Below are 56890 nucleotides of genomic sequence, written 5' to 3' on the forward strand. Positions count from 1 at the left end.
ATGTTCTGCTCCCGGGCAATTAACGACCGCCCATGATGGCGATGTAATCCTGCGTCCAGCGGCTGTAAGGGACAAATTTGCCGCCTTCTGCGATGGGGGTTTTCCAGAACATGATTTTGTCGAACTCGTTATACCCGTTTGTTTCGCAGCCTTTATCGCCCAGCAGCGTGCTGGCTTTACACCCTTCCGGCACCACGGGCAGGGAGCCAAACCATGCGGCCAGATCGCCCTGCACTTTCGGCGTCAGCGACCAGTTCATCCATTTGTAGGCACACATCGGATGTTTTGCCTGCGCGTGCAGCATGGTGGTGTCCGCCCAGCCTGTCACCCCCTCTTTCGGGAAGACGGTGGCAATAGGCTGGTTCTCGGCCTTCAGGGCATTCGCCTGATACGGCCAGGCGCTGGAGGCCACCACGCCCTCGTTTTTGAAATCGCTCATCTGGACGGTGGTGTCATGCCAGTAGCGGTGGATCAGGGCATGCTGGTCGCGAAGTACCTTAAGCACAGCGGCATACTGTGCTTCGGTGAGCTGGTACGGGTCTTTGATACCCAACTGCGGCTGGGTCGCTTTGACGAACAGCGCCGCATCGGCGATGTAAATCGGGCCGTCATAGGCCTGCACGCGTCCCTGATTGGTTTTACCGTCCGGCAGATCCTGTTTGGTAAAGACGACGCTCCAGCTGTCCGGCGGCGTCGGGAAGGTTTTGGTGTTGTACATCAGCAGGTTTGGCCCCCACTGGTACGGCGTGCCGTAGACTTTACCGCCGACGTTAAACCATTCCCCTTTCACAATCCGCTCGTCGAGGGTTTTCCAGTTGGGGATAAGATCGGGGTTAATCGGCTGGACGCGTTTGCCCATGATCAGCCGCAGGGAGGCATCGCCTGAGGCGGTCACCAGGTCATATCCCCCTTTCGCCATCAGGCTGACCATTTCATCCGACGTGGCCGCCGTTTTGACGTTAACCGCACACCCGGTCTCTTTTTCAAACTGGGTGACCCAGTCGTAGTTTTTATCCGTCTGCCCCCGCTCGATGTATCCCGGCCAGGCGATAATATCCAGTCGACCTTCCCCGTCGCCAATCGCCTTTGGTGGTTCTGCGGCTTGCGCTGTCATGATAGTCATGCCGAGCGCGCACAGGCTGCTGCGGGCAAATTTTTTGCTCATAAGAGTTACTCCTGTCGCAATGAAATTTAGCGGCAGCCGTGCCGTAAAAATATCTCCCTTATTAAACGTAGACCGCGCAAATGCGCCGCACCGTTCGGCTTCAGGAAATTTCATCAAGGTGTGACCGAGGGCGCATTCCCCGTTAACTGGATTATAGACAAGGGGTTAGGCGCGAGAGACGGTATGCAGATTTCCTATGACGGGTCACCGCGAAATAGTCGCAGTGCCGTCATCAGGATAAGAATTGATTATTTAAATAACGGAAAAAGGATTATTCCAGCATCGTGCTAATTAATTTTCCTAACTGAATGACCGCCTGCTCTTCCCGCTCTCCCCAGGCCCAGGAGGTATTAAAACGAAAGAACGGCGTCCACGCGTCAGAGGTGGAAAACATTTTTCCGGGAGCAATGCTGATATGGTGCGTTAAGGCCTTTTCGCTCAGCAGCCCCGCGTCCAGCGGTGCCGGCAGTTCCAGCCATAAAAAGTAGCCGCTGTCGTTATGGTGAATTTTAACGCCCGCAGGCATATGGCGATGAAGTGACTGCCAGGCCTGCTGCTTTCGCTCGGCCAGCGTACGCCGCAGGCGGCGCAGGTGGGCGTCGTAGCGTTTGGTCGCCAGGTAATCCACCAGCGCCAGCTGCATGGGAGAACTGGTTGAAAGCGTGCTCATCAGCTGCAGCTGCTGAATGCGTCGCGCGTGTTTTCCTGCCGCCACCCAGCCGATGCGAAAACCGGCCACCAGACATTTTGAAAAGGACGAGCAGTGTAGCGTCATGTCCTGACGATCCCACGCTTTCGCCGGGAGCGGCTTTTCACGTTCAAAATAGAGCTCGCTGTAGACGTCATCTTCAATCAGCGGGACGTTGTGCTGGGTTAACAGGGCGACAAGCTGGGCTTTTTTCTCCGCGCTCAGCGTGAAGCCGAGCGGGTTTTGGCTGTTAGTCATGATCCAGCAGGCTTTAACCGGGTATTCATTCAGCGCCTGCTCAAGAGCGTTGAGATCGATCCCCTCGCGGACGTCTGTCGCAATCGACAACGCTTTAAGCTTCAGGCGTTCCAGTGCCTGCAGCGCACCGTAGAAACAGGGGTTTTCGACAATCACCCAGTCACCCGGCTCGGTTACCGCCTGAAGGCTAAGATTCAGCGCTTCGAGCGCGCCTGCGGTGATCACGATCTCTTCCGGGGAGATGTTCATCCCCTGCTGCGCGTAGCGGCGGGCAATGGCGTGGCGGAGATCGACGTTTCCCGGCGGCAGGTTCTCAATCACGCTCATCGCCGTCGCGGTTTTGCTGACGTTTGCCAGCGAACGGTTGAGCTGCTGAAGCGGGAAAAGCCTGGGGTCGGGAAACGCGGAAGCAAAAGGAACAACGGACGGGTCGCGGCTGGCCTGTAAGACGTCGAAGATGTAGGTATTGATATCCACCGCTTCGTCACGCATCACCTGAGCGGGTGGCGCAGGCTGTTGTGCGGTCGGGCGCGAGGCAACGTAATAGCCCGACTGCGGTCTGGCGACAATGCGCCCCTGACTTTCCAGCATCTGATACGCGTGGCCAACGGTCATAAAACTCATGCCGCTGCTTGCCACCTGCTCTCGCAGGGAAGGCAGCTTATCGCCCGGCAGCCATACGCCAAGCTCAATCTGCGAGATAATTTGTTGCGCCAGACGCTGGTATTTTTTCATCAGATTCTCCTTAAGACCGACAGTGTATATCAGCAGGAGAAAAAGAGAAGATTTAGCGAACTGTTATAGTCTGGAAGATGAATTACTTACGGTATTCGGTCACGTGGCTCTGAGCGGAACGCGCGGCGGCCAGGTGGTCGAGCGTGATCATCGACGATTTGCAAAAAATGCATTTCGCGCCAAACGGGTTTTTCTCAGACACGTCAAAGGCTGAGGTACGGTACTGCGAACCATGGCAGCATGGGCAGCGAAAATGGATATAAGAAGTCATAGGATTCTCCTGAAACGTAAAAACGTAAATTACTAATGGGCCGATTGGGCATAATGGTTTTAAACAAAACGAATCGGAATGTAGATAAAGACCCAAGAGAGGCTGCGGAGAGGCACAACGTGATGAGAACTGCTTTATAAAACTACGTCAGATATTTATTTGGACTCAAAACCAGAAGGCCATTAACGCACGACGCTGACGACAAAGCAAGCGGTTTAATGCGGAAAATTCATAAAAAGAATGTTTTTATTCCACAACGGCGAGGTATATCAGATGGCTAAAGCGTGAAATTTACGCCAACTGTTATGGTTAAAATTCGCTTTTCTGCGTCTGCTCGTCCGATCTTCGCCCCTATACCATAACAGCACACCGTTTGACATTGAGGTTGTGCATGTTTGGTTTGGATGCTTTTCACCTTGCGCGGATACAGTTTGCCTTTACCGTATCCTTCCACATTATTTTCCCGGCCATCACCATTGGTCTCGCAAGCTATCTTGCCGTGCTCGAAGGGCTGTGGCTGAAAACAAAAAATCCGGTCTGGCGCTCGCTATACCATTTCTGGTCGAAGATTTTTGCCGTCAATTTTGGCATGGGCGTGGTCTCCGGGTTGGTGATGGCCTACCAGTTTGGCACCAACTGGAGCGGCTTTTCGCAGTTTGCGGGCAGTATTACCGGCCCGCTTCTGACCTATGAAGTGCTTACCGCCTTCTTCCTCGAAGCCGGGTTCCTCGGCGTGATGCTGTTCGGCTGGAATAAAGTCGGGCCGAGGCTGCACTTCTTTTCCACCTGCATGGTGGCACTGGGGACCATTATTTCCACCTTCTGGATCCTCTCCTCCAACAGCTGGATGCAAACCCCGCAGGGCTATGAGATCGTCAACGGTCAGGTGGTACCGGTGGACTGGTTCGCCGTGGTGTTTAACCCCTCCTTCCCTTACCGCCTGCTGCACATGTCGATAGCCGCGTTCCTGAGCAGCGCCCTGTTTGTTGGCGCATCCGCGGCATGGCATCTGCTGCGCGGGAATAATACCCCCGCCATCCGGGCAATGTTTTCAATGGCGCTGTGGATGACGCTGATTGTCGCGCCCCTCCAGGCCATGGTGGGCGATATGCACGGGCTGAACACCTTAAAGCACCAGCCCGCGAAAATTGCCGCCATTGAAGGGCACTGGGAAAATCCGCCGGGCGAGCCGACCCCGCTACTGCTGTTTGGCTGGCCGGATATGGAACAGGAGCGCACCCGCTTTGGGCTGGAGATCCCGGCGCTGGGAAGCCTTATTCTGACACACAGTCTGGATAAACAGGTTCCGGCGCTCAAAGAGTTTCCAAAGGAAGACCGCCCAAATTCCACCATCGTCTTCTGGTCGTTCCGCATTATGGCGGGCCTGGGCATGCTGATGCTGCTGCTTGGGGTAACGGCACTCTGGCTGCGCTATAAAAAGCGCGTTTATTCTTCCCGTCCTTTCCTGTGGTTTGCCCTGCTGATGGGGCCCTCCGGGCTGATTGCTATTCTGGCCGGGTGGATCACCACCGAAGTGGGCCGCCAGCCGTGGGTGGTCTATGGGCTCCAGCGCACGAAGGATGCGGTTTCTGCCCATGGCGATTTGCATATGAGCGTGAGCCTGCTGGCCTTCTTCGTTGTTTACACCTCGGTATTTGGCGTGGGTTACAGCTATATGGTGCGCCTCATCCGAAAAGGCCCGCAGCCGCATGAATCTTTCGCCACCGAGTCCGACGGACGTCCGGCGCGCCCGCTTTCTGCCGTCACAACTGAACATAAGGAGCAGCCGTAATGGGTATCGATCTTTCCATTATCTGGTTTGTGATCATCGTCTTTGCCACGCTGATGTATATCGTGATGGACGGTTTTGATCTGGGGATTGGCATTCTGTTCCCGGCCACGCAGAACGCCGACGATCGCGATGTGATGGTTAACAGCGTCGCGCCGGTCTGGGACGGGAATGAAACCTGGCTGGTGCTTGGCGGGGCCGCCCTGTTCGGCGCCTTTCCGCTGGCCTACGCCGTGATTATCGATGCCCTCACCATTCCGCTCACATTAATGCTGATCGGTCTTATTTTTCGTGGCGTAGCGTTTGAGTTTCGCTTTAAAGCCACGCCAGCACACCGTCCTTTCTGGGATAAGGCGTTTATAGGCGGTTCCATTCTGGCGACGTTTACCCAGGGCGTGACGGTGGGCGCCGTCATTAACGGCTTTACCGTCACCGGCCGGGCCTATACCGGCGGCCCCTTTGACTGGTTTACCGCGTTTAATCTGTTTTGCGGCGCGGGCCTGGTGGTGGCCTACGCGCTGTTAGGCTCGACCTGGCTGGTAATGAAAAGCGAAAATGCATTGCAACAGCGGATGCGTCAGGTATCGAAAACCCTGTTACTCGTACTGCTGGCGTTTATTGCGGCGATCAGCCTCTGGACACCGCTGGCGCAGCCGGCCATCGCGGCGCGGTGGTTTACGTTGCCGAACCTGTTCTATCTGCTGCCCGTCCCGGCCCTGGTGGTGATTTTTAGTTTGTATCAGTGGCGCTGCCTGAATAATCCCGACAGCCATAGCCGACCGTTTATCCTGACGCTGGGGCTGATCTTCCTCGGCTTTAGCGGGCTTGGGATCAGCATCTGGCCGCACATCATTCCACCGTCAATCACCCTGTGGCAGGCCGCCGCACCGACGCAAAGCCAGGGCTTTATGCTGGTCGGCGCGCTATTGATTATTCCCGTTATCCTGGTCTACACCTTCTGGAGTTACTACGTATTTCGCGGCAAAGTTCAGCATGGGGAGGGTTATCACTGATGCAACAACCGGTCTGGAAAAGATTACTGTGGCTGGCCATTATCTGGGGCGGCAGCGTACTGGCGCTGGCTGCGGTCAGTATGCTCTTCCGTATGCTGATGACGGCGGCAGGGTTTAAATCACATTAACGTCATCCCGGGCAACCGCTGCGTTGCCCGGCTCCTCCCCGCACTTTCAGATAAACCCCATTAACGCATGGCAGAGTATCGTTACACTGGAAAAAGATTCACAGTGTTTATAGTTTGAGAAGAAAAATGAAAAAGCTCATTGCGTTAAGTGTTATCAGTCTTGTCCTTACCGGCTGCGTTAATCCGGGTAAAGCCTCCGTTCAGCCGGAGCAACTTAAGAACCACCGCTTTGTGCTGGAAAGTGTGGACGGTAAGGCCGTGAAGACCGCGACAACGCAACCTGAGATCGGTTTTAGCGCACTGCCAGATATCAGCCTGGTGAATAACATCAGCGTTTCTGGCCAGATGTGTAACCGCTTCAACGGACAGGGGAAATTGTCCGAAGGCGAGCTGAAGGTGAAAACGCTGGCCATGACGCGCAAGCTCTGTAGTGAGCCGCAGCTTAACGAGCTGGATCAGGCCATCGGCGACATGCTGCGCAAAGGTGCGCAGGTCGACCTGACGGAAGACCAGTTAACGCTGGCGACAGCCGATAAAACGCTGATGTTTAAGCGTGCAGAATAATCAGTAGTTACCGCAGGTTCCAACGGCAAGCGACTGTTCACTACAGCGTTTGCCGTTTGGCAAGGCGCACATCCCAATAGCTGAACCATCAAGCTGGCGAGCTACCGACAGCGAACCGCCAATCATCGCGCAGTTGGCCTGACCGGAGCTGGACATCGCGGCTTTCATACCCGGCACCACGTGCGCGGCCGTTGCCTGCTGGACAGGTTCACTGCTGCATGCCGACAACAATAATGCGGCACACCCTACCAAAAATGCTGAGCGCATGCTCTCTCCCCCATGAATAATGCGAAACCTATGCATAATAGGCATCCCATCCCGTGTCGTCGAGAGCGGAAGTGCGTATTTATGCGCTCCTGAAACAATTTCTCGCAATTTTTCTGCCAAAAGTTTGATCTACACATTGATGGCAGGAATAACGAGGACACAAAAGCGAAAATCGAAAAATCCCCCGTTTGCTAGAATACACAGATAATATTCAGGGTTTGTTGCCGTAATACAGACCCCTATTTTTTTGCGCAATGTAAGGGTGTTGTCCTATGCAAACTATTGACGGTAATGGTGCAGTTGCCTCAGTCGCGTTTCGCACCAGTGAAGTTATCGCCATCTACCCGATTACGCCAAGTTCTACCATGGCTGAGCAGGCGGACGCCTGGGCGGGTAACGGGTTAAAAAACGTCTGGGGCGATGTCCCGCGAGTGGTTGAAATGCAGTCGGAAGCCGGTGCGATTGCCACGGTCCACGGCGCGCTTCAGACCGGCGCGCTTTCCACGTCGTTTACCTCTTCCCAGGGATTGTTATTAATGATCCCGACGCTGTACAAACTTGCCGGACAACTGACTCCCTTCGTTCTGCACGTCGCTGCGCGTACCGTTGCCACCCACGCGCTCTCTATCTTTGGCGATCATTCTGACGTGATGGCCGTTCGCCAGACCGGCTGCGCAATGCTGTGCGCCAGCAGCGTTCAGGAAGCCCAGGACTTTGCCCTGATTTCGCATATCGCCACGCTCAAAAGCCGGGTGCCGTTTATTCATTTCTTTGATGGTTTCCGTACGTCCCACGAAATTAACAAAATCGTCCCGCTGGCTGACGAGACAATTCTGAATCTGCTTCCGCAGGCGGACATCGACGCGCATCGCGCCCGCGCCCTGAATCCGGAGCACCCGGTGATTCGCGGCACGTCGGCGAACCCGGATACCTATTTCCAGTCACGCGAGGCCACCAACCCGTGGTACAACGCGGTTTACGACCATGTTGAACAGGCGATGAATGACTTTGCTGCCGCAACGGGTCGGGAATACAAACCCTTTGAGTATTACGGCCATCCGCAGGCGGAACGGGTCATTGTGCTGATGGGATCGGCCATTGGCACCTGCGAGGAAGTTGTTGATGAGCTGCTGACGCGCGGCGAAAAAGTTGGCGTGCTGAAAGTGCGTCTCTATCGGCCGTTCTCGGCGAAACATCTCCTCTCTGCGCTGCCGGAAAGCGCGCGTACCGTTGCGGTGCTCGATCGCACCAAAGAGCCGGGCGCGCAGGCGGAACCGCTGTATCTGGATGTGATGACCGCCCTGGCCGAGGCCTTTAATCATGGCGAACGTGAAACGCTGCCGCGCGTGATCGGGGGGCGTTACGGTTTGTCCTCCAAAGAGTTCGGACCGGACTGCGTGCTGGCGGTCTTCAACGAGCTCAGCGAAGCGAAGCCCAAGCCGCGCTTTACCGTCGGCATTTATGATGATGTGACGAATCTGTCCCTGACGTTGCCGGAAAACACCCTGCCCTCGACCGCCAAACTCGAGGCGCTGTTCTATGGTCTGGGCAGTGACGGCAGCGTCTCCGCGACCAAAAACAACATCAAAATCATCGGGAACTCCACGCCGTGGTACGCCCAGGGGTACTTCGTCTATGACTCCAAGAAAGCCGGCGGCCTGACCGTTTCCCACCTGCGGGTGAGCGAACAGCCCATCCGCTCTGCGTATCTAATTTCTCAGGCTGATTTTGTTGGCTGTCACCAGCTGCAGTTCATTGATAAGTACCAGATGGCCGAGCGCCTGAAGCCTGGCGGTATTTTCCTCCTGAATACGCCATACAGCGCGGATGAAGTCTGGTCGCGCCTGCCGCAGGAAGTGCAGGCGGTGCTGAACCAGAAAAAAGCCCGTTTCTATGTGGTTAACGCGGCGAAAATTGCCCGCGAATGTGGCCTTGCCGCGCGTATCAATACCGTTATGCAGATGGCCTTCTTCCATCTGACGAATATCCTGCCGGGCGACAGCGCGCTGGCGGAACTGCAGGGCGCGATTGCCAAAAGCTACAGCAGCAAGGGCCAGGAGCTGGTCGAGCGTAACTGGCAGGCGCTGGCCCTGGCGCGCGAGTCGCTGTTTGAGGTCCCGCTGCAGCCGGTCAATGCCGCAAGCCCGAACCGCCCTCCGGTGGTATCCGATGCGGCACCTGATTTCGTGAAGACCGTGACGGCGGCGATGCTGGCCGGGCTGGGTGATGCCCTGCCCGTCTCTGCCCTACCGCCGGATGGCACCTGGCCGATGGGCACCACCCGCTGGGAAAAACGCAACATCGCCGAAGCGATCCCCATCTGGAAAGAAGATCTGTGTACCCAGTGCAACCACTGCGTGGCGGCCTGCCCGCACTCTGCCATTCGCGCCAAAGTGGTGTCGCCGGAAGAGATGGAGGCCGCCCCGGCCAGCCTGCATTCCCTGGATGTAAAATCCCGCGATATGCGCGGACAGAAATACGTTCTGCAGGTCGCGCCGGAAGACTGCACCGGCTGTAACCTGTGCGTCGAGGTTTGTCCGGCGAAAGACAGGCAGAACCCGGAGATTAAAGCCATCAATATGATGTCGCGTCTGGAGCACGTCGGAGAAGAGAAAGTGAATTATGACTTCTTCCTGAATCTGCCGGAAATCGATCGCAGCAAACTGGAACGCATTGATATTCGCACTTCGCAGCTGATCACGCCGCTGTTTGAATACTCCGGTGCCTGTTCGGGCTGCGGTGAAACACCGTATATCAAGCTGCTTACCCAGCTGTACGGTGACAGGATGCTGATTGCCAACGCTACCGGCTGTTCGTCTATCTATGGCGGCAACCTGCCCTCTACGCCGTATACCACTGACGCCAACGGCCGCGGTCCCGCGTGGGCCAACTCGCTGTTCGAGGATAACGCCGAATTTGGTCTGGGCTTCCGCCTGACCGTTGACCAGCACCGCGCGCGCGTGATGCGCCTGCTGGAGCAGTTTGCCGGGCAGATCCCCGCCGGGCTCAATGACGCGCTTCACGCCGACGCGACGCCAGAGGTACGTCGTGAGCAGGTTGCAGAGCTGCGTCAGGCGCTTCAGGGCGTGGCGGGCGCTGAACAGCTGCTGACCGACGCGGACGCCATGGTCGAAAAATCGATCTGGCTGATTGGCGGTGACGGCTGGGCTTATGACATCGGCTTTGGCGGCCTGGACCACGTGCTGAGCCTGACCGAAAACGTCAATATCCTGGTGCTGGATACGCAGTGTTATTCCAACACCGGTGGTCAGGCGTCGAAAGCCACGCCGCTGGGTGCCGTCACGAAATTCGGTGAGCACGGGAAACGCAAGGCACGCAAAGATCTCGGGGTGAGCATGATGATGTACGGCCACGTTTACGTCGCGCAAATCTCGCTGGGGGCACAGCTTAACCAGACGGTGAAGGCGATCCAGGAGGCGGAAGCGTATCCCGGCCCGTCGCTGATCATTGCCTACAGCCCGTGTGAAGAGCATGGCTACGACCTGGCACTCAGCCACGATCAGATGCGACAGCTAACCGCGACCGGCTTCTGGCCGCTGTACCGGTTCGATCCGCGCCGTGCGGACGAGGGTAAATTACCGCTGGCGCTGGATTCGCGTCCGCCGTCAGATGCTCTGGCCGAGACGTTAATGCAGGAACAGCGCTTCCGTCGCCTTAACGCGCAGCAGCCGGAAGTGGCCGAACAGCTATGGAAAGACGCTGCGGCGGATCTGCAAAAACGGTATGACTTCATGGCGCAGCTGGCGGGTAAAGCCGAAAAATCGACCAGCGACTAGTCTCTCTGCCCGGCGCGTCCGGGCATTTTTTTGCCATAAAAAAACCCGGTGTATTCACACCGGGCGAATCCAGATAATCATTAAATATCTATTTAGTTCCCTAAATATTATTCATGCGAATTATGGATAAATAATCTTAAAGGCATATAACGCCATCAAGAATAGCTTAACTCACACCTGATTAATAATTTTAATTTATTATGTATAGCCTTAAAACATTCACCAAACCAATGACCATTACCGTTGATGTATTCAGTTTAGATTTTACTTAGTTCGTAACAATTATAATTTATTACTCTTACACGGGAGTGATTTAGCATGAGACAACTTTCGTATTCGGAAAGTTCAACAGGTAATTAAATAAAAACAACCGCAAAGGAATATCAAAATGCAAAGAAAAGTACTGGCCCTGATGATTCCGGCTCTGTTAATGGCTGGCGCAACTCATGCAGCAGAGATTTATAATAAAGACGGTAACAAATTAGATCTGTACGGAAAAGTAGATGGTCTGCACTATTTCTCCGATGATAAAGGCGCTGACGGGGATCAAACCTACATGCGTCTGGGCTTTAAAGGCGAAACCCAGATCAACGACATGATGACTGGCTACGCACAGTGGGAATACAACATTCAGGCCAATAACACCGAAGGGTCTGATAACCAGTCCTGGACGCGTCTGGCCTTCGCCGGTATCAAAGTGGGCGACTACGGTTCCTTCGATTACGGTCGTAACTATGGCGTACTGTACGACGTGGAAGGCTGGACCGATATGCTGCCTGAGTTCGGCGGCGACTCCTACACCAAAGCCGACAACTTCATGACCGGCCGCGCCAATGGCGTAGCAACCTACCGTAACACCGACTTCTATGGTCTGGTGCAGGGTCTGAACTTTGCGCTGCAGTATCAGGGCAAAAATGAAGGCAGCAACTGTGACGAGAATGGTTGTTCTCAGGAAGGAACGAACAACCGTTCTGATAACAACATTCGTAACCAAAACGGTGACGGTTTCGGTATCTCCACAACCTATGACTTTGGCATGGGGATTACTGCGGGTGCAGCGTATACCTCTTCAGATCGTACTAATGACCAGGTGATCGCAGGCACCGGTGCAGCATCTCAATATGCTGGCGGCGATAAAGCGGACGCATGGACCGCGGGTCTGAAATATGACGCTAACAATATCTACCTGGCGGCAATGTACTCTGAAACCCGCAATATGACGCCATACGGTTCCAGTGACAGCACTTCAGGCGGCGGTATTGCCAACAAAACCCAGAACTTCGAAGTGACCGCACAGTACCAGTTCGACTTCGGCCTGCGTCCGTCCCTTTCCTACCTGCAGTCTAAAGGCAAGGACCTTGGCAACGGCCAGGGCGACCAGGATCTGGTTAAGTACGCTGACGTCGGCGCAACCTATTACTTCAACAAAAACATGTCCACCTACGTTGATTACAAAATCAACCTGCTGGATGAAGATGACAGCTTCTACAAAAACAACGGCATCGGCACGGATGATGTCGTGGCACTGGGCCTGGTTTACCAGTTCTGATTGCCAGAGCCCGCATCAGTATGCGGGCTCACCCATCTCTTGACGTTCATCACAAAAAGCAGGTTCTGAAATCACGTGGTTGAGGGTAAGTTGAGGTAAAGCTGTTTAAACTCAGGTGAAAGCCTTTCCATCACTAAGGATAACAGCGTTGTTTGGTCGTGTATCCGTTGTCGTACTAACTCTTTTAGCGCTCATCTGGATGGCGTTAATTTTTGATTTTGCTGATATTGTCGGGCATCTCAGTGCTGTGTTGAACCACCTGGATGGCGGTTAACAGTATTCCCTGAGAAATGAAAAGCCACCAGCAGTGCCGGTGGCGGGAAAACGCACAGGTTGCGTTATTTTTTTACGGGTTGAGGCTTTTTATCACCTGATTCAGGGGCCTCACGCGGATCGTCTTTTTCAACACAAAGCATAGTTTCTCCTGTTTCAGATAACCACCCTCCACTATAGCCAGGCTAATTACAGAGTGGCCAGGCGGCAATTACGCCTGACCTGTTCCTTTCTTGCGAAAAGAGAGGTAGCCAAACACCCCGCTATCTCCATCCGAGGGATGGTTAACCCCGTCCATCACCGTCACTTCAGGGAAATCGAACGGTGAGACGTTATCAAAGCAGGCCACATTCACGCCATATTCGTTTGGATTAGAACGCCGCTGATGGAACGTGTAAATTCCGCACACCGAGCAGAAAAAGTGCCGTGCCGTTCCCGTATTGAAGCGGTACTCCGTGAGCTTATCCTCACCTTTGGTCACGGTAATCCCTGACAGCGGCGCAGAGACGACGACCGCCCCCCGCATGCGACAAAAGGAACAACTGCAGCGCCGCGCGGTATTCAGGCCATCCGTTAGCGCAACGGTAAAGGCCACCGCGCCACAATGGCACTGCGCATGACGAATATCAGCCATGGCTAGATCCCCTTCCTCACCAGGTCAGCAGCCTTGACGAAAACCTCATCTTCTACACCATCGCCTTTCTGCCTGCCGAGCCTGACCAGCTCATCAACAATGCTGTCGCGATCGATTGGTTTCTGGGCAGAAACCAGCCCAATAACGGCCGCCCCAATCGCCAGCCCCACTAATCCTGTTTGTTCGTCTTTGTTCTTCATACTCATGCTCCTGATACAACAAACAAGCGTAGCATGATTTTAAAAGCGCGGGGTTAGCCCGTATTTTGGCGCTTTGATATTTGCTGCCCAAATTTTGATATCGTTTTGCAGGAGAATAGTGAAATCAGATTTCAGATGCGTCACCATGCCATTGACGCTTTCCGCATCCACCACTGAAAAATGTTCAATTCTGTTCTTTCCTATTTGAACACAATTATATTTGGCGGGCAGCACTTTACCATTCACATTAAGCGGCAGGTTATTCTCACCACAGCGGCCTTCCGTAATATATGACACCAGCAAATTAGCGGATTTTTTCCCAGGCTGGGATACGCTCACCATGACGGGAAAACCTTCTGAGGTCTGCGTCATATCGTAAAGCACCGCATTTTTCATATACCAGGTATTATATTCCCGCTCCTGAAAAGCGGACCAGGCAGGTGCAGAATAAAGCACCAGCGCTGCCAGCGTAATAGAGACTATTTTCATGGGATGTTGTCGTCCGTGTAGTTGCACGTATTATTCAGATTGTGCAAAAAACAGCAACAACTTAAGAATAGTCCTACTACTATTGGCAGTGATGGAGGATTTATTCACGACGCGCTATCCGAATGACCGTTCTTATCAACGTAGTGCTGGCATCTGAAAAACTCAGGTTAACTTGATGTCAAAACGGCCATAAAGAAGAAACAGGCGAGAAATGGTAAACCGCCGCCATCACGGCGATGCTAACGACAATGCTTAAGAAAAAGTAGGTTTTAAACGGCTGCTTTTGTGTTTTATGGCGAAAGAGCTGTTGGCCCACAATCGCGCCAGGCCAGCCGCCCGTTACGCCAAATACCAGCAGCGTGGCTTCCGGAACCCTGCGCATGCCTTTCCGCGCCGCTATTTTATCGGCGCCATACATGACCAACGTCAGCATATTGATCAGCAGAAACCACATAGCCAAAGGGCTCGAGGTAAAAAGACTGCCGATCGCAGCAAAGAGCAGGAGTAAATAACAAACGCGATTGAGGGTCATAGTACTGGCCAGAGAAGTGTTGAGCGGTTTTCGACGCCGCATTATACGCTACTTATGAATGTATCGGGCGGGAATTGCTGACAACGGGACAAAGTCACTCCACCCTCACTTTAACCTTTGGCTTCGATAACAGAATTTTTATCAACTCCTTAAAAGGAACGGGTTTGTAGAAGAAGTAGCCCTGTAAAAACGTGATGTTATTGCGCATGAGGTAATCAAGCTGTTCCTGGGTTTCAACCCCTTCCGCCACAATACGGATTGACAGTTTTTTTGCCAGTTCCAGTACCGAATCCAGGATCAGGGTGGAATCCTCATTCTCATTAACCCTGGCAACAAAGCTTTGGTCGATTTTGATGTAATCAATGTGCAGGTCCTGCAGGTAGGACAGGCCGGAATATCCCGTTCCAAAATCATCCAGGGCAATGGCAAACCCTATTTCATGTAGCGCATTCAGGGTCTTAACGAGATGTTCATCTACGTGGAGAGGTTCACGCTCGGTCACCTCCACAACGAGATTAAGATCCTGTTGAACAAAGCTGCGCTTGTAATTCAGACACTCTTCAAAAAAGGTAGAGGCAACGATATGAGACGCACTGAAGTTAATCCCGACATGAAATCCTTCCGGCAGCAGCGTAGAAATAGCATTCATCTGCGTTGCAACCTGACGCATTAAGCTTTGGGTTAGTGGAATTATTAGCCCTGTTTTCTCAGCAAGAGGAATAAATGACGAGGGAGAAATAAACCCGGATTGCGGATGCTTCCATCTTGCCAGCACCTCTACACCGCGCAAGGTGCCCTCTTTTCCGCTCACGACGGGCTGGTAATAGGGAATAATTTCATTTCTGTAGATGGCGGTACGCAGCGATTCTTCCGGTGAAATATCCTTAGACAGATATCGCTGCAGAAGATAAGCAGAAAGAGAGGAAACGAGCAGTAGAAATAACACCACTCCACCGGCCTGGTCGAATAATCGCGTCAGGCTAAAAAGAGGCGGAGCGTTAAATTGAATCGCGAAGGCATAATCAGCGGCTTTTACCGTCAGAACATCGTTGTTTGAATGGGCTGCCGTCAAGACATCGCCTGATTGGCCTAAACGACGATTGCCGACCAGCAGCGAATACGCCACGCCACGTAGTGGCATATTCAGCGCATCCCGGATATGGCTGTCGCTGATGCTCACCATGATTCGGCTGCCGGCATGATTTGTCTGGTATAAGAGAACCGGCAGGCCGTTGACCGTACTTTTCGATGGAACAAGTAGCAATGGCGCTTCAGGCAGCGCTGAGCCGTTAACCAACAACACGCGGTTTCCCGGCAAGGAGGAGCACCATACCACATCTTTTTTCAGAATAACGATCGTTCTCAGATGGGGTTGTAATGCCGCTTCAGTGCCGAGCCGATACTGTCCTTCAGCATCACACTCATTCTCAGCAAGCCGCATTGCAACCTGGGTCGCATGATGCGCTTCTGTAAGAATAACGTGCATATTCCTGACGACGTAGTGCGCCCCGGCAAGGCTGTCAGCCCGCGCCGAGTACCAGACCTGGATATTGATGATAAAAACGCCCAGCACAAAAATTGCCGTGGCTGCAGCTATGGAGATAGGTGCATGGCGCATTCAGGGTTCTCGACTCGAGTGACGTTGCCGCTTCGGTGATGCTGAAGTGATTGAATTATCTTCGCCTTAAGCATGGTTGATAAAGAAAGAAATACCATGTCCGCCGTCAGAAATTTTCCCCAAACCAGGCTCCGTCTTTGCACCTTCTCAAATGGGTAAATAAAAAGGCCGCCGAACGGCAGCCCTGGTTGTTAAGTGCTTATCAGTATTGCTTTATTGTCTTGACCGGCTTTCTTTCTGACCAGTCAGGCCGCTCGCCAGCCATGATTGCACGCTGTTGTGATGGCGTCACAGACTGCGTTATTTCAGGCATCGACTTGTATTCAGGTTGCTTAGGTGGGTTGAGAACCAGATCGGAGCTACAGCCTGACAGCAGCAAAACCGCCAGTAGAGATGTATTAAGCTTGAACACGCTAACCCCTTCCAATGGGATAAAAGTTACAGAAAATGCGTGGTGCCGATAGCATCCCGATGACTCGTTACTGATTATAACGTCACGCGCCGGGCTGCAGGCAGCAGATTCACCACACAGATACCCCCATAAGAATATATTTACACAACCAATGCATGCAACCCTTTGTATTCCAGCCAGCCTGTGTTCAAAAGTAGAAGTAAAGCCGATTACGCTTCAAATATCGAGGGAGTTTATGCTAAAACCGCTATTATGTTTCTTATGGTCAAGGGTTGAGAAGGGATTTCAATGGTTAAGGTTGAGGAATTAAAAATGAAGTACCCAGGCGCAGCGGCCTGGCAAATGGGTGACAGCCCGGAACTGGCGAACGCGCTTGCGGACCTGATTAAAAAAGGGCTCAAAACGGCCACCTGCGGATCTTTTGCCTCGTACTCGCAGGATGTCTCTGCTCCACGGATAGGAAGCTACAACATAATCCTTGATGGTCAGAATGTCCCGGTCTGTGTGATCCGGCTGGTTTCCATGCGACTGGTGCGTTTTTGCGATGTTAATGAGGAATTCGCTCGCAAAGAGGGTGAAGGTGATTTAAGCCTTGAATACTGGCGGAAAGAGCATCAGCGATTTTTCTTCCGCGAAGGCCATTTTTCTGAAGATATGGAACTGATCGCAGAAGAATTTGAATTGGTTGAGGTGCTGTAAGCTGAGATAAAGTGGCAGTGATGTGTCGCTTAATTAAGCAGGCTTACTCATGTTAAGCTCGTACACAACGCATTCCGTATCGTAATGCCGCTCTATGGCTTTATAAGACATACCTAACCTTTTCATTACACGCTGCGATGCGATATTTTCTGGATCGGCCACGGCCACCAGATAAGATGCTCCCACCCGTTCTACAGCGTAATCAACGATCGCTTTCGCTGCCTCTGTAGCATAGCCTTTGCCATTGTGTTCAGGCACGAGGCGCCAGCCAATCTCTAATGGTGCCCCCTCCACGTTCGCCAGGTGCTGGAGGCATGCCGCACCAACGATCGCACCAGTAGATTTCTCTCTGATAGCCCACCACGAGAAGTGATACTTATCCCAGCGAGCCTGCACCTTTCTGATGTCCTCCCAGGTTTCTTCGGGCGTTTTAACGATACCCTTATTGATATAGCGCATCACCTCAGCATCACTATCCATTACCCTTAAGCCTTCATAATGTGAATCATTAAAGGGTTCCAGGATTAAGCGGACCGTTTCTATATTCATCTTAAATTCCTCTTACATTAAGCCAGTGCCTTCATTGAACTCGTCCCGATAAAACACCATGACGCCGGAGGTAGCTTATTGGAATCGTTTTAATCTAGTAGAATTCAACTTTCGTATGTGCTGTCATTGAAACTGGTTTCGGTGCCGGATTACCTGCGTTCTGTACTGTGGCATTACATATTTCAGGCACAAGCATTTCGTTATAATGACAAGAGCTGGTTGCTGTATACCCCTCCGAGAAAACTGATGAGTTTATTAGTTTATAATCAAGAGGCTTTCTTTTTTTATCAACATAAGATATTTCATTTTTAGACATAACGCTTTCTGAACTATAAAATTCAGAGCGCGTCAAATTATCGTCTTCATCATAAAAATGTTCAGATATTTTTTTGCCTAAAAAATAGGTGTCTTTAATTAATCCATTCGGGTAAAGAGTGTAACGCAACTCGTCACCATTTTCATTTTCACTCAAAATGTGACATTTTTCATCAAGTTGTATTGAGAAAGGCTTGCCATCTCTATGGCCAATAAGACTTCCATTTGTATATTTTAGAATGGTTTCATGCCCAGAAGAAACATTATCAAGGTTTAAGCTATCAACACAACCATTTTTATTCAGTCTGATGGAGATTTTATAAGTGATTTTTCCATTCTCCTCAACATCAGTATCTAAGGATTTAACAGCCCCCTTAACTGGATTGAAATCAAACCTAGTCGATAAGTTATAAAGTAGAGGTATGTAGTAATTTTCTGCAAAAGCCATACTTGAAAATAAGAAAGTACAAAGGAAAAGAGTAGAAGTTTTTATCATTTTTAAATCTAAGCTCAAGTTACCCTCAAATTAAGTAAGCTCATTACAGCATGCTTACTGCTAATCTTCAACATTGATACTGGCGGAGATGATTGCGCCACAACTGCGCCGTTTGCCGTAAAGTCGCTATCGTATCCAAACGTCTGAACGCTACCCTTTATCACGTATCGGCGCCAGATTTCACGCAACAGTAAAACGTGCTGGCATTCGCCGCCGGAATCCGTACCATACGCGGCATACAATTTTTGCCCCTGCTGGCTCCGAAGGTATTACTCAATGCAACAGAATCAAGAGATTAACAAAAAAGAGCAATACAACCTGAATAAACTGCAAAAGCGACTGCGCCGTAACGTGGGCGAAGCCATTGCAGACTTCAACATGATTGAAGAAGGCGACCGCATCATGGTTTGCCTGTCAGGGGGTAAAGACAGCTACACCATGCTGGAGATCCTGCGTAATCTTCAGCAAAGCGCGCCGGTGAATTTTTCCCTGGTGGCGGTCAACCTTGACCAGAAACAGCCGGGCTTCCCGGAGCACATTCTGCCGGAATACCTCGAAAATCTGGGCGTTGAGTACAAAATCGTCGAAGAAAATACCTACGGTATTGTGAAAGAGAAAATTCCTGAAGGGAAAACCACCTGCTCTCTGTGCTCTCGTCTGCGCCGCGGTATTCTGTATCGCACCGCGACCGAGCTGGGCGCGACCAAAATTGCCCTGGGCCATCACCGCGACGATATCCTGCAAACGCTGTTCCTCAATATGTTCTACGGCGGCAAGATGAAAGGTATGCCGCCTAAGCTGATGAGTGATGACGGTAAACATATTGTGATCCGCCCGCTTGCCTACTGCCGTGAAAAAGACATTGAGCGTTTCTCTCAGGCGAAAGGGTTCCCGATCATTCCATGTAACCTCTGCGGCTCTCAGCCGAACCTGCAGCGTCAGGTGATTGGCGACATGCTGCGCGACTGGGATAAGCGCTATCCGGGTCGTATCGAAACCATGTTCAGCGCCATGCAGAACGTCGTCCCTTCCCATCTCGCGGATGTGGAACTGTTCGACTTTAAAGGCATCAATCACGAGTCAGAAGTCGTGAACGGCGGCGATCTGGCATTTGACCGGGAAGAGATCCCGATGCAGCCAGCAGGCTGGCAGCCGGAAGACGATGACAATCAATTTGAAGCGTTGCGTCTGAACGTGCTTGAAGTGAAGTAAGCGGTTAGCGTCTCAGAAACGCCTTCTGAGACGCTTCATGCTTTATTTCAGCAGACGTACGCGGCAGGTTTTACCCTTAATTTTCCCGTTTTGCAGCTGCTTCCATGCCTTATGGGCAACCGCCTGGCGAACCGCGACGTAGACATGCGCCGGATGGACAGCAATCTTACCGATATCCGCCCCGTCCAGCCCCACATCCCCGGTCAGTGCACCGAGTACATCACCAGGACGCATCTTGGCTTTTTTACCGCCATCAATGCACAGGGTCGCCATTTCGGCCTCCAGCGGCACAATGCTGACGCCGGCTGGGGGATTCATCCAGTTCAGCTTAATCTGCAGCATCTCAGAGAGAATATTGGCGCGCTGCGCCTCTTCAGGTGCGCAGAAGCTGATCGCCAGACCGCTGTTTCCTGCGCGCGCGGTGCGGCCAATACGGTGCACGTGTACTTCTGGATCCCACGCCAGCTCAAAGTTCACCACCAGCTCAAGCGATTTGATATCCAGACCGCGCGCAGCGACGTCGGTCGCCACCAGCACGCGGGCGCTGCCGTTCGCGAAACGGACCAGCGTCTGATCGCGATCGCGCTGTTCAAGATCGCCATGCAGCGACAGTGCGCTCTGCCCGGCGGCATTCAGAGCATCACAAACCGACTGACAGTCTTTTTTGGTGTTACAGAACACCACGCAGGAGGCAGGCTGATGCTGGCTCAGTAATTTCTGCAGGAGCGGGATCTTCCCCTGCTGCGAGGTTTCAAAGAACTGCTGTTCGATGGCCGGCAGCGCATCTACGCTGTCGATTTCAATGGTAAGAGGATTTTTCTGCACGCGCCCGCTGATGGCGGCGATAGCCTCCGGCCAGGTTGCGGAGAACAGAAGCGTCTGGCGATCGGCCGGTGCGAAACGGATCACTTCGTCAATGGCCTCGCTGAAGCCCATATCCAGCATCCGATCGGCCTCATCCATCACCAGCGTTTGTAGCGCATCCAGCGAGACCGTGCCTTTTTGCAGGTGATCGAGCAGGCGCCCCGGCGTCGCGACAATAATGTGCGGCGCATGCTGAAGCGAATCACGCTGGGCACCGAACGGCTGCCCGCCGCAGAGGGTTAAAATCTTGGTGTTTGGCAGGAAACGTGCCAGGCGACGCAGTTCACCCGCAACCTGGTCTGCCAGCTCGCGGGTCGGACACAGCACCAAAGACTGGGTCTGAAAAAGCGCCGCATCGATATGCTGCAACAGGCCAAGGCCAAAGGCCGCCGTTTTCCCACTGCCCGTTTTCGCCTGCACGCGCACGTCACGGCCCTCAAGAATGGCGGGTAAGGCGGCCGCCTGAACAGGCGTCATCGTGAGGTATCCCAACTCGTTGAGGTTAGCGAGTTGGGCATCGGGCAGAACATTCAGGGTAGAAAAAGCGGTCACAATTGTCTCTCGTGGTGATCTTTGCGGTCAGATGGCGCGTATCCTCGCAGATCTCGCGGTCCGATGCGACAATTTAATCGGTTCTTCATCGGGCGGCGGGTCGGGCATCGGCTGGGGACGCGGGATGGGATCGGGCATAGGTACCGGATCGCTGGGGATAGGATCGGATTGACGCGATTGTGGCAGTAGCAGAGCGTTAAGGATGCTCATCATTCCCTCCATAATTTGCTGTCATCCCTTTTAGGGTAGACGCTCAGAATCAGGAGGCAAAAAAAAGCCGACTATGAAGTCGGCGTCGTACGAATCAATTGTGCTATGCAGTAATTCAAAAAAGGAAGTAAGACAATATGGAGCGCAACGCCCATCGCTTGACGTTGCATTCACCTGCGGGAGTAATATTGCACCTTACGGGGTAGAGGTTTATTGACTTCGCTCAATTAAAAGAGCGTTTTAATCCCGGAAAAAGATGAGAAAAGCGTAAATTTACAGCCATTTACTACGATGCAACCACCATGCAACACCCCCAATCAAAACAACTAACATCACGCAAAACGCCGTAAAACCGTAGCGATAAGCGCCACCCGGAATTCCGCCCAGGTTGACGCCAAACAACCCGGTCAGAAACGTGCTCGGTAAAAACACCATCGCCATCAGGGACATCGTATAGGTTCTTCGCGCCAGCGACTCCTGCATCACCTGCGCGATTTCGTCCGCCATCACCGCCGTTCTGGCAATACAGGAATCAATTTCATCCAGCCCGCGGCCCAGCCTGTCGGCAATATCCTGCATTCTGCGCCGATGGTCGTCGTTCATCCAGGCGAGCCTTTCGCTGGCCAGCCGCGCATACACGTCGCGCTGCGGCGTCATGTAGCGGCGCATAACAATCAGCTGCTTGCGCAATAAGGCCAGAAAACCGCGCGGCGGGATCTGCTGATCGAGCAGGTTATCTTCCAGGTCGATGATTTTGTCGTGCAGCTCTTCAATAAACTCACTGGCGTGATCGGTAAGCGCGTCACAGACGTCCACCAGCCAGCTGCCGCAGTCGATCGGCCCTGTGCCCTCTTTCAGATCGTTGACGATGTCATCCAGCGCCAGGACCTTACGCTGTCGGGTGGAGACAATCAGCCCATCGTCCATATAGACCCGCATCGCCACCAGCTGATCCGGACGTTCATCCGTGCTGCCGTTAATACAGCGGAGGGTAATCAGCGTCCCGTCACCCATGCGGCTTACGCGGGGCCGCAGGCTTTCACCCGCCAGCGCATCGCGCACGTTATTGGGCAAGAGCGGGGTCGACGCCAGCCAGTCAGCGCTGTCCGGATGGGTATAGTTCAGATGCAGCCAGCAGGGATGCGCACTGTCGATCACATCATTATCTTCCAGCGGTCGAGCACCGCCGCGGCCGTCCAGCACCCACGCAAAAACTGCGTCAGGAACGTTAAGTTCAGATCCTTTAATGCTTTCCACAGCACCTCCACCTTTTTAACTCTTTCGGTGTCAGTCTAGCTTTCATGAGGGGTTAAGCAACAACTATGTATTCCATCGCGCTGAAATCGCTCGGGAATTGAGCTGGGTGGGCAGATGTATGAAAAAAGCCTGGCATGCCAGGCTTCGTGTCGCTTTCAGAGAGAGTGTTCTGGCTGCTGGAGGAAGGAGGGTGAGCAGGTCGGTAATGGGGACGAAGACCCGTGATCCAATCTGAAATTCCGCGTGCGGGCCTGGAGTTCAATCACCTGATTGCGCAGTACATCCGAGGAGCCGTTGAGTTCCTCCGCCATCGCCACGTTGCTTTGCGTGACCCGCTCCAGCTCCGATAGCGCCAGCGTGATCTGGGAAATACCTTTCTCCTGCTCAGACGTCGACGCGGAGATTTCATCCATTAAGCGACTGACGTTTCCCGAGCCCGTCACGATTTCATGCATATTCTTCTCTGCCTGCGACACCACGGTCGCGCCCTGCGTGACGTTACTGCTGGTGACTTCAATCAGCGCTTTGATATTCTTCGCGGCCTCTGCGCTGCGGTGCGCCAGGTTTCTGACCTCTTCCGCAACGACAGAAAAACCTTTTCCATGGTCGCCCGCTCTTGCCGCCTCAACGGCCGCGTTGAGCGCCAGAATATTGGTCTGGAACGCAATGCCGTCAATCAGCGAAATGATCTCCGTCATCTGCTGGGCGCATTCGGTTATGGACTGCATATTGTTGGCAACCTGCCCCATCAGCTCCCCGCCCTTACGCGCCTGCAGCGTCGCCATATTCGCCTGTTCACTCGCCAGGCGGGTGTTATCGGCGTTATTTTTAGTGCTCGCCGCCATTTGCTCCATGCTGGCTGCGGTTTGCACTAAAGACGCGGACTGCTGTTCGGTTTTTACCGAGAGCTGAGCGCTACGTGTCGAGAGCTGATCCGATAAGGTCATGGCGGTTTGCGATGACGCCCTGATCTCACGCACCAGCGTCGCAATGTTGCCGGACAGGCTGTTGATCCCGGGAATGAGTCGCCCCGCACAGTTATTGCCAAACTCCGGGATAGAAACCCCCAGGTTGCCGGCAGTCACCTCTTCAATACTTTTCTTCACCGTATTGATCGGCGTCACAAGATACCGGGTCATATAGACCCAAAGCAAAAATAGCGCAACGAAATTGATAGCGTTAAGGGAAATAAAGAGAGAGGGCTTGCTGGAAATTAGAACAACGACACCTGCGTTTACCAAAAATAGCGATAAAAGGAACCCGATAATAAAGGTTCGGACACTAATATTTCTTAGCATGATGATACCCACATTTTATATTTTGGTCGGCATCTAGACTTATAGCATTGGCACAAACGTTTTTCCTCGGAAACTTCACGGGTTTGTTGTTTCGCCGTTAGCAACCTGGGATTTAGCTTAAGTCAGATGAAAAAAGCGTATTAGTGAAAATGTTCTTCGCAGCATGCTGTGATACTGGTCTGCCGCCACGTTAAGCGATACCATCCGCTGCGGCGAACCGATACAATCGCCGTTATATTTAAGGAGCTTTGCTACTTTTATTCGCTCTTGTTTAGCAATGCTTAATACGTTAACAATGAGAATATATTTTATATTCTTAATGCGATGTAGAGTATTAATATGACTGGTCACGCTTCACGATAAATAACTAATATTGTTTGAATGCGCATGTTCGTTGCCAGATTAAGATGTGCCCGGCAGGCGAAATCGGTAACCCTCTCAGGCGTGGGATTGCATAATGCTCAATATATCGTGGGACCCTGTGTTAATCGCTATCTCTTATCTGGTGGCCTTTATCGCCTCCTTTGTGGCGCTGGACAGTGCCGGAAAGATTCCCCTTTCCAGCCGAAAGGCTGCCCTGTTCTGGCGCATTGCCGGGGGTATGACGCTGGGGATCGGCATCTGGTCGATGCACTTTATCGGCATGCTGTCGATGCAGATGCCGATGATGATGCGCTATGACCTCTGGTTAACCCTTGCGTCTCTGGGCGTCGCGATTATTGCGTCGACCACGGCCCTTGATATTGCCGTCGCGGGAAAAAAACGTTCTTCGTTTCGACCGATCGTTGCCACGGCTATCCTGAGCGCAGGCGTGGTATCTATGCACTATATCGGTATGGCTGCCCTGATGCTGGATGGCAGCATTATCTGGGATCGCCGTATTGTGGGGTTGTCGGTGGTCATTGCCGTGGTGGCGTCCGGCACGGCGCTGTGGCTGGCTTTCCGCCTGCGAGACAAAGGGGTTTTTATCGAGCGCCTTCTCGCCGCCCTGGTCATGGGCGCCGCCATTTGTGCGATGCACTATACCGGCATGAGCGCTGCGCATTACCCGGAAATGTCGCATACCCTCCCCGGCGGGATCGGCGAGCTGGGGTTATCCATCTGGGTTTCTGTCACCACGCTCTGCCTGCTTGGCGTGATGTTAATTATTTCCCTTATCGATTCTCACCGTCGCACCGGCCGGCTGACGGATAATCTTCGACAACTCAATCGGCAGCTTGAGCTCCAGGCGCGCTTTGATGCGCTCACCGGACTCGCGAATCGCCATCAGATGGATCTCCGCATGCAGGACTGCCTGCGCAGCGCGTTGCTGAGCAACAGGCAATTTGCCGTTATTTTCCTGAACGTCGATCACTTCAAACGCGTCAACGATACCTGGGGTCACAGCGTCGGCGATGAGTTATTGATCACCGTCGCACAGCGCATCACTTCCCGGCTCTCGCGTGAGATGACCCTGGCAAGGCTGGGAGGAGACGCTTTTATCCTGCTGGTGCCGGAATGTGACGACGACAAACTCAACGCCCTGCTCGCGTCGCTGCTCGAGGATGTGCGACGTCCTCTTTCGATCTGTGGTCATACGCTTAACACGACAATGAGTGCGGGCGTCAGCCTCTATCCTCAGGATGGCGAAACGCTGCATGAACTGAAACTCAAAGCAGATGCAGCCCTGCATCACGTCAAAGACGACGGCCGCAACGGCTGGGCGCGTTACAGAACCGAGATGTCGACAGCAATCCCGGCAAAACCCGGTTTTCTTCAGGAGCTCTCTCAGGCGCTTGAGCGCGATCAGTTTGAACTGTGGTACCAGCCAACCTGGTATGCGCAAGAGAAGACTATCCATGGTTTTGAAGCCCTGTTGCGCTGGCGGCACCCTGAGCAAGGCGTTGTGCTGCCTGGTCTGTTTATCCCCTCGCTGGAGCAAACCGGCTTAATTATTCCGGTGGGCAACTGGGCCATTGAAGCGGCATGTCGACAGCTGCATTTCTGGACTGAACAAGGGTTCAGCCAGTGGACGTTATCGCTCAACTTATCCCCCGTCCAGTTCGAGCAGCCAGACATTTTCCACATCGTATCGTCGATGCTGGAAAAATATAACTTGTCCCCGTCCAGGCTGATCCTTGAGGTCACGGAGAGCACCGCGCTGAAAAATCTCGACCGCAGCATTGAGTTGCTCAACGCTTTTAATCATGCGGGGATCACCGTCTCGATTGATGATTTTGGTACGGGCTACTCCAACCTGCTGATGCTGAGCGTGCTGCCGGCAAAAGAGCTCAAGATTGACAAAAGCTTTGTAACGTCGATGCTGGAAAATGAAAAAACCTACAAGCTGGTTGAAACCATCATGAGTATCGCCCGCACCATGGAGATGAACGTGGTGGCAGAAGGGATTGAAACGGAAGAACAGCAGGCGGTTCTCACCCGTCTCGGCTGCGACTACCTGCAGGGTTACCTCTTCTCCCGCCCCTTACCTGCCGAACAGGTGCCGTGGTTGCTTCTGCAGATAAACTCAGAAAGGCAAATTATCCCCCTTAATAAAATTCAAACGGACGCCGCATTTATTTCACAAAAAAACCATGCCTGACGGGGTTTAGTAGAGTATGTTTCAAAGCAGAACACACGAGTCACGTCTGTCATGATTGTCAGGCGTATTAAGCCGATGAACAGGAAATGCCTATGTCGCAAAACGGTTTTGAAGCGCTGAACGTTATTAAAACACCCGTGTGGCTTATTTCACCCGTTTCGGAAGAGATCGTTTTTGCGAACGTGGTCGCAACGCAGCTTATGGGAGATAAGACGCTCGATCAGCTGCGTAAAGGCATCTATTCCGCGAATGCACAAGCTCTCCTGTCGATGTATGTACCTGAACTGAAAACCGAGCAGGAGATCGTCGAAATCTGGACAATAAGAAGCCGGGATGGGCAGGATACGCCGTTAAGCTGTCGTCTCTCGCTTGCCCGTTACGCCCCCTGGGGAGATGTGATTGTCTTCGAGGGGATCGCCCAACATATCCTCTCAGGACTGAAGGCCAGCCGCTCCGCAACCTACCGGCGAAAAAAACAGGGGTTTTACGCCCGTTTTTTTCAGACCAACAGCGCGCCGATGCTGTTAATCGATCCTGCCCGCGATGGTCAGATTGTTGATGCCAACCTGGCTGCGCTCAATTTTTACGGTTACTCGCATGATGGTATGTGCAGCAAGCATACCTGGGAAATCAATACCCTGGGGCGAGACGTGATGCCCATTATGACTGCGATTGCCGCGCTGCCCGGCGGCCATAAGCCGCTCAACTTTGTTCACCGCCTTGCCGATGGTTCCACCCGCCATGTTCAGACGTATGCCGGACCCATTGAGATCTACGGTGACAAGCTGATGCTGTGCATCATCCACGATATCACCGAGCAAAAAAGACTGGAGCAAGAGCTGGAACATGCCGCGTTACGTGACTCCATGACCGGGTTACTCAACCGACGCCAGTTCTACGCGATTACCGACCCCAACAATCTCAATAATCGACCTGCCCAGCAGCAGTTTAGCCTGCTGCTGGTTGACACCGATCACTTCAAAAACATCAACGACCTGTTTGGTCATTTGAAGGGCGATGAGGTGCTTATTGCCCTCTCCCGAACGCTGGAAGCCTGTAGTCGGGAGAACGACATGGTGTTCCGCTGGGGGGGCGAAGAGTTCGTCATCCTGCTGCCGCATACCTCTCTCGACACCGCGTTGCAGATTGCCGAGTCGATCCGTGCAGCCGTTGCCCGCATTACGATTCCGGGCTTACCACGGTTTACCGTCAGCATTGGCGTGGCGCGACATAACCCGGGGGAGACGATTGATGAGCTGTTTAAGCGTGTAGACGATGCGCTGTATCGCGCTAAAAATGATGGGCGCAATAAAGTCCTTGCAGCATGAAACTGGAGTATACGGGAAAGCCCCGCTACAATGCCTGCCTCGAATAAATTAACGTCAGGTGGGTAAAATCTGCAATGGGCAAAACAGAAATAATACTCACCTTAATTATTTTGCTCCTTATTATATTTGGCTTCTGGTTTATTTTTAGCGGGGAAATCTGGTATCTCGTCGAGTTTCTCGAAAATAGTCTTTACCCGACCTTCGACGCCCCTTAACGCACGTTTAATATCGTGTTTCACCTACCGAATTTGTCAGGTATCTGCCAGCCTGACGGCCGCGTAAGATACGCGTCGTTATCCTCCAACTACGTTGATAACGAATCACTTATTCACTTGCTTATGTTGCCCGTGTTCTGACGGGCTTTTTTATTTCCGGCATTTCAGCCACGCCAGGCTATATCTTAATCATCTTTAATGACAAGGGAGAGGAATGATGAGCAAGAAGATCCTGATGCTGGTTGGCGATTACGCCGAAGATTACGAAACCATGGTGCCTTTTCAGGCGTTACAGATGGTTGGTCATCAGGTGGATGCCGTCTGCCCCGACAAACCGAAGGGCGACTACATCATAACGGCAATCCATGATTTCGACGGCGCCCAGACCTATAGCGAAAAACCCGGTCACCGCTTTACCCTCAACGCCGACTTTTCCGCCGTAAAGGAGCAGGACTACGACGCGCTGCTCATCCCCGGCGGGAGAGCGCCCGAGTATCTGCGGCTAAATGAGGATGTGTTAAAGCTGGTACAGGCGTTTGACGCCGCGCGCAAACCGATTGCAGCGGTGTGCCATGGCCCGCAGCTGCTTGCCGCCGCGGGCATCCTGAAAGGCCGTACCTGTAGCGCCTACCCGGCGTGTGCACCTGAGGTCCGTCTCGCGGGGGGACACTACGCCACGATCGGCATCGATCAGGCACATGTCGACGGCAACCTGGTGACGGCTCCCGCGTGGCCCGCCCATCCGCAGTGGCTGGCGAAGTTTAATGCGTTGTTAGAATAATACGTCCCGGTCTCATCGCTGCCGGAAAGCACAGCGCGGTATCATCCATGGTAAAACTGGCGCTCACGTGCGCCAGTTCGCATTAACCATCAGTGCTTCTCAATATACATCGTCCGGCTATACGCCACGTCTTCAGGGTTATTAATCGGATACCCTTTCACCCACGGCTTAATAAGACGACCGTTGGTGTACTGGTAAATAGGCGCGATCGGCGCTTTCTCCATGAGGATTTTCTCCGCCATGTTGTAGTCCGTATTACGCGCTTTCGCCGTGGTTTCGAGCGTCGCCTGGTGGATAATTTTATCGTAAGCCGGGTCGTTGAAACGCGAGATATTGCCGCTGTGGGTAGAGGTCAGCAGGGACAGGAAGGTCGAGGGCTCGTTGTAATCCCCCACCCATGACGCGCGGATCACATCAAAATTGCCGGTGTTGCGGCTGTCGATGTAGGTTTTCCACTCCTGATTTTGCAGCTTGACATCCACACCGAGGTTTTTCTTCCACATGGACGCCACCGCAATGGCGATTTTCTGGTGGTTTTCCGACGTGTTGTACAGCAGGTTCAGCTTCAGCGGACGCTGAGGGCCGTAGCCTGCGGCCTGGAGCAAGGTTTTGGCCTGAGCGTTCAGCTCCTGCTGGGACATCTGCTCAAACGGTGAAGGTTCAGGCGTGAAGCCCGCCGTCACGTCAGGGGTGAAATGCCAGGCCGGTTTCTCGCCGGTACCCAGTACCTTATCCGCCATAATGCGGCGATCGATAGTCATGCTCAGCGCAAGACGGACCCTGGCATCGGCGGTCGGGCCCTTTTGTGTGTTAAACGCGTAGTAATAGGTCCCGAGCTGAGGCGGCGTATACACCTGGCCAGGAATATCCTTCAGGAGCTTCTGATACATGTTTTTCGGGAACGATTCGGTAATATCGATATCCCCTGCCAGATAGCGTTTCGTGGCGGACGATTCCTGATTAATCGGAATAAAGGTCACTTTTTGCAGGACAGTTTTCGCATTGTCCCAGTAGTGGGTGTTCGGCACGACAACCAGTTTTTCATTCACCACGCGCGCGTTCAGAACGTAGGCCCCGTTACCGACCAGCGCTCCCGGACGCGTCCACTCTTTCCCGCTTTCAACATTGGCTTTTTGCACCGGATAGAAGGCGAAGTTTGCCGTTAGGTTGCTAAACCACGGTAGCGGTTTATCCAGCTGGACGCGCAACGTTCTGGCATCCACCGCCGTCACGCCCAGGGTATCTGGCGCCGCTTTACCATCAATAATGGCCTGCGCGTTGCTGATGCCTGCCAGCGCCGCAAACCAGGCAAACGGAGAGGTCGTTTTCGGATCAACCAGACGCTGCCAGCTGTAGACAAAATCCTGCGCGGTAACCGGCGTACCGTCAGACCATTTTGCGTTATCGCGCAGGGTGAACGTCCAGATTCGGTTATCGTTGCTCTGCCAGCGCGTCGCCACGCCCGGAGTCAGTTCCCCTTTCTCATTCTGATTTACCAGCCCTTCGAAAAGATCGCGAATCACCTGAATCTCTGGCAACCCCACCGCTTTTGCGGGATCGAGCGAAGCCGGTTCGTCTTTAATGTGTCTGACCAGCTCCTGTTTTTGCGCCAGCACCGTGCCCTGTGGCACATCAGCAGCGTATGAGAGTGAAGAGAGTCCGCACAGGCACAGTGCGGCAAAAAGACGCGAAACAGGATGCTTCATAAGATCCCCTTTAAAAAATTCAGGTAAAAAGCAGATGCGTAATTATTTGTTTCGACAGTAAGAAATGCAAACAACTTACGCCTGAATAGTGATTTAAGGCAATTCTCAGCCGTTAAGGAAACTATTTGATTAACAGCGGCTTTTGCACAACACTGCCTGTAGAGACTTCGTTATCAGGATATCGTATGGCAATCACCCGACCCCGCGCGGAACGCGGCGCCTTCCCTCCGGGCGCTGAACAATATGGCCGCTCATTTTTAGGCGCATCGCTGATCTGGTTCCCGGCCCCCGATGCCGATCGCGACAGCGGTTTGGTTATTGCCGGCACGCACGGAGATGAGAACTCGTCTGTCGTCACGCTCTCGTGCGCGCTGCGGACGCTGACCCCGGCATTGCGACGTCACCACGTGATTCTTGCCGTGAATCCGGACGGCTGTCAGCTTGGATTACGGGCGAATGCGCGAGGAATCGACCTGAACCGTAATTTCCCTGCAGCAAACTGGCGCGCCGGAGAAACGGTTTATCGCTGGAACAGCTCCGCCGAGGAGCGGGACGTGGTGCTGCTCACGGGCGATAAACCCGGATCGGAGCCGGAAACGCAGGCGCTGTGCCAGCTTATCCATAAGATCCACCCCGCCTGGGTTGTCTCCTTCCACGATCCGCTGGCCTGCATTGAAGATCCGCGCCACTCTGACCTGGGCGCATGGCTGGCCCAGGCGTTCGACCTGCCGCTCGTCACCAGCGTGGGCTATGAAACACCCGGTTCATTCGGCAGCTGGTGCGCCGACTTGAGCCTGCCCTGCATCACCGCTGAGTTCCCGGCGATCTCCTCCGACGAAGCCAGCGAAAAATACTTAAAGGCAATGATGGATCTGTTGCGCTGGCAGCCTCAGAGGTGAAGTACGCCGCTTGTAAAATTAAGCGCCGGTGAAACGTCAACGGCCAGCCACGTCGGGCCATCCAGATCGGCGAAACGGACCTGATTGACCAGCGGCAGCGCCGCACCGATCGCCCGCGAGGTGCAAAGCATGCATCCCAGCATCAGGGCGAACCCCTGCGCCCGGGCGTCCGCCGCCAGGGCCAGGGCTTCAGTCAGTCCGCCAGTCTTGTCGAGTTTGATATTGACCATGTCATAGCTGCCCTTAAGCGCGCTCAAATTCTCACGGGTATGACAGCTTTCATCCGCACAGACGGGCAACGGATGGATAAAATTCTTCAGCGCCGCATCCTCTTTTGCCGGCAGAGGCTGCTCCAGCATCGCCACGCCCAGATCGGCCAGCAGCTGGCATCGCGCGGCCAGCCCTTCGGGATGCCACGACTCGTTGGCGTCAACAATGAGCGTGGCTGACGGCACCGCCGAGCGAATGGCGACCATCCTCTCGCTGATCAGACGATCGTCGAGCTTCACTTTTAACAGCGTGGCCCCGGCGTCATAGAGCGCTTTCGCACTGGCGGCCATCTGCTCGGGCTCCCCAATCACGACCGTTTGCGCGGTCACGACGGACTCCGGCACGACCACGCCCAGCAATGACGTCAGCGATTTTTGCTGCTTAGCGGCTTCAAGGCTCCAGAGCGCACAGTCGATGGCGTTGCGCGCCGCCCCGGCGGATAAGCGCTGCTGTAACGCCTCGCGCGTGAGGCCTTTTTGCAGGTCAGGTACCAGGGTCATGATCTGCGCCATCACGGATGCCAGACTTTCCCCATAGCGCGGGTAAGGCGTACATTCCCCGACGCCTTTAAACCCCTCTTCTTCGATTTCGACCACGACCACGCTGGCTTCACTTCGGCTGCCGCGAGAGATCACAAACGGGGTATGCAATGGCCAGGCTTCTTCATAGACCTTAACGCTTCTCATCACTGACTCCTTGCGGCCCGGAAAGGCGAAAAATTTGGTTTGCCGTGTTATCTGCTGATGGCATACACTAGCCACGACGTTAACTATATGTAAACAGGAAGATATCTATGTCACAACTCGTTCATTTCCAGGGCAACCCGGTTGCTGTAGCAGGTTCCATTCCGCAGGCTGGCAGCAAAGCGCAGGCTTTTACTCTGGTGGCTAAAGATCTGTCTGACGTCACACTGGCTCAGTTTGCGGGCAAACGCAAAGTACTGAACATTTTCCCAAGCATTGATACCGGCGTTTGTGCCGCATCCGTGCGTAAATTCAACCAGCTGGCGACTGAAATGGACAACACCGTGGTGCTGTGCATTTCCGCTGACCTGCCGTTTGCCCAGTCCCGTTTCTGCGGTGCCGAAGGCCTGAGCAACGTTATCACCCTTTCCACCCTGCGCAGCGCTGATTTCCTCGAGAACTACGGCGTCAGCATCGCGGAAGGCCCACTGAAGGGTCTGGCAGCACGTGCTGTACTGGTTCTTGATGAAAACGACACTGTCGTTTTCAGCGAACTGGTTAACGAAATCACCACCGAGCCGGACTACACTGCCGCGCTGGACGTGCTGAAAGCATAATAAGTCCTTAGCATTCTATACAACTTATTCTCAACCTCGCCACGGCGGGGTTTTTTATTAGAAAATAGCTGAATCGTTAAAGCTAAAATATTCATCGATCACAAAAATCATGCAATAAAGACAGCAACACGTAACATCCACGTGATCATTAACGCATTCTAATTGTTAAAATCACCTAATTTTAACCTCAGTGAAGCCCATCACATTTCCCTTTTTGTCTAAACATTAGATTTGCTTACGAAAGTAAATAATCGTTTCAGCAAAAAGGATAAAATATGAAGATCAAATTCGCTTTTACGCTCCTGGCGGTCCTGGTTTCTGGCCATGCCGCGGCTAAAACCTGGGTGCTGACAAGTGCTGAAAGCAGCGTAGAGAAAGGAAACTGGAAGATTTCCAGTGATGAGCTGAAAGTTAAAGATCAGACGTTCAGCATTGAGCAAAAAGTCTTGCACGGCGGCAAGCAGGAAGGCAGTAAAGTCATCATTATTAGCAGTAAAGATGGCCTGACGATTACCCTGAGCCCGACACGCGGCATGAACCTTCTACACGTTGAAGGGTTTGGCACCCGACTGGGGTGGGATTCCCCTGTCAAAGAGGTCGTGAATCCGGCTTATATCAACCTTGAGAGCCGCAACGGTCTCGGCTGGCTGGATGGTTTCAACGAGATGATGGTGCGCTGTGGCTACGAGTGGACAGGTCACCCTGTCACGGCGGACGGGCAAATTTACACCCTGCATGGCAGGGCCGGGAATACCCCGGTATCACAGGTGGAAGTTGAGGTGGCGGATGCCGCCCCGCATGAGATCCGCGTTCGGGGTTTGATCAAAGAGAGCACGTTCAAAAAAGTGGATCTGCAGACCATGACCGAACTGCGCTACGTTCCCGGAACCAACCAGTTCAGCCTGCATGATGTTCTGACCAACCATGCCGATTACCCTCACGATTACCAAATCATCTATCACAGCAACTTCGGGACGCCGATCCTCGAAGAAGGCGCACGTTTCCTTGCGCCAGCGGCGAGCGTGAGCCCATTCAATGACTACGCCAAAGCGGGCGTTAACGACTGGCAAACCTATGCCGGGCCGACAAAAGGCTTTGATGAGATGGTCTTTAACATTCAGCCGCTCGCCGACAACAACCACGAAACGCTCGCGGCGGTGGTCAATAAAGCCGGAGATAAAGGCGCATCCATCCAGTTTGATACGCGCCAGCTGCCCGTGCTGACCTTATGGAAAAACACCGATACGCTGAAGCAGGGTTATGTCACGGGCATCGAACCGGGTACCAGCTACGCCTACCCCGTGACGATTGAACGCCAACAGAAGCGGGTTAAGCAGCTGCAGCCTGGCGCCAGCGCGCAGTTTGATCTGACCTATACCCTGCTCCACAGCCCGCAGCAGGTGAAAGAGGTTGAAAGCAGGATTGCGTCGATTCAGGGCGAGACAAAAACAGACATCGTTAACACGCCGCTGGCGAAGGAATAAATCTAAAGTGAAAAGTAAAAAGCCTCTTTGCAGAGGCTTTTTTGTTATTCGTCACCTTTCTTATGATTCAAACCATACTCACGTAGCTTATTGGCGATCGCGGTGTGCGAGACGCCCAGGCGTTTTGCCAGTTTGCGGGTGCTGGGATAGCTGCGGTACAGCTGCGTCAGCACAGAACGCTCGAAACGGCTGGTGATGTCATCAAGCGACCCTTCCATCGCCTCTTCCCCTACCGATACCGTTCCGGCGTCGTAATCCGGCAACAGGATATCCTGCGGGCGCAGCTCATACCCTTCAAGCTGGGTCAGCGCACGATATACGGCGTTTTTGAGCTGACGAATGTTCCCCGGCCAGCCGTAGCGCATAAGCACCGTGCCCAGATCGGCAGACAGCTTCGGACGAGGAACCCCCTGCTCATCGGCAAAGCGGGCGACGAACAGCTCCGTAAGCGGCATGATGTCCTGCGGGCAATCGCGCAGCGGCGGAATGTTCAGCGTCAGGACGTTAAGGCGGTAATAGAGATCCTCGCGGAAGATCCCCTTTTGCACCAGTTCCACCAGGTTCTTCTGGGTGGCGCAAATGACGCGCACGTCCACATGCACTTCGTGATCCTCACCAACGCGGCGGAACGTGCCGTCGTTCAGGAAACGCAGCAGCTTAGCCTGCATACGCGGCGACATTTCGCCGATCTCGTCTAGCAGTACGGAGCCGCCGTTAGCCTGCTCGAAGAACCCTTTCTTGCCCTCCGGCGCGTGACCAAACAGCTCGCTTTCAACGGCATCTTCCGGGATAGAGGCACAGTTAAGTGCCAGATAAGGCTTAGCCGCACGCGGGCTCGCCAGATGCACGGCGTGAGCCAGCAGGTCTTTCCCGGTGCCGGTATCGCCGGTAATCAGCAGCGGCGCGGTCAGGCTTGCGAGCTTACGCGCCTGATCAACCACATGACGCATTTTCGGGCTGACGGCAATAATCTGGCTGAATGCGCCAACGTCCTGACTGGAGAGGTTTTGCAGCTGACGACCCATGCGTAGCGTCGAGCGCAGCATGATCACCGCCCCGGTCAACACGCGAGTATTCCCTTCCCCTTTCAGATAGACCGGCGTGATCTCCATCAGGAAATTCTGCCCGTTAATCACCACATGCTCGCTGTGCGTGTTCTGCGGATTGCTGTCCAGCCAGCGCTGGAAGTTAAAACCGGGGATCAGCTGCGCGGCGTTATGATTGCTGAGCTTCTCCTGGCTCTGCGCGAAAAGCTGGCAGCTCGCGTGGTTAACGCGCTCAACTTTGCTTTTCAAATCCAGAGAGAGGAACGGTTCAGGCATGGCTTCCAGCAGCGCGCTCAGCGCCAGGTGCTCACGCTCGGACGGCATCCAGGGAATGGTGCGTACATCCGTAACGCCAGCGATACGGCGGATTTCCGCCATCAGGCTGCTGAAGGTATTAAATTCAATTTCGGCAAAATTGAGGTAAATTCGCCCGACAGGATCGATCTCAATGCCACGTAAATCAATGCTACGTAAAACAAGAAGATCGAGTAATTCGCGGGTCAGACCGAGACGGTCTTCACAGAAGACTTCAAGACGCATGGGAAATTCACCGTTTTAAGCCAATAACAGTAAAATGATATGTCAGAACACGGTGATCGGGAAGATGGCTGTCAACAAATATTGACAGCCAGCACGATTAGTGAACAAAACCTCACGGCGAAGGTTTTTTATTGAGCGTCTCTTTGAGCTGGCCGATCAGTTCACGCCTGAAATCCCCCAGCCGGGGCTTATCGCCGTCAATCCAGGGCAGCGGACGGCAGACTTCCATCGCTTTAATCCCCAGGCGTGCGGTCAATAATCCCGCACCGATGCCCTGAGCCGCACGGGCAGAAAGACGCGCCGCCAGATCCTGCGACATCCAGTCCATGCCCACTTCGCGCACCAGCTCACTCGCCCCGGCAAACGCGATATTGAGCAGGACCAGCTTAAACAGTCTGATCCGACTGTAGTAACCCAGCTCTATGCCGTAAAGGTTCGCAATACGGTTGATCAGGCGCAGGTTACGCCAGGCGATAAAGGCCATATCGACCAGCGCCAGCGGGCTGACGGCAATCATCAATGTAGATTCCGCCGCAGAACGGCTGATTTCGCGCCGCGCCTGAGCATCCAGCACCGGCTGTACCATGTGGGAATAGAGCGTCACTACTTCCCGATCATTCTGAGTTTCATGGATGGCGGCATACCAGCGCTGAAGCGCCGGATGCGACTGATCGATTCCGGCCTGGCTGGCCAGCTTTTCACAGAACGCGCGCCCTTTCCCGGTGCCGTGACTGTGGAGCAGATCCCGCGCTTCATCACGCTCGTGCGCGCGCTGTCGCAGACGCCAGAGTCGACGCCATTCGGTGGCAACCGACCCGACGCCAGCCCCCACAATCAGCGCGCCTGCGGCACATCCGCCCAGCGCCACCCAGTCCTGCGTGTGCCAGGCATTCATCGTCCACTGCACGCCCTGACCCACCACGCTTACACCAAACAGCGCCAGACCGGCGGTGACCATCCTGCGCCACAGGCTGCGTTTTGGACGCAGCGCGGCGTCCACGACCGCCTCCGCCGGACCATCCTCAACAGCCGGCTCGTCCTGCAGCGCCGGGGCAAAGTTATCGGCCTGGGTACCGCTGAACGTCTGCGCCGTTTTGAACGCCTCCTGAGGGTTCTGCTCAAGCGTTCCGGTAAAGTCAATGCGCGGTTTTAACGGTTCCGTCATCGCAATTTATCTCCAATCAAAAACTCCAGCGCCGCATCCAGACGGATATGCGGTAAAGGCCTGTCGACGCTCATGGCCTGCGGGCGGAAGGCTTCAAACTGGAAGCCCTGATTCTGCCAGAAGGCCTGGCCCGGCAGCCGCGCAGGCACTTCGCCTGGGTAGACAGTAAGCGGTTCACCGTCGCTGAGCCGGTTCCCGCGTAATGCCGGTATTTTCTCGCCGTTAAGGTCAATTAGCCCGCTTTGCGTCGCCTGCACGGACGCGAGCCCAAGGCAATCCATGCCGATCCCTTCGAAGGCGGCGTTTTGCCAGGCGTCCTGCACCAGCTGCTGTAGCAGCGACACCATATTGGCATGCTGGTCGACGGTGACGTGATCGGCTTTTGTGGCCGCAAAGAGCAGTTTGTCGATCACTGGTGAGAAAAGACGGCGGAACAGCGTCCGCTGCCCGTAGTGAAAACTTTGCATCAGCTGCGTCAGGGCAAGGCGCATATCGTTGAATGCCTGTGGCCCGCTGTTGAGCGGCTGCAGACAATCCACCAGCACAATCTGGCGGTCAAATCGTAAAAAGTGGTTCTTATAGAATCCCTTGACCACCTTCTCACAGTAGTAATGGTAACGCTCGCGCAGCATACCGGCGTTAGTGTGCTTATCAGCCTGCGCCAGCGTCGACTCGCCAACCCCATCCACATCCGGCCAGGGGAAAAACTGAAGCGCAGGCGCGCCCGCTAAATCACCCGGCAGAACAAAGCGCCCCGGCTGAATGAAGTGTAACCCTTCCTGTTTACACTGGTGTAAATACGCCGTCCAGGCGTCGGCAATGGCCGCCAGACGGTTTTCATCTGCTGGGGCAAGCGGGTCCAGCCCTTCGCACAGCTGTCGCCATTTGCCCGACCACCCGGCGCGTTGCCCCTGCAGCAATCCCGTCATCTGGCGTGACCAGCTGAGGTAATCCTGCGCCAGCATCGGCAGGTCGAGCAGCCATTCGCCGGGGTAATCGACGATTTCAAGGTATAGCGTGGAGGTATCCTTGAAATGGCGCATCAGGGATTCATTCGAGCGGAAACGCAGCGCAAGGCGAATTTCACTGACCCCTCGCGTCGGCGTCGGCCACGCGGGCGGGTCGCCATACAGCTGTGCCAGCCCTTCGTCATAGGTAAAACGGGGAATGCCAAAATCATGCTGTGGAACGCGCTTAACGCCCAGCAGACGCTCTTCCCGCACCGCGCCAAGCAACGGCAGACGCGCCCCGGCGTGCAGGTTCAGGAGCTGGTTCACCATCGCAGTGATAAACGCCGTCTTACCGCTTCGGCTCAACCCCGTCACCGCCAGTCGCAGATGACGGTCAACGCCGCGGTTTACCAGTGAATTGATTTCGTTTTTAAGTCGCTTCATCGCCGTCCTTCGTTGCCTGGAAGCCTTGAATGCATGGCTTCAGAATACAATAAATGGGGGCAGATCGTTGATTATCAATTCTTATTTATTGCTATTGCCGTTTTTTCTCCAGTAAGATGAACGCCATTGCTGTCAGTCCTGAGTGAGTAAGGTGTATGTCACCCACCATTTATGATATCGCACGGGTTGCGGGCGTATCGAAATCAACCGTTTCCCGCGTTCTGAATAAACAAACGAATATTTCTCCTGAAGCGCGTGACAAAGTGCTGAAGGCGATTGACGAATTAAATTATCAGCCCAACAAACTGGCCCGTGCCCTGACCTCTTCAGGATTCGATGCCATTATGGTTATTTCGACCCGTTCAACCAAAACCACTGCCGGCAATCCTTTTTTCTCCGATGTTCTTCATGCCATTACGGCAAAAGCGGAAGAAGAAGGATTCGATGTTATTTTACAAACCTCAAAAAGCAGTGAAGACGATCTCCTGAAATGCGTGAGTAAAATAAAACAGAAGATGATCAAAGGGATCATCATGCTGAGTTCGCCCGCAAATGAATCCTTTTTCACCACGCTGGACGCGTATGGCGTACCGGTAGTGGTTATCGGCAAAGTGGAAGGTGAGTATCAGAATATTTATTCCGTGGACACGGATAATTTTCATGACAGCGCCACGCTGACGGAAACCTTTATCAAAAACGGCCGCCGGAAAATTGCCTGCCTGCATGCGCCGCTTGAATATCATGTTTCGATCGATCGCCTGGCGGGTTATAAAGCCAGTCTGGAAAAGCACCATATTGCGATTAACCCGGACTGGATCATGGATGGTGGTTATACCCATGAGAGTGCGCTTAAGGCGGCTCTGGAACTGCTCTCTTCACCCACGCCGCCTGATGCCGTATTTGCTACCGACAGCATGAAGTTACTCGGCCTTTATCGCGCGGCGGACGAGTTAAATCTGATGATACCGGAACAGGTGGTGATAGCCGGATACAGTGACCCGATGCTGTCTCTCATTTTAACGCCCGCACCAGGCGGCTTTGATATCCCCACCCGCAAACTGGGGGAAGAGAGCTGCGATCTTCTCTTCAGGCGTATTGCGGGTCACCCCGCCCCGCAAAAAGTGTTGGTTGATACCCATTTTTTACTGGCGGCCTCGCTGCGCTAAAACCAGGGGCACCAGGCCCCTGGAAGACCCACGGGTCAGAACGCGTAATTTACCCCAACGCCCGCATAGTGGAAGCGGTCGTTTTTACCCTCGTCATGGTTTTCCCATTCGTAGGCGTATTCTAGCGTCATGGATAAACCGTTGTTGAAGTCATAGGCGTACTGCATACCCAGACGGTTGAAATCATGTCCTTCACGCTCAGGATCGTCTTGCCAGTCCCAGTTCGACCAGCGATCGAGCCCCAGTCGGGTGTAAGGCGTTAAGGTCGTCTGACCCAATGAAATAGGCAGGTAGGCGCGAATTTCCTGAGTGGAGAACTCGCCATTATTACGTGAACCGTCCATATTGAAACCGCGCTCTAAATAGTAATTCACTTTAGCGGCAAAGGTGTCGTTAATGGTCCAGGTAAAGCCCGTTTCGGTTTCGACGCGGCTGTCTGAATAGCCTGTTTTTTCCAGATCGTTGGCAAACTGGTACATGGCAAACCAGCCGCCGAAACGCCAGTCGTCGGTTAATTTAATATCCCAGTCCGGCTGAATTTTGTAGCGCTGCATATTTGCGCTGCCGTCTCTGGCGCCGTGTTCATCCTTAAAGTGATAGCCATAATTACGGAAACCACCGGTCAGACCGAACGTGAAATCATCGGTACCAATAAAACGATAGCGTAATTCAAATTCCGGGCGGTCGAAATAGGTCCCACGGGTCATGCTGCTATAATCAACCGGTCCTTCCTGATACATCGCCAGCGAAATAGTCCAGGCATCCCAGGTCGCATTAAACCACACGGAGGGTTCATATAATCCGTCTTTATCTTCTCCCTGGCCTTCGACGTTTTCAATTTCATACATCGCGCCAATATTAAATTCCCATTGTTTAGCCGTTTCTGTTGCATGTGCGCAGCTCACCCCTGCGCACAGCACGAGCGCAGCACTTTTTAGTAGAGTACTCATAAAATATTCCCTTTATAATTAACAAACAAAAAACCGGAAATTTGCATTTCCGGCAAACACCTTTCTTATCTAATAGCCGCTTCGGTATCGGCGTCGAAGAAATGGCACTTATTCATATCGAACTGGATACCGATATTATCCCCTGCGGCATAATCATTCGCTGCTCCCGCGCGAACCACCAGCTCATGGCCGCCAACGGTGGCGTAGAGCATGAACTCCGCACCGGTCAGTTCGGCTACGCTGACTTTCGCCGCGATATTTTCACCGCTACTCTGCTGGGTGAGAATATCTTCCGGGCGGATCCCAAAGACCACAGCTTTACGCTGATATCCAGCGGCTCGCAGTGCAGCGAGCTTATCTTCCGGAATCGCCAGGCGCAGCGTTTCCGTGACGAAATAGCGGTCGTCGATGGCACCACGAACAAAGTTCATGGCTGGCGAGCCAATGAACCCCGCAACAAACATGTTTGCCGGCTCGTTGTATACCTGCTTCGGTGCACCGACCTGCTGAATAATGCCGTCTTTTAAGATCACAATGCGGGTCGCCATCGTCATGGCTTCCGTCTGATCGTGGGTCACGTAAATCATCGTGGTATTGAGCTTCTGGTGAAGCTTGCTGATTTCAGCCCGCATCTGCACGCGAAGCTTGGCATCGAGGTTGGAGAGCGGTTCATCCATCAGGAACACGCCCGCTTCCCGCACTATCGCCCTGCCCAACGCCACACGCTGACGCTGGCCGCCGGACAGCGCGCCGGGTTTACGCTTGAGGTACTCCCGTAAGCCGAGGATTTGTGCGGCCCAGTTGACGCGCTCTTCGATAACCGCCGGGGCGATTTTCTGCATCTTCAGGCCAAACGCCATGTTGTCGTAGACCGTCATATGCGGGTAAAGCGCATAGTTCTGGAACACCATGGCGATGTCGCGTGACTTGGCGGGCACATCGTTCATACAAACGCCGTCGATCACCAGTTCACCGGCGGAAATCTCCTCCAGCCCGGCAATCATGCGCAGCGTCGTCGATTTACCGCAGCCAGACGGGCCGACAAAAACGATAAACTCCTTGTCCTCGATTTCGAGGTTAAAATCCTTCACCACGTGGACCTGGTTATCGTAAATTTTCTGAATATGTTTCAGTGACAGTTGTGCCATTTTTAATTCCTTATCAATACGCCCGGGAGGCCCAGAAATCGGTCAGGCATTTCCAGGTCAGTTCCTGCGTCGAATGAAGCTGTAGTCCCGCATGGGCCAGGCCTGAGCCAATCCCGACCGACAGCATGCCCGCCGCGTTGATCGCCGCCACGCCCGCGGGCGCATCTTCGACCCCAATGGCCGCCTCGGGGCGGACGTCCAGGCCTGCACACGCGGCGAGGAAGATCTCCGGGTCCGGTTTTGAACAGACGATACGGGAGGCATCGGCGCAAAAATCAAAGGCGCGATGAATACCCAGGGCATGCAGTATTCCAGGAGCGTTGAGGGAAACGGAGGCGAGCCCAATTTTGACCTTCGCCGCCCGAATGTCCGCCAGCACCTCCCGGATGCCCGGCAGCAGTGACGCCTCGGTCAACGACGACAGCGATGCGACGTAGAGCGCATTTTTCTTCCCCGCCAGCGCCAGGCATTGTTTGTCGTCAAACGCCCCCTCTTTCCCACCGTGTCGCAGGATCCGCTGCAGGGATTCCATGCGGCTAATTCCCTTCAGCTCCTCGTTAAACACCTCATCGATAGTGATGCCGATCTCCTGCGCGACCGAACGCCAGGCGAGAAAGTGCAGATGCGCCGTATCGGTGATGACCCCATCAAGATCGAATACAACAGCTTCAGGCTTCATGGCTGGCCTCCGTGGTAGCGGTCCCATTAAAAGACGTAAGAAATTCCCTACGGGACACTGCCTGCCGCTCCGATACGCATACCGTTTTTCCCCACAGGGTTAACGTGACGGGCGCGGTGGTCTCGATGGTTAAAACGTCATTTTCAAACGTGAAGTGCAGGCGAGCGTTCTGCCAGCGCAGCGGGAAGGCAAGTTTTCGCCAGCGAGCGGGTAGCTTCGGCGCAAGGTGCAGCTCGCCCTCAACAATCTGCATGCCGGCAAACCCCTGAATAACGCCGGACCAGATAGCCCCCGTGGCAGCGGCATGAATGCCGTCATCGCTGCTGTGCGGATCGTCGCCCAGATCGATAGCCACGCCAGCGCGCCAGAAGGCGTAGGCCCCTTCCGTATCGCCACAGCGGGCGGCCACAATACCGTGAATAGCCTTGCTCAGCGAAGAGTCATGGATCGTACGTGGCTCGTAAAACGCCAGGTTGGCCGCGCACTGGGCGGGGGTAAATTTCTCCGGCAACAGGTAGTTAAGCATCACCACGTCAGCCTGCTTGAGGATCTGCATCTCGTTAACTTCCGCGCGAGAGTAATCCAGCAGGATGGTCTGCTTACCCGCTTTGGCTTTATAGCGGCTTAAATCGATCGCTGGTTTCGCCATGAACGAATCGTCCTGCGGGATAACGCCCCCGGCGTCGGCTTCCGGCAGCCACAAGCGGGCCAGGAAGGTGGTCGCCTTCTCCATGAAGCAGGCATCTTCACGCTCAAACATCGACATAAACCGACATGCGCTGGCCACGTTGTACCAGGCCAGATAGTTGGTGTAGGCGTTGTTATTCACATGTTCGGTGTATTCGTCCGGCCCAATCACATCATGAATTTCCAGGCGCCCGTTAATCTCCGTAGCGCGGCCCATCCAGAACGTTGCCGTCTCCACCAGCAGGGTCAGCCCTTCATTGCGCATAAATGCGTCATCACGCGTGGCCTGCCAGTAGGCCACAACGGCCCAGGCAATGTCCGCCACGATGTGGTGTTCGGCCAGGGCGGAGGCCACTTTCTGCCGTAAGCCCGTACGGATGTTGATGGCTGCAAACTCCGGCGTCTCCTCTTTGCCGCTTGCGGCGCTCTCCCACGGGAACAGCGCGCCCGGCCAGCCGTTGCGGCGGGCTTTTTCCCGGGCCCCGGCCAGGTTCAGCCAGCGATAGCGCAGCAGACTGCGGGCCACCTGCGGACGGGTGAAAAGATGGAAAGGCAGCAGGAATATTTCGGTGTCCCAGAAGACGTGGCCTTTATACCCCTCACCGGTCAAGCCCTTAGCGGCAATGCTGCTCCGCTCATCATGGGCTGGCGTCATGGTGGTCAGATGCCAGACGGCATAGTCCAGCGCCATCTGATCGTCAGGGGCTGCAGAAGCCACTTCCACCCTGGCGTCACGCCATACGTCTTCCCATGCGCAGGCTGAACTTTCCAGCAGCGAGGCATATCCCCTTGCCGCACAAACCTTGAGATCCGCCAGCGCGCCGCGCGCGAAAGATTCCTGCGACAGGGCTTTATCGCTGCGATGGGCCACCCAGACCAACTTATCCAGCGTGACAGTGTCACCCTGCGGTATCGTCAGGGAATAGTGAGCAGAGAGCCGACGATTTTTAGCGGTAAAGCAGCTTTCGCTGTCGGCTGATAGCTGACAAAAAGCCGAGATAACAACATCAGCGGCCCGGTCCTGTGTTTCATACACACCCTGCATATAGTGCTGGTCGAATACCCTGACAGAAATTTCATCCAGATGCTGACGGCCGGTATTGGTTTGTGTGGCATCAATACCGGTTTTCATCACCACCTGCGAGGCTGCATCCAGCGGGGTGATCGCAAGCTGCATGGCCACAAGCGGCAGCTGATCGAGAGAGACAAAACGACGACTCTCCAGGCGATAGCGCTTTCCGTTGGGCGAACGCCAGACGACGCGGCGATGCAGTTCGCCGTTGGCAAATGCCAGCTCGCGCTGCCACTCAAGAATGTCCCCGGCCAGAAGGGTGTAATTCACCCCGTCCAGCTCAACCTCGATACCGGTGATATCGGGCAAATTGATCAGCTCAGTGGTCTCGTTACGTCCCGCCTGATGATAGAGGCCCGCAAGATACATTCCTCGGGTTTGCTGGGTGTAATCTTCTTCATGCGCAGCGCGAATGCCCATGTAGCCGTTACCGCATGCCATAGTGGATGCGTACTTATTCAGACTGTGCGGACAAAAGCCCGGATCGGTTAATACAGACACGCTCAGCATAATGTTACGCTTTCTCCTGTTTCTGCCGACTGATAAAGCGCCGCGACAAGCTGCTGAATCACCAGCCCCTGTTCAGCATCTGCAATCATTACGGGCTCTCCCTGCACGTGGCGGACAAAGGCCTCCATGCTGCGTAAATGGCGCTGATCGTCAGCCTCTTCACGCTGAATCAGGGTCTGTAACGCCCCGGCGTCATCCTGATAAATATGTGCCGGGAAAAGCGTCGCCCCCGCTTTTTCACCGCAAAACGCGACATTCATGATCGACTGCTCGCGGATATTCAGCGCAAACGAGGTATCCAGACGCAAAATGCCGCCGTTGCAGAATTCGATGGTGCCAAACAGGGCATCTTCCACCGTAAACTGAGCAGGATCCCACTCGCCAAACTGGCCGCTGCTTTTCCGGGTTCCCAGCCTCTGGAAACCGTGCGCCGTGACCCTTTTGACCGCCGGGAAACCCAGCACGTACATCGCGGCATCCAGCATGTGAATACCAATGTCAATCAGCGGCCCACCGCCCTGCAGCGCTTTATTGGTGAAGACGCCCCAGCCCGGCACGCCGCAGCGCCGCAGCGCCTGCGCCGAGGTGAAGTAGATTTCGCCCAGCGTTCCGTTCATCACGGCCTCGCGCAGCAGCTGCGTATCGAGCGCAAAGCGGTGATGGAAGTCATATGCCAGCACTTTGCCCGCCTTGCGGGCAGCGATCCGCATCTCGTCGGCCTCTTGCGGCGTCATGGCAGGCGGTTTTTCGCACATCACATGACAGCCGGCCTCCAGCGCTGCCATCACATGCTCAAAATGGAATCGGTTTGGCGAACAAACGCTCACCACGTCCGGCTTAACCGCCTCCAGCATGGCGCACGCGTCCTGCCACGCCGACGGTATGGCATGGCGCTCCGCAAAAGCCTGTGCCTGTTCGAGGCGGCTGTCCATGACAGCCACCATCTGAACATCACTGCGCGTGGCGTAATACGAGGCATGCACTTTGTCCGCAACCTGCCCGGCGCCAATGATGGCGACGCGCAGTGGCGACGTTGTTGAAGCACTCATCACGCTCGTCATCCTTAGCATTCACGTAAATAAGTGAGGGAATCCCGATAAGCCTGAGCGGGATCTTCAGCACGTACGCGGCACTCGTAAACTACATAGCCCTGGTAATTATCCGCACGCAACTGATCGAACAGGCTGGCAAAATCGAGGCTACCGCTTCCCGGCTGGTAACGATGGTTATCAGCGATGTGCACATGGCCCAGCAGATCGCGATGCTGATGCAGCGCCTCCGTCAGCGAATCTTCTTCAATGTTCATATGATAGAAATCGCCGATGATCTGCACGTGCTTGAGGCCGTTCTCTTCGATATAGCGTCGTGCGTCAGCCAGGGTGTTGATCATGTGATCCTGATAGCGGTTCAGCGGCTCCAGGTAGACGGTGGTTCCGGTGCGCGCGGCCACCTCATCCAGCCAGCGCAGCGACGCACTCACCGCTTTGCGGTCGCCTTCCAGGCTGCGTGGAGAGGTCATCGGCGGCAAACGGAAGGTAAACATTCCCCAGGCTGCAGGCACGATAATGCCCTTGCCGCCCACTTCGGCCAGGGCTTCCAGAATGCGTTCAATCTGCGCTAAACCGTTCAGACGACGCTCTTCGATAAAGTCACCAATCCAGCCATCGTATCCGCCGCAGGCGGTCGTGACCGGCAGGCCGGTGGCCTTAATCGCCGCTTTCACCTCGGCGAGATTTTCCACCAGCAGCTTGCCGTCAATCTCATAGCCATCAAAACCCATCGCCTTGATGTACTCGAATTTCTCCAGAATGTTTGACGGGAAAAAGGCCTGATTTTGTGTTGCGATTTTCATGAGTTGCTTTCCTTAGCTTAAAAAGTGACGCCCATTTTGATGCTCAGTTCCGGATGTTGATCCACATATTTCATGTAGCTTTCAGCGCTGGTGGTGAAGGTCACAACCGGGTCGATCAGATCTTCACAATTCAGATAACCGTTCATCAGCAGTTCCCAGCAGGTCTCTTCAATACGCTTGCGGCTCCAGCGCGGGTAATCCGGATTTGGCTCACTGCAGGCGCGGGAGAAGACAATCTTCGCGTTGTTGAAATGCGCTTCACGCCCCAGGTTAAAGCCTGCAGCGAACGGTTTAGCGAACGCAACGTAGGAGATGGTGCCGCCGTAGGCGAGGCCGCGCAGCGCGGACTGCAGCGCATCGGCAAAGCCGCTGGTCTCGATGATCACGTCTGCGCCCTGCTTTCCGGTCAGCTTTTTAATTTCCAGACCAACGTCTGTGCCGATTGGGTTCAGGCAGTGGTCCGCACCGTGACGACGGGCGATCTCGCAGCGGTGTTCGATCGGATCCACGCCGATAACAACTGACGCGCCAGCTTTTTTCGCCAGCTGAATCGCAATCTGTCCGATGGCTCCCAGGCCGACCACGACAACAAAGTCGCCCACGCGGACGTTGGCATCACGCACGCCGCTCATGGCAAACTGTGCCGGATCGTAGCAGACGGCGTTCTTCCACGAGGCGCCCTGCGGCATTTTGCGCAGCTTGTAGTTGTTGACGGCATTCACGATAACCGTCTCCTGCAGCGGACCGTAGCAGCAAACGCGATCGCCAGTCTGGTATTCCGTGACGTCCGCACCGCATTCAATAATGTCGCCAACAATCATGTTGCCCAGCTGGAACTTACCGAACTCGATTCCGCGCGCTGCGCCCTCTTCACGCGGCGTGAACATCTGCCACTCCGCGTTGAACTCTTCATCGATAAACGGGCTTGCGGCGCGGAAATCGACCACTTCAGTGCCGTGCTTCGGGGCACCAAAGCGGGCACGAATTTTCACTTCATGTGCTTCCACAGCACGATCTTCATATTCCACCAGCGCCGCCACGCGTGGCGCTGTCGCAACTAATTTTTTCATGATTGACTCCTTGTTAAAATTGGCCGCCTCAGCCCTTCACGCCACCGGCGGTCAAACCATTTTTAATAAAACGTTCAGACAGGGCGTACATAATGACCACCGGAAGTGCCGTCACCAGCGATGCCGCCATCATGCGACCCCAGATATAATCGGGTGTGCTAAAGAGCGTGTTCAGCCCGACCGGCAAGGTGAAGTTGCTGGCGCTGGACAGGAAAATGGACGCAAACAGATAGTCGTTCCACGCCACCATGAAGCAGTAAACAAACACCGATACGAGCCCGGATATCGCCAGCGGTACGGTAATACGGAAGATGATTTGCAGGCGGTTAAGGCCGTCCATCATTGCGGCTTCTTCTATTTCGTCCGGGATGGTGTCGAAGTAGCTGCGCAGCATGAACACCGCCGTCGGTAACGTCTGCGTCACCATGGTGATAATCAGCGCCAGCTCGGTGTCGTAGATCCCAAGCGCGGTGATGATTTTGAACAACGGCACCACCAGCAAGATGCCGGAGAACATGTAGACGGTGTAAAAACTCGCGTTGATCGTCGTGCGTCCCTTAAAACGCAGCTTGGACAAGGCGTAAGCGCCCAGCGTACCGAGAAACACGGCAATCACCGATGAGGTCAGCGACACCACCATGCTGTTTCTGAAGTAATCCACAAACGGGAAGATCAGCGGGTTAAAGATGTCGATGTAATGCTGCAGCGTCCACGCCTGCGGCAGAATGGTCGGATGGAGCGAGATTGCCTCTTTCGCACTCTTAAACGACGTCATTAGCATCACGAAGAACGGGAAAAGCGTGATGATCAGAAATACCGCCAGCCCGAGATAAAAACCAATACGGCTCAGTACGCGTTTATTTGTTGCCATTGAGGTTCACCCTTTTTCTGGTCAGCAGAATCACAGCGAAGATGATCACGAACAGCACCACAGAGATGGCCGCTGCTTTACCCAAGTCGTTGAAAGCGAATGCGGTTTTGTAAAGATAGACGCCCAGAATATCGACCTTCGTGGTCAGCAGGTAGACGTCAGCAAACATGTAGAACATCCAGATGGTGCGAAGCGTGACCACCGTGGCCAGCACCGGCATAATCGCGGGCAGCGTGACGATCCGAAAACGTTGCCAGGCATTCGCGCCGTCCATTTCCGCCGCTTCATACAGGGATTTATCAATCGTCTGTAAAATCGCCAGGAACGAGATAAACGCGTACGGGAAGTAACGCCAGATCGCGAACAGCACCACCAGTACGAAGCTGCTGTTCGGGTTGTCGAACCACAGCGGCGCCTGGTCATACAGATGCAACAGGTCTACGCCCAGATAGTTCACAATGCCGTAGCCGTTGTTGAACATGTATTTCCAGGCAAACACCAGCGAAATAGACGGCGTGACGTAGGATAAAATCACCAGTGAACGTGCCGTCTTACGCAGGCGAAACTCGCGATTAAAGAAGATGGCCACGGCCAGCCCCAGCACCGTGCTGCCAATCACCACCAGCGCGGTGTACCAGAAGGTCATCCACAGCGAGTGCCAGAAAGCGGCATCGCCGAGGATGCGAATGTAATTGTCCAGGCCGACAAACACGGCGCTAATGCGCGGATTGAGCGGCAAGCGTAAAAAACTGATTTCAATATTGGAAATCATTGGCCAGGCCACCAGGCCCCCCAGCAGAATCAGGCTGGGGGCCAACAGCAGCATGGCGAAAGGCATATCTGAACGACCAGAAAACAACGTCTTCATAATTTCCTTCCGCAGAGCGCTCCTATCGTTGTGTAATGAGATCAGTCAGTCGCTTCTGGCTGCTGCTTAACGTTGTGTTAAGGTCCTTCTGCCCCACCGTGACGTTATGCACCATGGAGCTGATAATGCCGGAGCCCGTCACGTCGCCCATGCGGGTGAAGTTTTTATCCCCAACCGCGCCAAACACCTGCACGTTCGGGAACTGTGCGATCAGCTCATATGGCAACTGCCCAAACGCTTTAATCACGTCGTTGTTTTTCCAGGTATCCGTGCCCACCACCCCTTTGTTTACCGGCAGCGCCGCGCCCGGCGACATCATGACCCAGTCCGTCGCGTTTTGAGCCTGTTCCATCCAGGTAACAAACTTCTCGGCCGCTTTGGTCTCCTCTTCGGTTTGTCCGGTGGTGATCGTCAGCGAGGTGATCATGCCGTACACCGCCGAAGAGTTTTCAGTCGGGACAACGAAGCCCAGGTTGGCAGGGTTTCCGTCCTTGTAGACGGCGGGCAGGATGTAGGTGGAGTAAACCGCCATCGGCGCAGAACCGTTCATGAAGGCGTCTTTGATCTCCATAACATCGTTCGAACCCGGCATGGTGGTCGCAGCCAGCGCTTTATAAAACGCCAGCGCTTTGGCCATTTCCGGGGTATCGATGTCGACATTCCCTTTTGCATCAAACACGTTCGCGCCACCGGAAAGGGCAAACTGAGAGAACGACTGTTCGGTCATCACGCTTTCCGCAGTCGGTAACGCGATGCCGTAATGTTTTTTAGCCGGGTCGTTCAGGCGCTGGCTGGCTTGCAGAAGCTGTTCCCAGTTATGCGGCTCCTCAATGCCCGCCGCGGCCAGCACATCTTTGTGGTACCACACGCCGGAGAGCCAGGCGCTGATCGGCACGCCCGTCCAGGCTGCGCCATCTTCCGTGCGAACAACGCGCAAGATGCCGTCATAGAAGGTGTTTTCCCCCACCGCCTTAATTGCTTCAGCGATTGCGTCACGATCCAGAAGCTGTTCTTTATCCATCACTTTTGCATAGTCATGGCTGACCTCAATCACTTCAGGCAGCGCGCCGGTTCGCGCCAGCGTAATCACCTTGGTGTTGTAGGCATCCTCTTCTACCGGTACCTGTTTTATCGTGATGCCCGGGTTCTCTTTCTCGAATTTTTCGATCAGTTTCGTAATAACGGCCTGACGCTCCTGCTCTACCGACGAGTGCATAAACTCAATGGTGACAGAGGACGCTTTGTCATCCTTACAGCCTGATAACAGGGCGCACGAAACCAGTGCTGATATCAGCACAATTCTGGGTATTTTCATGTTTAAGGTCCTTTTTAGTTTTCTTTAATCCACAATACCTGCCATGGATTTAGGATCAGAGTCGTGTCGGTAATATCTTTTCCGCTAATCAATTCCCTTCCCGAGTGAATATCGGACTCAACCGTTTGAGAATTATCACTGAAATTAAACAACGCTGTTATTTTCTCACCACAATCCGCCACGCGGACAATTTTTAAAACATGCTTCCCTGACGCACTGAAATAAGCCTCACTGTCAGGATGGAATGTTTTTTCCGCCCGGCGCAATACGATTAATTGACTTAACGCACTGTAAACCTGATAACGGAGACTATTTTTATCTTCAAGCGCGAAATCAATTTGACCCGCGGCATATTTTTCACGATTTATCGCACGGTTATATCCCAGGCACTCTACGCCATCATAATCATTTCGGGAGCCGAGAATACTCTGAATATAAACTGCAGGCACGCCGGGGAAGCTTAACAGGACAGCGTGGGCCAGAATAAACCGGGCAATGCGTTCGCTATCATGACTTTCTCGCGTACTTAAGGCATCAAGATAGGTCACGTTAATTTCATACGGGCTTCGTGTGCCATCCGGGTTATTTTTCCAGTTAACCAACGCACCTTCGGTCTGGAGCTTTTCTACAAGCGAGAGGATCTCCGACTCCGGTAAAATTCCGCGCAATGGGTTAAGACCAATGCCGTCATGTGAGGCCAGGAAGTTGAACCAGGTGGTTTTTGTGGAAGGCAACGCCAGCGACGCAGCCCACTGGCTCAGCGTGGTGACATCCTGGCTGTGCACCGCATGCAGCACCAGCGGAGGCAACGAGAACTGATAAACCATCTGCGCTTCATTTTCGCCGTTACCGAAGTAAGAGACGTTATCTTTATGCGGAACGTTCGTCTCGGTGATAATTACCGTGCCGGGGGCAACCGCCTCGGTAATGGCGCGGAAAAGCTGGATGAGCTGGTGGGTTTGCTCAAGGTGAATGCAGCTCGTTCCAGGTATTTTCCACATGAACCCTACGGCATCCAGTCGAATATACCGCGCCCCTTCAATAAGGTAATGCAGCAGAACGTCGACCATCGCAATCAGCACCTGCGGAGAGGCGAAGTTGAGATCGATCTGGTCCTCACTGAAGGTGGTCCATAGATGTCGCACGCTGCCATCATGAAGTGTGAAAGGCGTGAGAAGCGGTAAGGCACGCGGACGCGTCACCGCGGATAAATCTGTCTCAGGATCGACAGAAATGAAGAAATCATCATATCCCGGCATTTGCTTCAGATAATTAGCAAACCAGGCACTTTTGGCCGACATATGATTGCAGACGAAATCAAACATCAAACTGGTTGACTGTTTTAATTCAGCAACGTCTCGCCATGTTCCCGTTTCAGGCGCAACTTCATGATAATCAATAACAGAAAAGCCATCGTCCGAAGACCATGGATAAAAAGGCAAAAGATGGACATGAGAAAAAGAATGCGAAAGCCATTTGTTATAAAAACGTGTAAAAACAGGGAGTGCTTTCTCCCCTTTCGCGGAAAACTGATCGGCATAGGTTATCAGAACGATATCTTTTTCATCCCAGCCCATTTTACGCCTTTCCGTAATAACAGAGGCGGCCTTTTCAATATTTTCCAGCAGCATATGAAGATGTGCTTCAGAAAACGTTTTTCCATAAACAAGATTAATGAGTGCTTTAATTTTTTCGTTCACTTGATTTTCCATGGTAGCGGTCCCACGGAATGGCAATCTACTCCCATGAAAAATATCTGTCAACGGACCGGGCAGGAGAAAAATGCGATTGCAAAGCAGCTCAGCGCAATATTGTGAGCTGCCGCAAAGAAAGCAGGTGAAATGAGGAAGTGCGGGTCATCATCGCCAGCCCCTCTCCTGGAAGAGAAAGGGCTGCTGCGAGCGGAAACTACTGGGATAAGTAGCGGCGTGACAGCCGTTTCGCCACCTTTTGCAACAGCGGTTCGAGCGCCACGGCCAGTACCATTCTGACCGGCTTGCGGGCAACCGATTTAATCGCCCACCCCGCTACCCCAGCCGGACCGTAACGTAACGCGGTCATCAGGACCAGCTTACCTGCGATTTTCAGGCCGGGTTTTACCTTCTGACCGGCCTGTTGCCAGTGTTGTTTCATCTCATTTTTCTCTTAAAGCTGACGGAAACGACTTCTCAGCGTAAAGGTATCGGATGTGACATAACGTTCCATTTCCCGTAACCGCTTCTCACCGGCGGCGAGTTGCGCATCCACAGCATTGAGGAGATCGCTGCTGGTGGGAGCGCCTTCCGCCGCCAGTTCTCCTTCCGGCATCGGGTCAAGCACAAACGACAACACGATGTACGCAACCAGGGTAATAAATGCCAGACCGAAGAAGATCGACAGCACCGTCACCACGCGTACCAGCTTAACCGGGACGTCAAGATAGTGAGCCAGCCCGGCGCAGACGCCGCGCACCATGCCCTGCTGTGGAATTCGCCACAGCTTTTTGTTCAGATTCAGTCCAGACATTAACGGTCCCTCCAGTTTGGATGTTCAGCATCCAGGATGGCTTCCAGCGCCTGAATGCGTTCACGCATTTTGTTCGCCTCATCGGAGAGCTGTATCAGACGCTGTTGTTCACTCTGGGAAAGTTCGCCCCGTGAGGAACGGTTGCTGTAGTGCAGCCATAACCAAATCGGCAAAACGAACAGCACGAAAATCGTCAGGGGAATAGCCAGAAAAAGCGCGCTCATGTGTACTCCTTGTCTTACGATGCGGCACGTTCAGGTGCCGCAGGCATTATTATTGGTTGTCTTGCTTCATTTTGGCTTTCAGTGCCGCCAGCTGCTCGCTGATTTCATCATCGGCCTTGAGGTCAGCAAACTGCTGATCCAGGGACTTCTGCTTACCGATGCCGTGGCTTTCGGCTTCCGCTTCCATCTGGTCGATACGACGCTCAAACGATTCAAAACGGGCCATCGCTTCATCCAGCTTACCGCTGTCGAGCTGGCGACGCACGTCGCGGGAGGAGCTTGCCGCCTGGTGACGCAGGGTCAGCGCCTGCTGACGCGCGCGGGTTTCGCTCAGCTTGTTTTCCAGCTCGCCAATCTCTTTCTTCATGCGGGTGAGCGTGTCATCCACCAGGGTCACTTCATGCTCGAGCGTCGCGACCAACTCTGCCAGCTTCTGTTTTTCGATCAGCGCCGCACGGGCCAGATCCTCTTTGTCTTTGCGCAGCGCGAGTTCTGCTTTTTCCTGCCATTCGTTCAGTTGAACGGTGGCCTGTTCAATACGACGCGTAAGCTGTTTTTTCTCAGCCAGCGCGCGGGCGGAGGTAGAGCGGACTTCAACCAGCGTGTCTTCCATCTCCTGAATCATCAGACGCACCAGCTTCTGCGGATCTTCCGCTTTCTCCAGCAGTGAGTTGATGTTGGCGTTCACGATGTCGGCAAAACGAGAAAAAATACCCATAATTGACTCCTCATAGTTCTGTTATCGGGCGATGCCCTGCTGTACAAATAATACAAATCTCATGCCAACTTTTTATCTTATTGATTTAACAGGCCATGGTTGATTTTCATGCAGTGAAGAACTATTCTTACCTGGTGAATATCGCTAAGGAGTGGTTAATTTCATCATGCCCGGATACAAAGACAATTTACTCGGCGAAGCAAACAGCTTTCTGGAGGTGCTGGAACAGGTGTCTCGCCTGGCGCCGCTCAATAAACCGGTGCTGATTATCGGCGAGCGCGGTACGGGTAAGGAACTCATCGCCAACCGTCTGCACTACTTATCCGGGCGCTGGGACGGCCCCTTCATTTCCCTTAACTGCGCGGCGCTGAATGAAAACCTGCTCGATACCGAGCTCTTCGGCCATGAAGCGGGCGCGTTTACCGGTGCCCAGAAGCGCCATCCGGGACGGTTTGAGCGCGCCGACGGTGGTACGCTGTTTCTTGATGAACTGGCCACCGCGCCCATGCTGGTGCAGGAGAAACTGCTGCGCGTGATTGAATACGGCGAACTGGAGCGCGTTGGCGGTAGTCAGCCGCTGCAGGTGAACGTGCGCCTGGTGTGCGCCACTAACGCCAACCTGCCGGAGAGGGTGGCAGAGGAAAAATTCCGTGCCGACCTGCTCGACCGCCTGGCCTTTGACGTCGTGCAGCTTCCTCCGCTGCGCGAGCGAAGAAGCGACATTATGCTGCTGGCAGACCAGTTTGCGATTCAGATGTGCCGCGAGCTCGGACTGCCGCTGTTCCCCGGCTTCAGCGATTATGCACGGGAGACGCTACTTGCTTACCACTGGCCGGGCAATATCCGCGAGCTGAAAAACGTCGTGGAGCGTTCCGTCTATCGCCACGGCAGCAGCGAAACGGAGCTGGACAACATCATTATCGATCCTTTTCAGCGCAGCGCCCCGCCCTTGCCCGCACCAGCATCTCCAGGCGACGCCCCTGCTCTTCCCCTTGATTTGCGCCAGTTCCAGCACGACCAGGAGAAACAGCTGCTGGAGCAAAGCCTGAAGATGGCGAAATACAACCAGAAACGGGCGGCTGAACTGCTGGGTTTGACCTACCATCAGTTAAGGGCATTGCTTAAAAAACATCAAATGCGCTAACAATATCAGCATTTAACAGCAGACATTTTACAAAACCAAGCCTGGATAACTGCTCCACTCCTTAGGACAACATACAATGCCATTCAATAATAAAAACATACTTATTACTTTCCTATCCCTCTGCTCATTTCAGACTTATGCCGCACAATGCACAGCGGAAACTTTCGCTAAAAACAAATTGAACAACCTCATCCTCCTGAACCAGCAGACAAGAACCGAAATCCCTAAGTCAGTCGAAATCACTGTTGATAGCCCTGATGGGTATATCCGCGCATCGGCTCAAAGCAACTTTGATCAATGCGGTGAACTCACTGGCAGCAGTGTTAAAGAGGTCAAAACCTCACCGGGACCGAAAAATGTTTTCACGACTACCAATGAAATTCAGTTAAACAGAACGGAATTTGGCTGGCGCATTCAGTTGGATGCGAACGGCGTAATAGTCGATAACAACAGTCAGAAGGCCACACAATTATATCGGCAGACGCTGGAGGGGATGTACCAGCTGAACAACAATGGACTTATCAGCCACGTGGTTAATCGTTCGATTATTGCGGCCACAAAACCAGGAGATAAAGATAAAACCACAGTGGGCGCAATAGACTACGTATTCAATTCATCAGGGTTGCTGGCAAGGGTGGTAAGCAAAGGAAGTTTGGCGATAGATAACTATACAACTGTATACAGCTATGATGACAATGATCGCCTGATCAAAACCGAGTCCCCCTCAACCATAGAAGAGTATACCTACGATAACGAGGGCCGTGATCTGTCCCTGAGCAAGACCCAGACGTATTTCACCATTGAAAAAAACCTGACAACGTGTGAGGAGTGGAACTCGCATGGAGAATGCACACGCGCCAATATGGATACCACGATTGTCCCAGCCGATCGGACGGGTAAACAGTATGTGGAAAAACATAAGGCCGTGATGACGACGAAATATGAATACTGGAACTGACCATTCAACCCGCCAAATAGGGTAGCCAAAATGGTATTGGAATCGAAATTGATGTTCGTGGTGTACCTGACTTCAGTAAATGTGGTGTGAGATGAAAATCATAATATTCGTTGTTTTACTTATTGCCAGTTTTATCCTCGTCCCGGACAGCTGGATTAATGATGTTATCATGCAACATATCCAGATATCAGGCGATGGTGAAGAAGCCATGAATAACTATGATTTCACAGCAATTCTGATCAATTTTGGCCTGTCTGCAATGATAGCGTTTGTACTGATGATGCTTATTAAAGTGCTGAAAAAATGAACCAGGGTGGCAGGTACGCACGTAACAACAAAGTGAGCATTTTTACTCTATGCTATTTAGACTGTTCGTATGCCATTGCCTTACCCGTACTTGATCTGCTCTCAGATCTGGTGATAAACGGCCGCATTTTACCGGCTATTTTTCTTCAGAAAGTATGATCCCAGATCTGATAGCGACAACATGTCTTCCTGTCATTCACGGCATACATTCACAAGCTTGATGCTATCCGCCGGAGCGAATCCTTCGTTTATAGCGAGTCAGATGCGCCACGAAAATGCTAAGATAGTCCATGAGGTATATTCA

Annotated in this window: 57 protein-coding genes and 1 pseudogene (1 of these 58 cut by a window edge); 20 read left to right on the forward strand and 38 right to left on the reverse strand. The window is 53.7% G+C overall.

Annotated features, from left to right (window positions below; genetic code table 11):
• The 4 genes from ACHH0Z_RS06500 to ACHH0Z_RS06515 form a co-directional block, all read right to left on the reverse strand.
• Positions 1–2: a 2-nt sliver of an ABC transporter ATP-binding protein gene (locus ACHH0Z_RS06500; RefSeq protein ID WP_045410336.1), read on the reverse strand. It extends 1012 nt beyond the left edge of the window; only 2 of the gene's 1014 nt are visible here; only part of the start codon is in view: it crosses the left edge, with 2 bases visible at positions 1–2; its stop codon lies beyond the left edge, outside the window.
• Between the two features lie 17 nt (positions 3–19).
• Complete coding sequence (gene ydcS / locus ACHH0Z_RS06505; protein ID WP_023344246.1) at positions 20–1165, reverse strand: putative ABC transporter substrate-binding protein YdcS; 1146 nt, start codon at positions 1163–1165, stop codon at positions 20–22.
• Positions 1166–1436: 271 nt separating this feature from the next.
• Positions 1437–2846, reverse strand: coding sequence for a PLP-dependent aminotransferase family protein (locus ACHH0Z_RS06510; RefSeq protein ID WP_045410338.1), 1410 nt, complete (start codon positions 2844–2846; stop codon positions 1437–1439).
• 82 nt (positions 2847–2928) lie between these two features.
• Complete coding sequence (locus ACHH0Z_RS06515) at positions 2929–3117, reverse strand: hypothetical protein (RefSeq protein ID WP_008501286.1); 189 nt, start codon at positions 3115–3117, stop codon at positions 2929–2931.
• Between the two features lie 391 nt (positions 3118–3508).
• Between ACHH0Z_RS06515 and ACHH0Z_RS06520 the strand changes: the two genes are divergently transcribed.
• From ACHH0Z_RS06520 to hslJ, 4 genes are all read left to right on the forward strand, one after another.
• Complete coding sequence (locus ACHH0Z_RS06520) at positions 3509–4909, forward strand: cytochrome ubiquinol oxidase subunit I (protein WP_021240254.1); 1401 nt, start codon at positions 3509–3511, stop codon at positions 4907–4909.
• On the forward strand, positions 4909–5919 hold the full coding sequence (gene cydB, locus ACHH0Z_RS06525; protein WP_032652069.1) for a cytochrome d ubiquinol oxidase subunit II: 1011 nt from the start codon (positions 4909–4911) through the stop codon (positions 5917–5919). The genes ACHH0Z_RS06520 and cydB overlap by 1 nt, the downstream gene beginning before the upstream one ends.
• Positions 5919–6047 carry a DUF2474 domain-containing protein gene (locus tag ACHH0Z_RS06530; RefSeq protein WP_008501283.1) on the forward strand — a complete coding sequence of 43 codons (129 nt, stop codon included), beginning with the start codon at positions 5919–5921 and terminating at the stop codon, positions 6045–6047. The genes cydB and ACHH0Z_RS06530 overlap by 1 nt, the downstream gene beginning before the upstream one ends.
• Before the next feature lie 126 nt (positions 6048–6173).
• Complete coding sequence (gene hslJ / locus ACHH0Z_RS06535) at positions 6174–6611, forward strand: heat shock protein HslJ (RefSeq protein ID WP_008501282.1); 438 nt, start codon at positions 6174–6176, stop codon at positions 6609–6611.
• Here hslJ and ACHH0Z_RS06540 read toward each other — a convergent pair whose 3' ends face one another.
• Complete coding sequence (locus ACHH0Z_RS06540) at positions 6612–6878, reverse strand: DUF333 domain-containing protein (RefSeq protein ID WP_008501281.1); 267 nt, start codon at positions 6876–6878, stop codon at positions 6612–6614.
• 272 nt (positions 6879–7150) lie between these two features.
• Between ACHH0Z_RS06540 and nifJ the strand changes: the two genes are divergently transcribed.
• Both nifJ and ompC read left to right on the forward strand, forming a co-directional pair.
• On the forward strand, positions 7151–10675 hold the full coding sequence (gene nifJ, locus ACHH0Z_RS06545) for a pyruvate:ferredoxin (flavodoxin) oxidoreductase (protein WP_395149505.1): 3525 nt from the start codon (positions 7151–7153) through the stop codon (positions 10673–10675).
• 388 nt (positions 10676–11063) lie between these two features.
• Positions 11064–12224 carry a porin OmpC gene (ompC, locus tag ACHH0Z_RS06550; RefSeq protein ID WP_008501279.1) on the forward strand — a complete coding sequence of 387 codons (1161 nt, stop codon included), beginning with the start codon at positions 11064–11066 and terminating at the stop codon, positions 12222–12224.
• Positions 12225–12562: 338 nt separating this feature from the next.
• Here the strand turns inward: ompC and ACHH0Z_RS06555 are convergent, their stop codons facing one another.
• From ACHH0Z_RS06555 to ACHH0Z_RS06585, 7 genes are all read right to left on the reverse strand, one after another.
• Entirely contained in the window at positions 12563–12640 is a 78-nt protein-coding gene (locus ACHH0Z_RS06555; RefSeq protein WP_223239581.1) for a hypothetical protein, read from the reverse strand.
• Between the two features lie 68 nt (positions 12641–12708).
• Positions 12709–13131, reverse strand: a complete 423-nt coding sequence (locus ACHH0Z_RS06560; RefSeq protein WP_008501278.1) for a GFA family protein — start codon at positions 13129–13131, stop codon at positions 12709–12711.
• 2 nt (positions 13132–13133) lie between these two features.
• Positions 13134–13331: a hypothetical protein gene (locus ACHH0Z_RS06565; protein ID WP_008501277.1), complete on the reverse strand. Its 198-nt coding sequence runs from the start codon at positions 13329–13331 to the stop codon at positions 13134–13136.
• 39 nt (positions 13332–13370) lie between these two features.
• Positions 13371–13820, reverse strand: a complete 450-nt coding sequence (locus ACHH0Z_RS06570; RefSeq protein ID WP_023292282.1) for a hypothetical protein — start codon at positions 13818–13820, stop codon at positions 13371–13373.
• A 178-nt stretch (positions 13821–13998) separates the two neighbouring features.
• On the reverse strand, positions 13999–14352 hold the full coding sequence (locus tag ACHH0Z_RS06575) for a DUF1294 domain-containing protein (RefSeq protein WP_032676794.1): 354 nt from the start codon (positions 14350–14352) through the stop codon (positions 13999–14001).
• A 94-nt stretch (positions 14353–14446) separates the two neighbouring features.
• On the reverse strand, positions 14447–15970 hold the full coding sequence (locus ACHH0Z_RS06580; protein WP_023292280.1) for a cyclic diguanylate phosphodiesterase: 1524 nt from the start codon (positions 15968–15970) through the stop codon (positions 14447–14449).
• Positions 15971–16172: 202 nt separating this feature from the next.
• A complete protein-coding gene (locus ACHH0Z_RS06585; RefSeq protein ID WP_127913783.1) occupies positions 16173–16382 on the reverse strand; it encodes a hypothetical protein in 210 nt (69 codons plus the stop codon).
• Positions 16383–16670: 288 nt separating this feature from the next.
• On the opposite strand from ACHH0Z_RS06585, the gene ACHH0Z_RS06590 reads away from it, so the two are divergent.
• Complete coding sequence (locus tag ACHH0Z_RS06590; protein ID WP_032663431.1) at positions 16671–17081, forward strand: ASCH domain-containing protein; 411 nt, start codon at positions 16671–16673, stop codon at positions 17079–17081.
• Between the two features lie 33 nt (positions 17082–17114).
• Here ACHH0Z_RS06590 and ACHH0Z_RS06595 read toward each other — a convergent pair whose 3' ends face one another.
• A complete protein-coding gene (locus tag ACHH0Z_RS06595; RefSeq protein WP_045410343.1) occupies positions 17115–17630 on the reverse strand; it encodes a GNAT family N-acetyltransferase in 516 nt (171 codons plus the stop codon).
• 94 nt (positions 17631–17724) lie between these two features.
• Positions 17725–18459 (reverse strand): YnfC family lipoprotein, encoded by a 735-nt coding sequence (locus ACHH0Z_RS06600; RefSeq protein WP_023292277.1) that lies wholly within the window; start codon positions 18457–18459, stop codon positions 17725–17727.
• Positions 18460–18592: 133 nt separating this feature from the next.
• Between ACHH0Z_RS06600 and ACHH0Z_RS06605 the strand changes: the two are divergent.
• Positions 18593–18682, forward strand: a pseudogene (locus tag ACHH0Z_RS06605) (hypothetical protein); the annotation flags it as partial.
• A 35-nt stretch (positions 18683–18717) separates the two neighbouring features.
• A complete protein-coding gene (gene ttcA / locus ACHH0Z_RS06610; RefSeq protein ID WP_008501267.1) occupies positions 18718–19653 on the forward strand; it encodes a tRNA 2-thiocytidine(32) synthetase TtcA in 936 nt (311 codons plus the stop codon).
• 42 nt (positions 19654–19695) lie between these two features.
• Here the strand turns inward: ttcA and dbpA are convergent, their stop codons facing one another.
• The 4 genes from dbpA to ACHH0Z_RS06630 form a co-directional block, all read right to left on the reverse strand.
• On the reverse strand, positions 19696–21069 hold the full coding sequence (dbpA, locus tag ACHH0Z_RS06615) for an ATP-dependent RNA helicase DbpA (RefSeq protein WP_045410346.1): 1374 nt from the start codon (positions 21067–21069) through the stop codon (positions 19696–19698).
• Between the two features lie 27 nt (positions 21070–21096).
• Entirely contained in the window at positions 21097–21261 is a 165-nt protein-coding gene (locus ACHH0Z_RS06620) for a hypothetical protein (RefSeq protein ID WP_304665500.1), read from the reverse strand.
• Positions 21262–21552: 291 nt separating this feature from the next.
• Positions 21553–22536, reverse strand: a complete 984-nt coding sequence (zntB, locus tag ACHH0Z_RS06625; RefSeq protein WP_023292275.1) for a zinc transporter ZntB — start codon at positions 22534–22536, stop codon at positions 21553–21555.
• A 155-nt stretch (positions 22537–22691) separates the two neighbouring features.
• Entirely contained in the window at positions 22692–23834 is a 1143-nt protein-coding gene (locus ACHH0Z_RS06630) for a methyl-accepting chemotaxis protein (RefSeq protein WP_065365757.1), read from the reverse strand.
• A gap of 457 nt (positions 23835–24291) precedes the next feature.
• Here ACHH0Z_RS06630 and ACHH0Z_RS06635 point away from each other — a divergent pair, with 457 nt between their 5' ends.
• The 4 genes from ACHH0Z_RS06635 (at position 24292) to ACHH0Z_RS06650 (ending at position 28739) form a co-directional block, all read left to right on the forward strand.
• A complete protein-coding gene (locus ACHH0Z_RS06635) occupies positions 24292–26415 on the forward strand; it encodes a bifunctional diguanylate cyclase/phosphodiesterase (protein WP_008501262.1) in 2124 nt (707 codons plus the stop codon).
• A gap of 92 nt (positions 26416–26507) precedes the next feature.
• Entirely contained in the window at positions 26508–27743 is a 1236-nt protein-coding gene (locus ACHH0Z_RS06640; RefSeq protein ID WP_045410348.1) for a sensor domain-containing diguanylate cyclase, read from the forward strand.
• Positions 27744–27817: 74 nt separating this feature from the next.
• On the forward strand, positions 27818–27958 hold the full coding sequence (locus ACHH0Z_RS06645; protein WP_021240268.1) for an Ecr family regulatory small membrane protein: 141 nt from the start codon (positions 27818–27820) through the stop codon (positions 27956–27958).
• Between the two features lie 217 nt (positions 27959–28175).
• On the forward strand, positions 28176–28739 hold the full coding sequence (locus ACHH0Z_RS06650; RefSeq protein ID WP_008501260.1) for a DJ-1/PfpI family protein: 564 nt from the start codon (positions 28176–28178) through the stop codon (positions 28737–28739).
• A gap of 89 nt (positions 28740–28828) precedes the next feature.
• On the opposite strand, the gene ACHH0Z_RS06655 is transcribed toward ACHH0Z_RS06650, so the two are convergent.
• Positions 28829–30445 (reverse strand): ABC transporter substrate-binding protein, encoded by a 1617-nt coding sequence (locus ACHH0Z_RS06655; protein ID WP_021240270.1) that lies wholly within the window; start codon positions 30443–30445, stop codon positions 28829–28831.
• Positions 30446–30630: 185 nt separating this feature from the next.
• On the opposite strand from ACHH0Z_RS06655, the gene mpaA reads away from it, so the two are divergent.
• Positions 30631–31344: a murein tripeptide amidase MpaA gene (gene mpaA, locus ACHH0Z_RS06660; protein WP_045410350.1), complete on the forward strand. Its 714-nt coding sequence runs from the start codon at positions 30631–30633 to the stop codon at positions 31342–31344.
• Here the strand turns inward: mpaA and ycjG are convergent.
• Positions 31335–32300, reverse strand: coding sequence for an L-Ala-D/L-Glu epimerase (gene ycjG / locus ACHH0Z_RS06665; protein WP_039266506.1), 966 nt, complete (start codon positions 32298–32300; stop codon positions 31335–31337). The two genes, mpaA and ycjG, sit on opposite strands and share 10 nt — an antisense overlap.
• Before the next feature lie 107 nt (positions 32301–32407).
• On the opposite strand from ycjG, the gene tpx reads away from it, so the two are divergent.
• Both tpx and ACHH0Z_RS06675 read left to right on the forward strand, forming a co-directional pair.
• Positions 32408–32914 (forward strand): thiol peroxidase, encoded by a 507-nt coding sequence (tpx, locus tag ACHH0Z_RS06670; protein ID WP_008501256.1) that lies wholly within the window; start codon positions 32408–32410, stop codon positions 32912–32914.
• A gap of 275 nt (positions 32915–33189) precedes the next feature.
• Positions 33190–34398, forward strand: a complete 1209-nt coding sequence (locus tag ACHH0Z_RS06675; RefSeq protein ID WP_045410353.1) for an aldose 1-epimerase family protein — start codon at positions 33190–33192, stop codon at positions 34396–34398.
• A 44-nt stretch (positions 34399–34442) separates the two neighbouring features.
• Here the strand turns inward: ACHH0Z_RS06675 and tyrR are convergent, their stop codons facing one another.
• From tyrR to ACHH0Z_RS06690, 3 genes are all read right to left on the reverse strand, one after another.
• Positions 34443–35984 carry a transcriptional regulator TyrR gene (gene tyrR, locus ACHH0Z_RS06680; protein ID WP_032652110.1) on the reverse strand — a complete coding sequence of 514 codons (1542 nt, stop codon included), beginning with the start codon at positions 35982–35984 and terminating at the stop codon, positions 34443–34445.
• 112 nt (positions 35985–36096) lie between these two features.
• Positions 36097–37149: a YcjF family protein gene (locus ACHH0Z_RS06685; protein ID WP_023327610.1), complete on the reverse strand. Its 1053-nt coding sequence runs from the start codon at positions 37147–37149 to the stop codon at positions 36097–36099.
• Entirely contained in the window at positions 37146–38543 is a 1398-nt protein-coding gene (locus ACHH0Z_RS06690; RefSeq protein WP_045410355.1) for a YcjX family protein, read from the reverse strand. Before ACHH0Z_RS06690 ends, ACHH0Z_RS06685 begins: the two co-directional genes overlap by 4 nt.
• 155 nt (positions 38544–38698) lie before the next feature.
• Between ACHH0Z_RS06690 and ACHH0Z_RS06695 the strand changes: the two genes are divergently transcribed.
• Entirely contained in the window at positions 38699–39709 is a 1011-nt protein-coding gene (locus ACHH0Z_RS06695; RefSeq protein WP_008501251.1) for a LacI family DNA-binding transcriptional regulator, read from the forward strand.
• A 35-nt stretch (positions 39710–39744) separates the two neighbouring features.
• Here ACHH0Z_RS06695 and ACHH0Z_RS06700 read toward each other — a convergent pair whose 3' ends face one another.
• The 15 genes from ACHH0Z_RS06700 to pspA all read right to left on the reverse strand — a co-directional run bounded on the left by ACHH0Z_RS06700 (position 39745) and on the right by pspA (position 54178).
• A complete protein-coding gene (locus ACHH0Z_RS06700) occupies positions 39745–40659 on the reverse strand; it encodes an OmpG family monomeric porin (RefSeq protein ID WP_008501250.1) in 915 nt (304 codons plus the stop codon).
• Positions 40660–40724: 65 nt separating this feature from the next.
• Positions 40725–41807, reverse strand: a complete 1083-nt coding sequence (locus ACHH0Z_RS06705) for an ABC transporter ATP-binding protein (RefSeq protein ID WP_045334863.1) — start codon at positions 41805–41807, stop codon at positions 40725–40727.
• 13 nt (positions 41808–41820) lie between these two features.
• The gene (pgmB, locus tag ACHH0Z_RS06710; RefSeq protein ID WP_025913062.1) at positions 41821–42486 is read right to left on the reverse strand and encodes a beta-phosphoglucomutase; all 666 of its coding nucleotides are present in this window, start codon (positions 42484–42486) and stop codon (positions 41821–41823) included.
• Positions 42476–44755 carry a glycoside hydrolase family 65 protein gene (locus ACHH0Z_RS06715; protein WP_045410357.1) on the reverse strand — a complete coding sequence of 760 codons (2280 nt, stop codon included), beginning with the start codon at positions 44753–44755 and terminating at the stop codon, positions 42476–42478. The genes pgmB and ACHH0Z_RS06715 overlap by 11 nt, the downstream gene beginning before the upstream one ends.
• The gene (locus ACHH0Z_RS06720; RefSeq protein WP_031274909.1) at positions 44749–45807 is read right to left on the reverse strand and encodes a Gfo/Idh/MocA family protein; all 1059 of its coding nucleotides are present in this window, start codon (positions 45805–45807) and stop codon (positions 44749–44751) included. The genes ACHH0Z_RS06715 and ACHH0Z_RS06720 overlap by 7 nt, the downstream gene beginning before the upstream one ends.
• Before the next feature lie 11 nt (positions 45808–45818).
• Positions 45819–46607 (reverse strand): sugar phosphate isomerase/epimerase, encoded by a 789-nt coding sequence (locus ACHH0Z_RS06725; RefSeq protein ID WP_045410359.1) that lies wholly within the window; start codon positions 46605–46607, stop codon positions 45819–45821.
• 17 nt (positions 46608–46624) lie between these two features.
• On the reverse strand, positions 46625–47677 hold the full coding sequence (locus tag ACHH0Z_RS06730) for a zinc-binding alcohol dehydrogenase (protein WP_045410361.1): 1053 nt from the start codon (positions 47675–47677) through the stop codon (positions 46625–46627).
• A gap of 28 nt (positions 47678–47705) precedes the next feature.
• Positions 47706–48548, reverse strand: a complete 843-nt coding sequence (locus ACHH0Z_RS06735; protein ID WP_045410363.1) for a carbohydrate ABC transporter permease — start codon at positions 48546–48548, stop codon at positions 47706–47708.
• Positions 48535–49416 carry a carbohydrate ABC transporter permease gene (locus tag ACHH0Z_RS06740; protein WP_008501242.1) on the reverse strand — a complete coding sequence of 294 codons (882 nt, stop codon included), beginning with the start codon at positions 49414–49416 and terminating at the stop codon, positions 48535–48537. The genes ACHH0Z_RS06735 and ACHH0Z_RS06740 overlap by 14 nt, the downstream gene beginning before the upstream one ends.
• Before the next feature lie 22 nt (positions 49417–49438).
• Entirely contained in the window at positions 49439–50731 is a 1293-nt protein-coding gene (locus tag ACHH0Z_RS06745; protein ID WP_023292262.1) for an ABC transporter substrate-binding protein, read from the reverse strand.
• A gap of 14 nt (positions 50732–50745) precedes the next feature.
• On the reverse strand, positions 50746–52443 hold the full coding sequence (locus ACHH0Z_RS06750) for a sugar phosphorylase (RefSeq protein WP_045410365.1): 1698 nt from the start codon (positions 52441–52443) through the stop codon (positions 50746–50748).
• Positions 52444–52639: 196 nt separating this feature from the next.
• Positions 52640–52864 (reverse strand): phage shock protein PspD, encoded by a 225-nt coding sequence (gene pspD, locus ACHH0Z_RS06755; protein ID WP_023292260.1) that lies wholly within the window; start codon positions 52862–52864, stop codon positions 52640–52642.
• A gap of 12 nt (positions 52865–52876) precedes the next feature.
• On the reverse strand, positions 52877–53236 hold the full coding sequence (gene pspC, locus ACHH0Z_RS06760; protein ID WP_008501237.1) for an envelope stress response membrane protein PspC: 360 nt from the start codon (positions 53234–53236) through the stop codon (positions 52877–52879).
• Entirely contained in the window at positions 53236–53460 is a 225-nt protein-coding gene (pspB, locus tag ACHH0Z_RS06765) for an envelope stress response membrane protein PspB (protein WP_008501236.1), read from the reverse strand. Before pspB ends, pspC begins: the two co-directional genes overlap by 1 nt.
• 49 nt (positions 53461–53509) lie before the next feature.
• A complete protein-coding gene (gene pspA / locus ACHH0Z_RS06770; RefSeq protein ID WP_008501235.1) occupies positions 53510–54178 on the reverse strand; it encodes a phage shock protein PspA in 669 nt (222 codons plus the stop codon).
• Positions 54179–54344: 166 nt separating this feature from the next.
• On the opposite strand from pspA, the gene pspF reads away from it, so the two are divergent.
• The 3 genes from pspF (at position 54345) to ACHH0Z_RS06785 (ending at position 56587) form a co-directional block, all read left to right on the forward strand.
• Positions 54345–55322, forward strand: a complete 978-nt coding sequence (gene pspF, locus ACHH0Z_RS06775; RefSeq protein WP_045410368.1) for a phage shock protein operon transcriptional activator — start codon at positions 54345–54347, stop codon at positions 55320–55322.
• 76 nt (positions 55323–55398) lie between these two features.
• Positions 55399–56280: a hypothetical protein gene (locus tag ACHH0Z_RS06780; RefSeq protein WP_032663419.1), complete on the forward strand. Its 882-nt coding sequence runs from the start codon at positions 55399–55401 to the stop codon at positions 56278–56280.
• Positions 56281–56371: 91 nt separating this feature from the next.
• A complete protein-coding gene (locus ACHH0Z_RS06785; protein ID WP_045410370.1) occupies positions 56372–56587 on the forward strand; it encodes a hypothetical protein in 216 nt (71 codons plus the stop codon).
• Positions 56588–56890 lie beyond the last annotated feature (303 nt).

Origin of the sequence: Enterobacter cloacae complex sp. 2024EL-00227 (assembly GCF_043945315.1) — a bacterium.
GTDB classification, from domain to species: domain Bacteria; phylum Pseudomonadota; class Gammaproteobacteria; order Enterobacterales; family Enterobacteriaceae; genus Enterobacter; species Enterobacter roggenkampii.

What these genes read in the sequence shown, in the direction of transcription:
- ydcS (WP_023344246.1), bottom strand. Translation starts at nt 1,165, where the DNA reads ATGAGCAAAAAATTTGCCCGCAGCAGCCTGTGCGCGCTCGGCATGACT.
- ACHH0Z_RS06510 (WP_045410338.1), bottom strand. Translation starts at nt 2,846, where the DNA reads ATGAAAAAATACCAGCGTCTGGCGCAACAAATTATCTCGCAGATTGAG.
- ACHH0Z_RS06515 (WP_008501286.1), bottom strand. Translation starts at nt 3,117, where the DNA reads ATGACTTCTTATATCCATTTTCGCTGCCCATGCTGCCATGGTTCGCAG.
- ACHH0Z_RS06520 (WP_021240254.1), top strand. Translation starts at nt 3,509, where the DNA reads ATGTTTGGTTTGGATGCTTTTCACCTTGCGCGGATACAGTTTGCCTTT.
- cydB (WP_032652069.1), top strand. Translation starts at nt 4,909, where the DNA reads ATGGGTATCGATCTTTCCATTATCTGGTTTGTGATCATCGTCTTTGCC.
- ACHH0Z_RS06530 (WP_008501283.1), top strand. Translation starts at nt 5,919, where the DNA reads ATGCAACAACCGGTCTGGAAAAGATTACTGTGGCTGGCCATTATCTGG.
- hslJ (WP_008501282.1), top strand. Translation starts at nt 6,174, where the DNA reads ATGAAAAAGCTCATTGCGTTAAGTGTTATCAGTCTTGTCCTTACCGGC.
- ACHH0Z_RS06540 (WP_008501281.1), bottom strand. Translation starts at nt 6,878, where the DNA reads ATGCGCTCAGCATTTTTGGTAGGGTGTGCCGCATTATTGTTGTCGGCA.
- nifJ (WP_395149505.1), top strand. Translation starts at nt 7,151, where the DNA reads ATGCAAACTATTGACGGTAATGGTGCAGTTGCCTCAGTCGCGTTTCGC.
- ompC (WP_008501279.1), top strand. Translation starts at nt 11,064, where the DNA reads ATGCAAAGAAAAGTACTGGCCCTGATGATTCCGGCTCTGTTAATGGCT.
- ACHH0Z_RS06555 (WP_223239581.1), bottom strand. Translation starts at nt 12,640, where the DNA reads ATGCTTTGTGTTGAAAAAGACGATCCGCGTGAGGCCCCTGAATCAGGT.
- ACHH0Z_RS06560 (WP_008501278.1), bottom strand. Translation starts at nt 13,131, where the DNA reads ATGGCTGATATTCGTCATGCGCAGTGCCATTGTGGCGCGGTGGCCTTT.
- ACHH0Z_RS06565 (WP_008501277.1), bottom strand. Translation starts at nt 13,331, where the DNA reads ATGAAGAACAAAGACGAACAAACAGGATTAGTGGGGCTGGCGATTGGG.
- ACHH0Z_RS06570 (WP_023292282.1), bottom strand. Translation starts at nt 13,820, where the DNA reads ATGAAAATAGTCTCTATTACGCTGGCAGCGCTGGTGCTTTATTCTGCA.
- ACHH0Z_RS06575 (WP_032676794.1), bottom strand. Translation starts at nt 14,352, where the DNA reads ATGACCCTCAATCGCGTTTGTTATTTACTCCTGCTCTTTGCTGCGATC.
- ACHH0Z_RS06580 (WP_023292280.1), bottom strand. Translation starts at nt 15,970, where the DNA reads ATGCGCCATGCACCTATCTCCATAGCTGCAGCCACGGCAATTTTTGTG.
- ACHH0Z_RS06590 (WP_032663431.1), top strand. Translation starts at nt 16,671, where the DNA reads ATGGTTAAGGTTGAGGAATTAAAAATGAAGTACCCAGGCGCAGCGGCC.
- ACHH0Z_RS06595 (WP_045410343.1), bottom strand. Translation starts at nt 17,630, where the DNA reads ATGAATATAGAAACGGTCCGCTTAATCCTGGAACCCTTTAATGATTCA.
- ttcA (WP_008501267.1), top strand. Translation starts at nt 18,718, where the DNA reads ATGCAACAGAATCAAGAGATTAACAAAAAAGAGCAATACAACCTGAAT.
- ACHH0Z_RS06630 (WP_065365757.1), bottom strand. Translation starts at nt 23,834, where the DNA reads ATGCTAAGAAATATTAGTGTCCGAACCTTTATTATCGGGTTCCTTTTA.
- ACHH0Z_RS06635 (WP_008501262.1), top strand. Translation starts at nt 24,292, where the DNA reads ATGCTCAATATATCGTGGGACCCTGTGTTAATCGCTATCTCTTATCTG.
- ACHH0Z_RS06640 (WP_045410348.1), top strand. Translation starts at nt 26,508, where the DNA reads ATGTCGCAAAACGGTTTTGAAGCGCTGAACGTTATTAAAACACCCGTG.
- ACHH0Z_RS06645 (WP_021240268.1), top strand. Translation starts at nt 27,818, where the DNA reads ATGGGCAAAACAGAAATAATACTCACCTTAATTATTTTGCTCCTTATT.
- ACHH0Z_RS06650 (WP_008501260.1), top strand. Translation starts at nt 28,176, where the DNA reads ATGAGCAAGAAGATCCTGATGCTGGTTGGCGATTACGCCGAAGATTAC.
- ACHH0Z_RS06655 (WP_021240270.1), bottom strand. Translation starts at nt 30,445, where the DNA reads ATGAAGCATCCTGTTTCGCGTCTTTTTGCCGCACTGTGCCTGTGCGGA.
- mpaA (WP_045410350.1), top strand. Translation starts at nt 30,631, where the DNA reads ATGGCAATCACCCGACCCCGCGCGGAACGCGGCGCCTTCCCTCCGGGC.
- ycjG (WP_039266506.1), bottom strand. Translation starts at nt 32,300, where the DNA reads ATGAGAAGCGTTAAGGTCTATGAAGAAGCCTGGCCATTGCATACCCCG.
- tpx (WP_008501256.1), top strand. Translation starts at nt 32,408, where the DNA reads ATGTCACAACTCGTTCATTTCCAGGGCAACCCGGTTGCTGTAGCAGGT.
- ACHH0Z_RS06675 (WP_045410353.1), top strand. Translation starts at nt 33,190, where the DNA reads ATGAAGATCAAATTCGCTTTTACGCTCCTGGCGGTCCTGGTTTCTGGC.
- tyrR (WP_032652110.1), bottom strand. Translation starts at nt 35,984, where the DNA reads ATGCGTCTTGAAGTCTTCTGTGAAGACCGTCTCGGTCTGACCCGCGAA.
- ACHH0Z_RS06685 (WP_023327610.1), bottom strand. Translation starts at nt 37,149, where the DNA reads ATGACGGAACCGTTAAAACCGCGCATTGACTTTACCGGAACGCTTGAG.
- ACHH0Z_RS06690 (WP_045410355.1), bottom strand. Translation starts at nt 38,543, where the DNA reads ATGAAGCGACTTAAAAACGAAATCAATTCACTGGTAAACCGCGGCGTT.
- ACHH0Z_RS06695 (WP_008501251.1), top strand. Translation starts at nt 38,699, where the DNA reads ATGTCACCCACCATTTATGATATCGCACGGGTTGCGGGCGTATCGAAA.
- ACHH0Z_RS06700 (WP_008501250.1), bottom strand. Translation starts at nt 40,659, where the DNA reads ATGAGTACTCTACTAAAAAGTGCTGCGCTCGTGCTGTGCGCAGGGGTG.
- ACHH0Z_RS06705 (WP_045334863.1), bottom strand. Translation starts at nt 41,807, where the DNA reads ATGGCACAACTGTCACTGAAACATATTCAGAAAATTTACGATAACCAG.
- pgmB (WP_025913062.1), bottom strand. Translation starts at nt 42,486, where the DNA reads ATGAAGCCTGAAGCTGTTGTATTCGATCTTGATGGGGTCATCACCGAT.
- ACHH0Z_RS06715 (WP_045410357.1), bottom strand. Translation starts at nt 44,755, where the DNA reads ATGCTGAGCGTGTCTGTATTAACCGATCCGGGCTTTTGTCCGCACAGT.
- ACHH0Z_RS06725 (WP_045410359.1), bottom strand. Translation starts at nt 46,607, where the DNA reads ATGAAAATCGCAACACAAAATCAGGCCTTTTTCCCGTCAAACATTCTG.
- ACHH0Z_RS06730 (WP_045410361.1), bottom strand. Translation starts at nt 47,677, where the DNA reads ATGAAAAAATTAGTTGCGACAGCGCCACGCGTGGCGGCGCTGGTGGAA.
- ACHH0Z_RS06735 (WP_045410363.1), bottom strand. Translation starts at nt 48,548, where the DNA reads ATGGCAACAAATAAACGCGTACTGAGCCGTATTGGTTTTTATCTCGGG.
- ACHH0Z_RS06740 (WP_008501242.1), bottom strand. Translation starts at nt 49,416, where the DNA reads ATGAAGACGTTGTTTTCTGGTCGTTCAGATATGCCTTTCGCCATGCTG.
- ACHH0Z_RS06745 (WP_023292262.1), bottom strand. Translation starts at nt 50,731, where the DNA reads ATGAAAATACCCAGAATTGTGCTGATATCAGCACTGGTTTCGTGCGCC.
- ACHH0Z_RS06750 (WP_045410365.1), bottom strand. Translation starts at nt 52,443, where the DNA reads ATGGAAAATCAAGTGAACGAAAAAATTAAAGCACTCATTAATCTTGTT.
- pspD (WP_023292260.1), bottom strand. Translation starts at nt 52,864, where the DNA reads ATGAAACAACACTGGCAACAGGCCGGTCAGAAGGTAAAACCCGGCCTG.
- pspC (WP_008501237.1), bottom strand. Translation starts at nt 53,236, where the DNA reads ATGTCTGGACTGAATCTGAACAAAAAGCTGTGGCGAATTCCACAGCAG.
- pspB (WP_008501236.1), bottom strand. Translation starts at nt 53,460, where the DNA reads ATGAGCGCGCTTTTTCTGGCTATTCCCCTGACGATTTTCGTGCTGTTC.
- pspA (WP_008501235.1), bottom strand. Translation starts at nt 54,178, where the DNA reads ATGGGTATTTTTTCTCGTTTTGCCGACATCGTGAACGCCAACATCAAC.
- pspF (WP_045410368.1), top strand. Translation starts at nt 54,345, where the DNA reads ATGCCCGGATACAAAGACAATTTACTCGGCGAAGCAAACAGCTTTCTG.
- ACHH0Z_RS06780 (WP_032663419.1), top strand. Translation starts at nt 55,399, where the DNA reads ATGCCATTCAATAATAAAAACATACTTATTACTTTCCTATCCCTCTGC.
- ACHH0Z_RS06785 (WP_045410370.1), top strand. Translation starts at nt 56,372, where the DNA reads ATGAAAATCATAATATTCGTTGTTTTACTTATTGCCAGTTTTATCCTC.